General features: G+C 60.1%; 51 protein-coding genes and 1 pseudogene (2 of these 52 cut by a window edge). 35 read left to right on the top strand and 17 right to left on the bottom strand.

What is annotated here, in order from left to right; translation table 11 throughout:
* The 3 genes in view from BWR59_RS12945 to BWR59_RS12935 are tightly spaced (at most 39 nt apart) and all read left to right on the top strand, a layout consistent with a single transcriptional unit that may run on beyond the window.
* A protein-coding gene (locus BWR59_RS12945; RefSeq protein WP_081566014.1) for a TolC family outer membrane protein crosses the window boundary here: on the top strand, positions 1-1047 show its 3' portion. It extends 309 nt beyond the left edge of the window; the window shows 1047 of its 1356 coding nt (coding positions 310-1356); its start codon lies beyond the left edge, outside the window; the stop codon is at positions 1045-1047.
* A gap of 39 nt (positions 1048-1086) precedes the next feature.
* On the top strand, positions 1087-3249 hold the full coding sequence (locus BWR59_RS12940) for a type I secretion system permease/ATPase (RefSeq protein ID WP_081566042.1): 2163 nt from the start codon (positions 1087-1089) through the stop codon (positions 3247-3249).
* 12 nt (positions 3250-3261) lie between these two features.
* The gene (locus BWR59_RS12935) at positions 3262-4605 is read left to right on the top strand and encodes an HlyD family type I secretion periplasmic adaptor subunit (RefSeq protein WP_081566013.1); all 1344 of its coding nucleotides are present in this window, start codon (positions 3262-3264) and stop codon (positions 4603-4605) included.
* Between the two features lie 10 nt (positions 4606-4615).
* On the opposite strand, the gene BWR59_RS12930 is transcribed toward BWR59_RS12935, so the two are convergent.
* Both BWR59_RS12930 and pap read right to left on the bottom strand, forming a co-directional pair.
* Positions 4616-4804 (bottom strand): twitching motility protein PilT, encoded by a 189-nt coding sequence (locus BWR59_RS12930; RefSeq protein ID WP_081566012.1) that lies wholly within the window; start codon positions 4802-4804, stop codon positions 4616-4618.
* Positions 4785-6287, bottom strand: a complete 1503-nt coding sequence (gene pap, locus BWR59_RS12925) for a polyphosphate:AMP phosphotransferase (RefSeq protein WP_081566011.1) — start codon at positions 6285-6287, stop codon at positions 4785-4787. The genes BWR59_RS12930 and pap overlap by 20 nt, the downstream gene beginning before the upstream one ends.
* Before the next feature lie 154 nt (positions 6288-6441).
* On the opposite strand from pap, the gene mnmC reads away from it, so the two are divergent.
* Positions 6442-8418: a bifunctional tRNA (5-methylaminomethyl-2-thiouridine)(34)-methyltransferase MnmD/FAD-dependent 5-carboxymethylaminomethyl-2-thiouridine(34) oxidoreductase MnmC gene (mnmC, locus tag BWR59_RS12920; protein WP_081566010.1), complete on the top strand. Its 1977-nt coding sequence runs from the start codon at positions 6442-6444 to the stop codon at positions 8416-8418.
* Here the strand turns inward: mnmC and BWR59_RS31965 are convergent.
* Positions 8373-8609 (bottom strand): hypothetical protein, encoded by a 237-nt coding sequence (locus BWR59_RS31965; protein ID WP_143490819.1) that lies wholly within the window; start codon positions 8607-8609, stop codon positions 8373-8375. The two genes, mnmC and BWR59_RS31965, sit on opposite strands and share 46 nt — an antisense overlap.
* Positions 8610-9224: 615 nt before the next feature.
* On the opposite strand from BWR59_RS31965, the gene BWR59_RS12910 reads away from it, so the two are divergent.
* The 7 genes from BWR59_RS12910 (at position 9225) to BWR59_RS12880 (ending at position 18834) form a co-directional block, all read left to right on the top strand.
* Positions 9225-9893 (top strand): ABC transporter ATP-binding protein, encoded by a 669-nt coding sequence (locus BWR59_RS12910; protein ID WP_081566008.1) that lies wholly within the window; start codon positions 9225-9227, stop codon positions 9891-9893.
* On the top strand, positions 9893-12373 hold the full coding sequence (locus BWR59_RS12905) for an FtsX-like permease family protein (RefSeq protein WP_081566007.1): 2481 nt from the start codon (positions 9893-9895) through the stop codon (positions 12371-12373). Before BWR59_RS12910 ends, BWR59_RS12905 begins: the two co-directional genes overlap by 1 nt.
* A 7-nt stretch (positions 12374-12380) precedes the next feature.
* Complete coding sequence (locus BWR59_RS12900) at positions 12381-13469, top strand: lipocalin-like domain-containing protein (RefSeq protein WP_081566041.1); 1089 nt, start codon at positions 12381-12383, stop codon at positions 13467-13469.
* Between the two features lie 171 nt (positions 13470-13640).
* Entirely contained in the window at positions 13641-15413 is a 1773-nt protein-coding gene (locus BWR59_RS12895) for an N-acetylglutaminylglutamine amidotransferase (RefSeq protein WP_081566006.1), read from the top strand.
* Positions 15414-15416: 3 nt separating this feature from the next.
* On the top strand, positions 15417-17165 hold the full coding sequence (gene ngg, locus BWR59_RS12890) for an N-acetylglutaminylglutamine synthetase (protein WP_081566005.1): 1749 nt from the start codon (positions 15417-15419) through the stop codon (positions 17163-17165).
* 103 nt (positions 17166-17268) lie between these two features.
* Complete coding sequence (locus BWR59_RS12885) at positions 17269-18456, top strand: osmoprotectant NAGGN system M42 family peptidase (protein WP_081566004.1); 1188 nt, start codon at positions 17269-17271, stop codon at positions 18454-18456.
* Positions 18457-18603: 147 nt separating this feature from the next.
* The gene (locus BWR59_RS12880) at positions 18604-18834 is read left to right on the top strand and encodes a YheU family protein (protein ID WP_081566003.1); all 231 of its coding nucleotides are present in this window, start codon (positions 18604-18606) and stop codon (positions 18832-18834) included.
* Between the two features lie 45 nt (positions 18835-18879).
* On the opposite strand, the gene csrA is transcribed toward BWR59_RS12880, so the two are convergent.
* From csrA to BWR59_RS12860, 4 genes are all read right to left on the bottom strand, one after another.
* The gene (gene csrA, locus BWR59_RS12875) at positions 18880-19077 is read right to left on the bottom strand and encodes a carbon storage regulator CsrA (RefSeq protein WP_081566002.1); all 198 of its coding nucleotides are present in this window, start codon (positions 19075-19077) and stop codon (positions 18880-18882) included.
* A 196-nt stretch (positions 19078-19273) separates the two neighbouring features.
* The gene (locus BWR59_RS12870; RefSeq protein WP_081566001.1) at positions 19274-19606 is read right to left on the bottom strand and encodes a YnfA family protein; all 333 of its coding nucleotides are present in this window, start codon (positions 19604-19606) and stop codon (positions 19274-19276) included.
* A 213-nt stretch (positions 19607-19819) separates the two neighbouring features.
* A complete protein-coding gene (locus BWR59_RS12865) occupies positions 19820-20635 on the bottom strand; it encodes an SDR family oxidoreductase (protein WP_081566000.1) in 816 nt (271 codons plus the stop codon).
* A gap of 104 nt (positions 20636-20739) precedes the next feature.
* Entirely contained in the window at positions 20740-21117 is a 378-nt protein-coding gene (locus BWR59_RS12860; RefSeq protein WP_081565999.1) for a DUF2784 domain-containing protein, read from the bottom strand.
* Between the two features lie 305 nt (positions 21118-21422).
* Between BWR59_RS12860 and BWR59_RS12855 the strand changes: the two genes are divergently transcribed.
* Complete coding sequence (locus BWR59_RS12855; protein WP_092410703.1) at positions 21423-21581, top strand: DUF3309 family protein; 159 nt, start codon at positions 21423-21425, stop codon at positions 21579-21581.
* A gap of 128 nt (positions 21582-21709) precedes the next feature.
* On the opposite strand, the gene BWR59_RS12850 is transcribed toward BWR59_RS12855, so the two are convergent.
* The 3 genes from BWR59_RS12850 to BWR59_RS12840 form a co-directional block, all read right to left on the bottom strand.
* A complete protein-coding gene (locus BWR59_RS12850; protein ID WP_081565998.1) occupies positions 21710-23368 on the bottom strand; it encodes a cation acetate symporter in 1659 nt (552 codons plus the stop codon).
* Entirely contained in the window at positions 23365-23676 is a 312-nt protein-coding gene (locus tag BWR59_RS12845) for a DUF485 domain-containing protein (protein WP_081565997.1), read from the bottom strand. Before BWR59_RS12845 ends, BWR59_RS12850 begins: the two co-directional genes overlap by 4 nt.
* Positions 23677-24006: 330 nt before the next feature.
* On the bottom strand, positions 24007-24864 hold the full coding sequence (locus tag BWR59_RS12840) for a glycine betaine ABC transporter substrate-binding protein (RefSeq protein ID WP_081565996.1): 858 nt from the start codon (positions 24862-24864) through the stop codon (positions 24007-24009).
* A gap of 420 nt (positions 24865-25284) precedes the next feature.
* Here BWR59_RS12840 and BWR59_RS12835 point away from each other — a divergent pair, with 420 nt between their 5' ends.
* Positions 25285-26889, top strand: coding sequence for a glycosyl hydrolase family 17 protein (locus BWR59_RS12835; RefSeq protein ID WP_081565995.1), 1605 nt, complete (start codon positions 25285-25287; stop codon positions 26887-26889).
* A 680-nt stretch (positions 26890-27569) separates the two neighbouring features.
* On the opposite strand, the gene BWR59_RS12830 is transcribed toward BWR59_RS12835, so the two are convergent.
* A complete protein-coding gene (locus BWR59_RS12830) occupies positions 27570-27929 on the bottom strand; it encodes a hypothetical protein (protein ID WP_081565994.1) in 360 nt (119 codons plus the stop codon).
* A gap of 222 nt (positions 27930-28151) precedes the next feature.
* On the opposite strand from BWR59_RS12830, the gene BWR59_RS12825 reads away from it, so the two are divergent.
* From BWR59_RS12825 to BWR59_RS12815, 3 genes are all read left to right on the top strand, one after another.
* Positions 28152-29450: a serine/threonine protein kinase gene (locus tag BWR59_RS12825; protein WP_081565993.1), complete on the top strand. Its 1299-nt coding sequence runs from the start codon at positions 28152-28154 to the stop codon at positions 29448-29450.
* Entirely contained in the window at positions 29443-30246 is an 804-nt protein-coding gene (locus tag BWR59_RS12820) for a VacJ family lipoprotein (RefSeq protein ID WP_081565992.1), read from the top strand. The genes BWR59_RS12825 and BWR59_RS12820 overlap by 8 nt, the downstream gene beginning before the upstream one ends.
* A gap of 204 nt (positions 30247-30450) precedes the next feature.
* Positions 30451-31305, top strand: coding sequence for a pirin family protein (locus BWR59_RS12815; protein ID WP_081565991.1), 855 nt, complete (start codon positions 30451-30453; stop codon positions 31303-31305).
* Positions 31306-31669: 364 nt separating this feature from the next.
* On the opposite strand, the gene BWR59_RS12810 is transcribed toward BWR59_RS12815, so the two are convergent.
* Complete coding sequence (locus tag BWR59_RS12810; protein WP_081565990.1) at positions 31670-32920, bottom strand: patatin-like phospholipase family protein; 1251 nt, start codon at positions 32918-32920, stop codon at positions 31670-31672.
* 20 nt (positions 32921-32940) lie between these two features.
* Positions 32941-33873 (bottom strand): lipid A biosynthesis lauroyl acyltransferase, encoded by a 933-nt coding sequence (locus BWR59_RS12805; RefSeq protein ID WP_081565989.1) that lies wholly within the window; start codon positions 33871-33873, stop codon positions 32941-32943.
* A gap of 145 nt (positions 33874-34018) precedes the next feature.
* On the opposite strand from BWR59_RS12805, the gene minC reads away from it, so the two are divergent.
* From minC to BWR59_RS12770, 8 genes are all read left to right on the top strand, one after another.
* Complete coding sequence (minC, locus tag BWR59_RS12800) at positions 34019-34765, top strand: septum site-determining protein MinC (protein ID WP_081565988.1); 747 nt, start codon at positions 34019-34021, stop codon at positions 34763-34765.
* A gap of 199 nt (positions 34766-34964) precedes the next feature.
* Entirely contained in the window at positions 34965-35777 is an 813-nt protein-coding gene (gene minD / locus BWR59_RS12795) for a septum site-determining protein MinD (RefSeq protein WP_081565987.1), read from the top strand.
* Positions 35777-36031, top strand: coding sequence for a cell division topological specificity factor MinE (minE, locus tag BWR59_RS12790; protein WP_037013831.1), 255 nt, complete (start codon positions 35777-35779; stop codon positions 36029-36031). The genes minD and minE overlap by 1 nt, the downstream gene beginning before the upstream one ends.
* 114 nt (positions 36032-36145) lie before the next feature.
* A complete protein-coding gene (locus BWR59_RS12785) occupies positions 36146-36781 on the top strand; it encodes a pseudouridine synthase (RefSeq protein ID WP_081565986.1) in 636 nt (211 codons plus the stop codon).
* Between the two features lie 201 nt (positions 36782-36982).
* Positions 36983-37357, top strand: coding sequence for a hypothetical protein (locus BWR59_RS12780; protein ID WP_081565985.1), 375 nt, complete (start codon positions 36983-36985; stop codon positions 37355-37357).
* 276 nt (positions 37358-37633) lie between these two features.
* Positions 37634-38923, top strand: coding sequence for a M18 family aminopeptidase (locus BWR59_RS12775; protein ID WP_081565984.1), 1290 nt, complete (start codon positions 37634-37636; stop codon positions 38921-38923).
* Between the two features lie 138 nt (positions 38924-39061).
* Positions 39062-39226 (top strand): hypothetical protein, encoded by a 165-nt coding sequence (locus tag BWR59_RS32385; RefSeq protein WP_168184482.1) that lies wholly within the window; start codon positions 39062-39064, stop codon positions 39224-39226.
* A gap of 152 nt (positions 39227-39378) precedes the next feature.
* Positions 39379-41568 (top strand): mechanosensitive ion channel domain-containing protein, encoded by a 2190-nt coding sequence (locus BWR59_RS12770; protein WP_230981998.1) that lies wholly within the window; start codon positions 39379-39381, stop codon positions 41566-41568.
* 134 nt (positions 41569-41702) lie between these two features.
* On the opposite strand, the gene BWR59_RS12765 is transcribed toward BWR59_RS12770, so the two are convergent.
* Positions 41703-42611, bottom strand: a complete 909-nt coding sequence (locus tag BWR59_RS12765; RefSeq protein WP_081565983.1) for a glycine betaine ABC transporter substrate-binding protein — start codon at positions 42609-42611, stop codon at positions 41703-41705.
* A 216-nt stretch (positions 42612-42827) separates the two neighbouring features.
* Here BWR59_RS12765 and BWR59_RS12760 point away from each other — a divergent pair, with 216 nt between their 5' ends.
* On the top strand, positions 42828-44864 hold the full coding sequence (locus BWR59_RS12760) for an NADH:flavin oxidoreductase (protein WP_081565982.1): 2037 nt from the start codon (positions 42828-42830) through the stop codon (positions 44862-44864).
* Between the two features lie 62 nt (positions 44865-44926).
* Here the strand turns inward: BWR59_RS12760 and BWR59_RS12755 are convergent, their stop codons facing one another.
* Complete coding sequence (locus BWR59_RS12755; protein WP_081565981.1) at positions 44927-45706, bottom strand: pyrroline-5-carboxylate reductase dimerization domain-containing protein; 780 nt, start codon at positions 45704-45706, stop codon at positions 44927-44929.
* On the bottom strand, positions 45696-46400 hold the full coding sequence (locus BWR59_RS12750) for a TetR/AcrR family transcriptional regulator (RefSeq protein WP_081565980.1): 705 nt from the start codon (positions 46398-46400) through the stop codon (positions 45696-45698). The genes BWR59_RS12755 and BWR59_RS12750 overlap by 11 nt, the downstream gene beginning before the upstream one ends.
* A 115-nt stretch (positions 46401-46515) precedes the next feature.
* Here BWR59_RS12750 and BWR59_RS12745 point away from each other — a divergent pair, with 115 nt between their 5' ends.
* From BWR59_RS12745 to BWR59_RS12735, 3 genes are all read left to right on the top strand, one after another.
* Positions 46516-47448 carry a LysR substrate-binding domain-containing protein gene (locus BWR59_RS12745; protein WP_081565979.1) on the top strand — a complete coding sequence of 311 codons (933 nt, stop codon included), beginning with the start codon at positions 46516-46518 and terminating at the stop codon, positions 47446-47448.
* A gap of 164 nt (positions 47449-47612) precedes the next feature.
* A complete protein-coding gene (locus tag BWR59_RS12740) occupies positions 47613-48869 on the top strand; it encodes an aromatic ring-hydroxylating dioxygenase subunit alpha (RefSeq protein WP_081565978.1) in 1257 nt (418 codons plus the stop codon).
* Between the two features lie 9 nt (positions 48870-48878).
* Positions 48879-50021 (top strand): hybrid-cluster NAD(P)-dependent oxidoreductase, encoded by a 1143-nt coding sequence (locus BWR59_RS12735; protein ID WP_081566039.1) that lies wholly within the window; start codon positions 48879-48881, stop codon positions 50019-50021.
* A gap of 564 nt (positions 50022-50585) precedes the next feature.
* Here the strand turns inward: BWR59_RS12735 and phnR are convergent.
* Positions 50586-51305: a phosphonate utilization transcriptional regulator PhnR gene (phnR, locus tag BWR59_RS12730; protein WP_081565977.1), complete on the bottom strand. Its 720-nt coding sequence runs from the start codon at positions 51303-51305 to the stop codon at positions 50586-50588.
* 373 nt (positions 51306-51678) lie between these two features.
* Here phnR and BWR59_RS12725 point away from each other — a divergent pair, with 373 nt between their 5' ends.
* From BWR59_RS12725 to BWR59_RS12695, 7 genes and pseudogenes are all read left to right on the top strand, one after another.
* The gene (locus BWR59_RS12725; protein WP_081565976.1) at positions 51679-52740 is read left to right on the top strand and encodes an ABC transporter substrate-binding protein; all 1062 of its coding nucleotides are present in this window, start codon (positions 51679-51681) and stop codon (positions 52738-52740) included.
* A gap of 75 nt (positions 52741-52815) precedes the next feature.
* Positions 52816-53532: pseudogene (locus tag BWR59_RS12720) on the top strand (alkaline phosphatase family protein); the annotation flags it as partial.
* A complete protein-coding gene (locus BWR59_RS12715) occupies positions 53529-54371 on the top strand; it encodes an ABC transporter permease subunit (protein ID WP_081565974.1) in 843 nt (280 codons plus the stop codon). The pseudogene BWR59_RS12720 and the gene BWR59_RS12715, both read left to right, overlap by 4 nt.
* Positions 54358-55155, top strand: coding sequence for an ABC transporter permease (locus BWR59_RS12710; RefSeq protein ID WP_081565973.1), 798 nt, complete (start codon positions 54358-54360; stop codon positions 55153-55155). The genes BWR59_RS12715 and BWR59_RS12710 overlap by 14 nt, the downstream gene beginning before the upstream one ends.
* 1 nt (position 55156) lies before the next feature.
* Entirely contained in the window at positions 55157-56146 is a 990-nt protein-coding gene (locus tag BWR59_RS12705) for an ABC transporter ATP-binding protein (RefSeq protein ID WP_081565972.1), read from the top strand.
* Positions 56147-56316: 170 nt separating this feature from the next.
* Positions 56317-56970, top strand: coding sequence for an HAD family hydrolase (locus BWR59_RS12700; RefSeq protein WP_081565971.1), 654 nt, complete (start codon positions 56317-56319; stop codon positions 56968-56970).
* A 132-nt stretch (positions 56971-57102) separates the two neighbouring features.
* Positions 57103-57671, top strand: partial view of an Ig-like domain repeat protein gene (locus BWR59_RS12695; protein ID WP_081565970.1) — the 5' portion only. Its footprint extends 496 nt past the window's final position; the window shows 569 of its 1065 coding nt (coding positions 1-569); the start codon lies at positions 57103-57105; its stop codon lies beyond the right edge, outside the window.

Raw genomic sequence — 57671 nt, 5'->3', positions numbered from 1 at the left:
CTGTTCGACGGGTTCAATACCAAGAACGAAGTCGGGCGTACCCAGGCGGTGGTCGACTCCCGGGCGTACTACCTGCGCGGCACCTCCGAAAGCCTCGCACTGCGGGCAACCGAGGTATACCTGGAAGTGCTCAAGCGCCGTGAGTTGCTGGACCTGGCCAAGAACAACCTGCAGGCGCACCTGCGCATCAACGACCAGATCGGTTTGCGCAGCAGTCGCGGTATCGGCAGCAACGCCGACAGTGATCAGTCCAAGGCTCGCCGCGCGCTGGCCGAGAACAACTTCTACACCGCGCAAGTGGATCTGGCCGACGCCGAAGCCAACTTCTTCAGTGCCGTGGGCAAGATGCCCGACCAGCTCGAAGCCCCGACCACAATCAAGGGTGAGGTGCCAAAAAGCCTGAGCGAGGCGCGCCAGAGCATGCTGGTCAACAACCCCTATCTGAAATCGGCGCAGGCGGACGTCAATGCCGCCGAGAAGCAGTATGAAGTCGCGAAATCCCCGTTCTACCCGCGCTTCGATGGCGAACTGGCGGTCGGCGCGAACGACAATCTGCAGGGTGAGGAAGGACACGACAACGAATGGCGTGCCGCCGTGGTGATGAACTACAACCTGTTCAACGGCAACCGCGACAAGGCGCGTCTGAACTCGGACTCGTACAAGACCGGTCAGGCGATGGACATCCGCAACAACGCGTTGCGCATGCTCAACGAGAACCTGTCCCTGGCCTGGAACGCCATGAACAACGCCCGCGTGCAGACCCCGATCGCCCGCGAATATGCCGAAACCACGACCAAGGTTCGCGCCGCGTATCAGGATCAGTTCGGCCTAGGCCAACGCACCCTGCTCGACCTGCTGGACAGCGAAAACGAGCTCTACAACGCCGCCCGTCGCTACACCGAGCTGCGCTACACCGAAGAGTTCTCGATGTACCGGGTGCTGGCCACTGAAGGCGAGCTGTTGCGCAAAGAGCGCGTTGTATTGCCGGCCGCAGCGGTCGCTCTGACAGATGTCAAAAGCGAAGCCCGGTTGCCAGAGCTGAAGTAGCAAGCAGCGCACTTAGCGCGGGAGAAGTCTGTGACCAGCATGCCGCCGTCAATAGAATCAGCACAACCGTTTGACCCTCGTTCGAACTTCGACGATCCGCTGCTGGATGGCTTGCTCATCCTCTGCCGGCTCCACGATTGCAGCGCCAGCCGGACCAGCCTCAGCGCCGGTCTGCCGCTGGCGCAACAGTCCTTGAGCGTCGATCTTCTGCCACGCGCCGCCGCTCGCGCCGGTCTGCAGGCGCGCGTTCTGCGCCGCAGCCTGGACGCCATCGACGGTCTGAACCTGCCCGTATTACTGCTGCTCAAGGGCAATCGCTGCGCGGTCCTTCGACGATGGGAAGAAGACGGTCGGGCGCTGATCCTGCCAAGCGAAGCAGACGGCGGCGAACAACGCGTGACCCGTGAAGAGCTGGCAACGCTCTACACTGGCCAGGCGCTGTTCGCCCGCCCCCGCCATGAACTGGAAAACCTGCGAGCGCCGCTGGTGCCGCGGGTCAATGCCTGGTTCCGCGACACCCTCAAGCTGTCGCGTTGGCTGTACAGCGACGCGATTCTCGCCAGCCTGATGATCAACCTGTTGGGGTTGATGGTGCCGCTGTTCGTCATGCAGACCTACGACCGCGTCGTGCCCAACCAGGCGACGTCGACTTTGTGGGTATTGGCGATCGGTCTGTTGATCGGTACGGCGTTTGAGCTGACCCTGCGTCTGGTGCGCGCGCGCCTGCTGGATCAGGCCGGCAAGAAGACCGACGTCATCCTCTCGGCGACGCTGTTCGAGCGCATCACCGGCATGGCCATGAAGGCCCGCCCGGCAAGCATCGGCGGTTTCGCCCAGAGCATTCATGACTTTCAGGGGCTGCGGGAATTCCTCACCGCCGTCACCCTGACCAGCATCATTGACCTGCCCTTCGCCGTGCTGATGCTGGCGGTGATCGGCCTGCTCGGCGGCTGGCTGGTGGTGATTCCGCTGGTGGCATTCCCGACCACCATCCTGTTTGCGTGGATCATCCAGATGCGTCTGCGCGACACGGTCGAACGCAGCCTCGCGCTGGGTGCCGAGCGCCAAGCCCTGCTGGTGGAAACCCTCGGAGGCCTGGAAACCCTCAAAGCCTGCGGCGCCGAAAGCGAACGCCAGCACAAGTGGGAACACACTCACGGCGCTCTTACCCGCCTGGACAGCCACGCGCGTGATCTGTCGGCACTGGCCAGCAACGGCACACTGTTCATTCAGCAGTTTTCGGGAATGGCGACCATCATCGCGGGCGTCTACATCATCATTGCCGGCAACCTCAGCGTCGGTGCTCTGGTCGCCAGTTACATGCTCGGCAGCCGGGTACTCGCGCCGCTGGGACAGATCGCCGGGCTGATCACACGTTATCAACAGGCGCAGGTCACCATGCGCAGCACTGACGCGCTGATGGCCCTGCCGCAGGAACGCGAGCCCGGCAAACACCCGCTCCAGCACACCCAGCTCAAGGGCGCAGTGGAAGTGGTCAAGGCCAGTTTTGCGTATGGCGGGCCGGGCACTCCGGCAGCCTTGAACGACGTCAGCATCGTCGTTCGCCCCGGCGAGCGCATCGGCATCATCGGCCGCAGCGGTTCGGGCAAAAGCACGCTGGCGCGGATGATGATGGGTTTCTACGCACCGGACGAAGGCCAGTTGTTGCTGGACGGCCTGGACCTGCGCCAGGTGGATGTCGCCGATCTGCGCCAGCAAGTGGGTTATGTCGCCCATGACCTGCCGTTGTTGGCGGGCAGCCTGCGCGACAACCTCACCCTCGGCGCTCGCTACGTCACCGACGCGCGGATGCTGGAAGTCGCCGAATTGACCGGTGTAACAGACCTGGCGCGAAACCATCCGCTGGGCTTCGATCGCCCGGTCGGCGAACGCGGACAACTGCTTTCCGGTGGTCAACGTCAGGCGGTACTACTGGCCCGCGCGCTGTTGCTCGATCCGCCGATCATGCTGCTCGACGAACCCACCAGCCACATGGACAACGGCAGCGAAGACATCCTGCGCCAGAAGCTGTTCGATCTGATGCAGGGCAAGACCCTGCTGCTGGTCACTCACCGCATGTCGATGCTGAGTCTGGTGGACCGGCTGGTGGTGCTGGACAACGGCAAGGTGGTCGCCGACGGTCCCAAAGAGCTGGTCGTCGAAGCACTGCGCAAGGGCCGTGTCGGCCCGGCCACGGTTTAAGGAGCGTTCCCTATGTCATCCGCTCACAGCTATTTTCACCCTGGTCGCCAGGTCGATACCGAGTTCATGCCGGAAGTCGCCGGCGTGGTTGCGCAGGACTCATCACGAGGTTCGCGGATCACGGTCTGGATCGCTGCTGCGCTGATCATCAGCGCACTGGTCTGGGCCAAGTTCGCGGTGCTGCAGGAAGTCACCATGGGCGAAGGCAAGGCGATTCCGTCGAGCAAGGTCCAGGTGATCCAGAATCTGGAAGGCGGCATCGTCACCGAGATTTTCGTCCGTGAAGGGCAGATCGTGAACAAGGGCGACACCCTGCTGCGCCTGGACGACACGCGGTTCCTGTCGAACAAGGGCGAGAGCGAAGTCGACAAATACACGCTGATGGCGCAAGTGGATCGCCTGTCGGCCGAATCCGAAGGTCGTCCCTTCAAGCCGTCCGCAGAAGTGCTGAGCAAGGCGCCGCAGTCGGCGGCCGATGAACAGTCGCTCTACGACTCGCGGCAACGGCGTCTGGCCAGCGAACAGCGCACCCTGCAGGAACAGCTGCGGCAGAAAACCCAGGAAGTGGCCGAGTTTCGCTCCAAGCAGGATCAGTACCGCAACCAGCTCGGCTTCATTCAGCAGGAGCTGAGCATGTCGGCGCCACTGGTCAACAGCGGGGCCGTGTCGCCTGTGGAGATCATCCGGCTCAAAGGCAAGGCCTCCGAAGCGCGTGGCCAGATGGACGCCACATCACTGGCGATTCCTCGCGCGGAAGCGGCCATCAACGAGATCAAGAGCAAGATTCAGGAATCCCTCGACAGCTTCCGTTCCGATGCGGCGAAAGACCTGAACGACAAGCGCTCGGACCTGGCCAAGGCCAGTGCCACCAGCATCGCCATCGATGACCGCGTGACCCGCACCACGGTGACGTCGCCGGTAAAAGGCATCGTCAAGACGCTCAAGGTCAACACCATCGGCGGTGTGGTTCAGCCCGGCAGCGACATGGTGGAAATCGTGCCGCTGGAAGACAACCTGCTGATCGAAGCCAAAGTGCGGCCACAGGACGTCGCCTTCCTGCACCCCGGCCAGAAAGCCATGGTGAAATTCAGCGCCTATGACTACACCATCTACGGCGGCCTGCCGGCGAAACTGGAACTGATCGGCGCCGACACCACCACCGACGACAAGGGCAACACCTTCTACCTGATCCAGGTGCGCACCGACAAAAACCACTTGGGCAGCGACGCCAAACCGCTGCTGATCATTCCGGGGATGGTCGCGACGGTGGACATCATCACCGGCGAAAAGAGCGTGATGGATTACCTGTTGAAGCCGGTCCTCAAAGCCCGGACCGAGGCGCTGCGGGAGCGGTGATTTTCTCAGATCAAACCATCCGCACCGGGCCGCCGTACTGTGCCACCAATACATCGGCAGTGAGCAGGGTGAAGCCCTCAATCGTGGCCTGCGAGACCAGGATTCGATCAAACGGATCCTTGTGGATAAGCGCAAGGCTCTCAACCGCGACCGCATCCTGATAGTCGGCTGACGAGGACTTATCGTTTCTTCTTGTCATCTTTCTCGAACGCCGCCTGCAAGGCATCATTGATCGTGCGCAGCACCTTTACCCGCGCCCAGCGTTTGTCGTTGGCTTCGACCAGGGTCCACGGGGCGATTTCGGTGCTGGTGCGGTCGACCATGTCGCCCACGGCTTCGCGGTATTGCGGCCATTTCTTGCGATTGCGCCAGTCGTCGTCGGTGATCTTGTGGCGTTTGAAGGGGATCTTTTCCCGGGATTTGAAACGCTCCAGCTGGGTTTTGTCGTCAATCGCCAGCCAGAACTTCACCACCACGATGCCGGCGTCGGTGAGCTGCTCCTCGAAGTCGTTGATCTCGGTGTAAGCCCGCAGCCAGTCGGCCTCGGAACAGAAGCCTTCGACCCGCTCGACCAGCACCCGGCCATACCATGAACGGTCGAATACTGTGAATTTGCCCCGCGCCGGGATCTGCCGCCAGAAGCGCCACAGATAAGGCTGCGCACGTTCATCTTCGCTGGGCGCGGCAATTGGCACGATGTGGTATTGCCGAGGGTCGAGGGCGCCCGCGACCCGCTTGATCGCCCCGCCCTTGCCTGCCGCGTCGTTGCCTTCGAACACTGCCACCAGCGCGTGACGACGCATACGTTTGTCGCGCATCAGGCCGGACAGTCGCGCCTGTTCGGTAATCAGTTGTTCTTCGTAATCGTCCTTGTCCAGCGCCAGGGTCATGTCCAGATTGTCCAGCAGACTCAGCTCATCGGTGTTGCTCGGCAACGGCCCGAGGTTGACCAGATTGGTGCTGCCCTCGGGGGTCTTGAGGGCGTTTTGCAGACCTTCCAGCAGCAGACGGCCAACCGTCAGGCTGCGGTAGTTGGGGTCCAGACCCTCGATCACATGCCAAGGCGCGTAGTCGCGGCTGGTGCGACGCAGCACGCGCTCGCCGAAACGCACGAATTTGTCGTAGGTCTTCGATTGCTGCCAGTCCAGCGGGCTGATGCGCCAACTGTGCAGGGGGTCATCCTTGAGGGTCTTGAGGCGCAGCTTCATCTGCTTCTTGGACAGGTGAAACCAGAACTTGAAGATCACCGCGCCTTCGTCGACGAGCATTTTTTCCAGGCGTTCGGCAGCGTTGATGGCCTGATCCAGCACCGGGTCCTTGTACTGTTTGTGTACCCGCCCCTGAATCATCTGGCTGTACCAGTTGCCGAAAAACACGCCAATCCGGCCTTTGGGCGGCAACTGGCGCCAGTAACGCCAGACGGGTGGGTGGGCCAGCTCTTCGTCGGTCTGCTGATCGAAGGTGCGTACTTCGATGAAGCGCGGGTCCATCCATTCGTTCAGCAGCTTGACAGTCTCGCCCTTGCCGGCGCCTTCGATCCCGTTGATGAGGATGATGATCGGACGCTTGGCCTGTTCATGCAGCTCGAACTGAGCATCGAGCAAGGCTTCGCGCAGGGCGGGGACTTCAGCGTCGTAGGTTTCGTCGTCGATGGTGTGGCCGATTTCAGCGGATTCGAACATGTACGGCTCCTGTTCCTGATCGCTCAAGACTAGCGGATCTGATGAGTCAGTGAGGGCTATGACCGCGAATCCCGGCCATGGGTCAATTCGCCTGCTGCAACCTGGCCCTGGCGCTGGGTTAAGATGCGCGCCTTGCTCCCGCCAAAGTTCGACCATGACCACTATCCAGCACGCCCAGCTCGACTGGGACGAAAACGGTAACCCGATCTCCCGGGCGTTCGCCGACGTCTACTTTTCCAACGAATCGGGGCTGGCCGAAACCCGTCATGTGTTCCTGACCCAGAACGACCTACAGGCGCGCTTCACTGCGCTCCCCGTGGACGGGCGCCTGGTGATTGGCGAAACCGGCTTTGGCACCGGGCTGAATTTTCTCTGCGCCTGGCAACTGTTCGAAGCCTGCGCCACGCCCGGGGCACGCCTGCAATTTGTCAGCGTCGAGAAATACCCCCTCAACCGCGTCGACCTTGAGCGAGCCTTGGCCCTGTGGCCAGAGTTGAAGGTGTTCGCCGACCCGTTGCTCGACCAGTACGTCGCCATTCATGAGGGGTTCCAGCGGCTGGTGTTCGATGGTGGGAGGGTGACGCTGACGCTGCTGATCGGCGATGTGCTGGAGATGTTGCCGCAACTGGACGGGCAGATCGACGCATGGTTTCTTGACGGTTTCGCGCCCTCGAAAAACCCGGAAATGTGGACCCCTGAACTGTTCGCCGAGCTGGCGCGTCTGGCCGCGCCGGGCTCCACCATCGGCACCTTCACCAGCACCGGCTGGGTGCGTCGCGCGATGAACGCGGCGGGTTTCAAGATGAAGCGCGTGCCGGGCATCGGGCATAAATGGGAAGTGCTCAAGGGCGCGTTTATCGGCTGGCCGGAAGATGTGCCCACTCCTGCCCCTGCGAAACCCTGGTTTGCGCGTCCTGTACTGGAGCTCGAAGAGCGCAAGGCACTGGTGATCGGCGCCGGTCTTGCCGGTTGCGCGACTGCCGCCAGCCTTGCGGCGCGGGGTTGGCAGGTCAGTCTGCTGGAGCGTCATGCCGATCTGGCGCAGGAAGCGTCGGGCAATCCTCAAGGCGTGCTGTACCTGAAACTGTCAGCCCATGGCACAGCGCTTTCGCAATTGATCCTCAGCGGTTTCGGCCACACCCGTCGCCTGCTGGAACGCCTGCAGCGTGGCGTCGACTGGGGCGATTGCGGCGTGCTGCAACTGGCCTTCGACGAAAAGGAACGTGAACGTCAGGCGCAATTGACCGAAGCGTTTTCCTCTGATCTGCTGCATGTGCTGGAGCGTCCTGAAGCTGAAGCGCGGGCGGGTATCGCCTTGAGCAGCGGCGGTCTGTTTTACCCCGAAGGTGGCTGGGTGCATCCCCCTGCCCTGTGCCGTTATCAGGCTGGGCAGCCGAACATTCGCCTGTTGCCCCATAACGATGTGGTCGAGCTACGACGTGAAGGTGAACACTGGCAGGCGTGGGATGGCGAGCGACTGCTGGACTCGGCGCCGGTGGTGGTGCTGGCGGGTGCAGCGGAGGTCAAGCGCTTTGCGGCCAGTGCAGACTTGCCACTCAAGCGTATTCGCGGGCAGATCACTCGCCTGACAGAAACCCCCTCGAGTCGGTCGTTGAACACCGTTGTCTGCGCAGAAGGTTATGTGGCGCCGGGGCGTCTGGGCGAACACACGCTGGGTGCCAGCTTCGACTTCAAGAGCGACGACCTGACACCGACCACGGCCGAGCATCTGGGTAATCTCGAGTTGCTGCGGGAAATCTCCGAAGATTTGACCCAGCGCCTGGGGGTCAATGCGCTGCCTGCCGAGCAGCTTGAGGGCCGCGCGGCTTTTCGTTGCACCAGCCCGGATTACCTGCCCATCGTCGGGCCGCTGGCAAACAAGGAAGCGTTTCTTGAGGCCTATGCGGCACTGCGCAAAGATGCCCGACAAGTCCCGCAGACCGCCTGCCCCTGGCTCGACGGCTTGTACGTCAACAGCGGGCATGGTTCGCGCGGGTTGATCACGGCGCCCTTGTCCGGCGAGCTGATCGCCGCATGGCTGGATAACGAGCCGCTGCCTCTGCCCCGCAGCGTGGCCGAGGCCTGTCATCCGAACCGGTTTGTACTGCGCGGCTTGATTCGAGGCAAGTGACACCCATCAGCTACAGATTGATCATTGCCGCCACTTTTGCGCACGCCGCGAAACCTGTGGGAGATGCCGGCGGTCACGACGGCAGCGAACGCAGTGGGCAGGCCATACATCAACGCCTGCACCACCGCTTCGCCACTGTCGCACAGCTCCAGAAGCTCCCACAGGTTCGGCGTCGTTCGGATAATCTGCATACCCTCTCTCGTGGAAGACGCCGGGAGTTGCAGGAATACTGCAAAACCTGTGGGAGACGCCGGAGGTCACGACGGCAGCGAACGCAGTGGGCAGGCCATACATCAACGTCTGCACCACCGCTTCGCCACTGTCGCACAGCTCCAGAAGCTCCCACAGGTTCGGCGTCGTTCGGCTAATCCGCATACCTCTCTCGAACCTGTACGAATAGTGCCCGTACGCCGGGAGTTGCAGGAATACTGCTCGCACGCCGCGAAACCCGTGGGAGACGCCGGAGGTCACGATGGCAGCGATCTGCCGCGCAGCGGCAGTAAATCCAACGGATTCGTCGGTACCGCCACTTTTGTGTACGCCGCGAAACCCGTGGGAGACGCCGGAGGTCACGACGGCAGCGATCTGGCGCGCAGCGGCAGTAAATCCAGAGACTGCGGTACGTCTGACAGAGGCAGATCGCTTGCAAGCCCGCTCCCACGCCTTCGGCATAATCAAAAGCCTGGCTAGGCACCACAACCCCACTCTTGTATCCACTGCGCTACAAATCTGCACCATCGTGCTGTTTACATCTCCCCCGGCCAACCCGGTATTCTCCACCTCACTCCTCTTTCAGGTGCATGTCGATGCTGCAAGTCCAGGGCGTGTTCAAGAGCTATGCCACGGCCCAAGGCCCGCTGGCGGTGTTGCGAGGGGTGGATTTGCAACTGGATCGCGGCCAGAGCCTGGCACTGATGGGCGAGTCTGGCAGCGGCAAGAGCACCCTGCTGCACCTGGTGGCGGGGCTGGATCAGGTCGATCAGGGCAGCATCGAGATCGCCGGCCAGCGGCTGGAGCAGATGAACGAAGCGCAACTGGCCAACTGGCGGCGTACCGAAATCGGCCTGGTGTTCCAGCAGTTCAATCTGATCGGCAGTCTCAAGGTCGAAGATAACCTGGCGTTTCAGGCCCGACTGGCCGGGCGTTTCGAGCCGCAATGGCAGGCCGAACTGACTGAACGCCTTGGGCTTGGCGCATTGCTCAAGCGTTATCCCGAACAACTGTCCGGCGGCCAACAGCAACGCGTCGCCATCGGTCGTGCCCTCGCCTCGCGTCCCGGTTTGCTGCTGGCCGACGAGCCCACGGGCAACCTCGACGAAAACACCAGCGACGAAGTCCTGAAACTGCTACTCGACCTGCTTGCCGACAGCCCCACCTGCCTGTTGATGGTGACCCACAGCCCCAGAATCGCGGCGCGTCTGGATCGCCAGGTAGTTCTGCACCTGGGGCGTCTGGCCAGCGAAGGCCAAGACTGATGCCGGTATTTTTCTGGACGCTCAAGGCCCTGCTCAGCCATTGGCGACGGCATCCCGTTCAATTCTTCAGTGTGCTGACCGGGCTGTGGCTGGCGACCAGCCTGCTGACTGGCGTGCAAGCCCTGAACAGCCAGGCGCGGGAAAGCTACGCCAAGGCCAGCCAGTTGATCGGCGGCGAGCCGCAGAAAGTGCTGGTGTCACCCAACGGCGCGAATTTTTCGCAGGACGCTTTCGTCAGCCTGCGCCGCGCGGGCTGGCCGGTGTCCCCCGCGTTGCGCGGCCGCATCACCCTCAAGGATCTGCCCGATCAACGCCTGACCCTCCTGGGCATCGAACCGGTGTCGCTACCGGTCAACACCGCGCTTGCGGGGCAGTCGCTGGACACCGCGCAGATCGTCGACTTCTTCACTCCACCGGGCAGCACCTGGATTTCCCCGCAAACCCTGCAAGCGTTGGGTCTGCACGAAGGTCAGCAGCCAATGAGCGAGGGCGGCCAGGTCCTGCCGCCGCTGCACGCCGAGACGGACATGGCCCCCGGCCTGCTGCTGGTGGACATCGGCTTTGCGCAGCAATTGCTCAATCAACCGGGACAGATCTCGCGGCTGATCCTGCCAATGAACTTCGCGGAAAACGCCCCTGCTCTACCCGATGAACTGAAAGGCGAGCTGGTGATTCGCAAAAGCGGCGAGGACAACGATCTGGGGCGCCTCACCGAGAGCTTCCACCTGAATCTCGATGCGCTGGGTTTTCTGTCGTTCGTGGTCGGTTTGTTTATCGTGCATGCCGCGATTGGTCTGGCCCTGGAACAACGTCGAGGATTGCTGCGAAACCTGCGCGCGTGCGGCGTCAGCGCGCGAAAACTGATTACCAGTCTGGTCATCGAATTGGGCGTGCTGGCCTTGCTCGGCGGGATCGCCGGAGTCATCAGTGGCTACTGGTTGGCCAGTGTGTTGCTGCCCGATGTCGCGGCCAGCCTGCGCGGGCTATACGGCGCCGAAGTGGCCGGGCATCTGAACCTGAGTATCTGGTGGTGGCTGAGCGGGCTCGGCGTTGCGCTGTTCGGCGCCTTTCTCGCGGGGGCCAGCAGCCTGTTGCGCGCTGCACGCCTGCCGCTGCTGGCACTGGCCAACGCTCAGGCGTGGCACGAAACCCACGCCCGCTGGTTGAAGCGTCAAGGCTGGATTGCCGGGATCTCGGCGGTCATCGCGCTGCTCGCCGCGCTGTTCGGCAACAGCCTGACACTGGGTTTTGTGCTGATGGCGAGCCTGTTGCTCGCCGCCGCGCTGGGGTTGCCGGTGCTGCTCAATGTCCTGCTCAACGCGCTGCTGGGCAGAAGCCGCACGGTGCTGGGCCAATGGTTTCTCGCCGACTGCCGCCAGCAATTGCCCGCCTTGAGCCTGGCGCTGATGGCACTGCTGCTGGCGATGGCTGCGAATATTGGTGCGGGCAGCATGACCTCAGGCTTTCGCCAGACCTTCACCCACTGGCTGGAACAGCGCCTGAGCGCCGAGCTGTACATAAACCCACAAAATTCCGCGCAGGCCGCGCCGCTGCAGAAGTGGCTGAGCGAGCAACCGCTGACCTCGGCCGTGCTGCCCAACTATCAGATTTCGCTGCAACTCAAAGGTTGGCCCGCCGAGCTGTTCGGCGTTATCGATCATCCGCATTACCGGCAGCACTGGCCGCTGCTGGAGTCGGCCAGCGGCGACCCATGGGCCGCGCTCGCCAGGGAAGAAACGCTGATGCTCAGCGAACAACTGGCGCGCCGTCTGAAGGTCAGCATCGGAGACGAAGTAAAGCTGCCGGCCCCGGACGGCGAATGGCCGTTGCGGGTGGTGGGGATCTACGCTGATTACGGCAATCCCAAGGGGCACATACTGGTCAACGCCGATCACCTGCTCAAACACTGGCCGACGTTGACGCCTAACCGCTTCAATCTGCGGATAGACCCTCGCGCCATTCCGCAATTGCTGCGGGTGCTGCACAACAAGTTCACCATCGACGAAAACCGCATCGTCGACCAGATCCAGCTCAAGGCCTGGTCGCGGCAGGTGTTCGAACGCACCTTCGCCGCCACCGCCGCGCTGAACAGCCTGACGCTGATGGTCGCGGGCGTCGCGCTGTTCATCAGCCTGCTGACCCAGAGCCAGAGCCGCCTTGGGCAACTGGCGCCGCTGTGGGCATTGGGCGTGACGCGCAGGCAATTGATGCTGCTGAATCTGGCCCAGACCTGGCTGCTCGCGGTGTTGACGCTGGTGCTGGCGGTTCCGTTGGGGCTGTTGTTGGCCTGGTGTCTGGATGCGGTGATCAACGTTCAGGCCTTCGGCTGGCGCCTGCCGTTGCAGGTGTTTCCGATGCAGTTGCTGCGCCTGATGCTACTAGCGATGCTCGCCACTCTGCTCGCATCGGCGTGGCCGCTGTATCGGCTGTATCGCACCCGTCCAGCCGACTTGCTGAGGACATTCGCCAATGAAAGCTGACGGGCTGATGAAGGCCAGGGCTGCTGCGCTGTTGATCCTCAGCCTGCTCATGGTCGGTTGCGACGACAAACCCGAGGAAGGAAAAGGCTTCGCAGGCTTGGCGGACGATGCGGCGAGCTACGCACAGGTAACGCCGGACAAGCGCTTCTCGTTCCCCGAGGATCACGGCCCGCATAACGATTTCCGCATTGAGTGGTGGTACATCACGGCCAATCTGAAAGACGCTGCCGGTCAGTCGTTCGGTGTGCAATGGACGCTGTTTCGCAACGCCCTTCCCCGCTCGAAAAACGCGCCTGGCAACGATCAGGGCTGGAGCAACCGCAACCTGTGGATGGGCCACGCGGCGGTCACTTCCGAGAATGACCACTACGCGGCAGAACGCTACGCCCGAGGCGGCATCGGTCAGACGGGGGTGACGCTGGCGCCCTTTTCGGCATGGATCGACGACTGGGCCTTGAGCAGCAAGGCAAGCGGCGATGATCCGCTGGCGGACATGCACCTGCAGGCCAGCGGCCCGCACTTTCACTATCAATTGCGCCTGACGTCGAGCAAGCCGCTGGTGCTGCAAGGCAAACAGGGCTTCAGCCAGAAATCGGAGCAGGGCCAGGCGTCGTATTACTACAGCCAGCCATTCTTTCTGGCCGATGGAAGCGTGGAGATCGACGGCAAGACCTATCAAGTGAACGGCCCTGCGTGGCTGGATCGCGAATGGAGCAGCCAGCCGCTGACGGAAAACCAGACCGGCTGGGACTGGTTTTCGCTGCACCTGAAAGATGGCGCCGAAGTGATGCTGTACCGCATGCGGCAGAAGGACGGCGAACCGTATCTCACCGGAACCTGGATCAACGGCGATGGCAGCACCCAGTTGCTGGAAGGCAAGGACATCGCGCTTGAGCCGCAGGACACCACCGACGTCGAAGGGCGCGACATGCCTACCCGTTGGTCGGTAAAGATCCCGGGCAAGGATCTGAACATCACGGTGGAAGCGCTCAATCCGCAGGCTTGGATGAACCTGCAGATCCCCTATTGGGAGGGTCCGGTGCAGGTCAGTGGCAGTCAGGAGGGGGTTGGGTATCTGGAGATGACGGGGTATTGAAACTGCAAGCCCCCTGCCAACGACACGTCCCCCAAAATAGATACAGTTTTACCAGACATCTGCGCCCGCTTATAACCGATTGTTCTAAAACTCTGGCAAATCCTGCCGGTCAGTCTTTGGGTAGCCGGACTCCCCGTCTACGCTCCCCAACGGAAAACCGGTAAGGATTATATGTGCGGATTAGCTGGTGAACTACGCTTCGACAACCAACCTGCGGACCTCGCCGCAGTAGAACGCATCACCCATCATCTGGCCCCTCGCGGCCCGGATGCCTGGGGTTTTCATAGCCAGGGGCCGATTGCCCTGGGCCATCGTCGCCTGAAAATCATGGACCTGTCTGACGGCTCTGCGCAGCCGATGATCGACAGCCATCTGGGCCTGTCACTGGCCTTCAACGGCGCGATCTACAACTTCCCCGAACTGCGTGCCGAGCTCGAAAGCCTCGGTTATCAGTTCCATTCCGGTGGTGACACCGAAGTGCTGCTCAAGGGCTATCACGCCTGGGGCGCAGACATGCTGCCCAAGCTCAACGGCATGTTCGCATTCGCCATCTGGGAGCGCGATAACAGAAGCCTGTTCATCGCTCGCGACCGTCTGGGCGTAAAGCCGCTTTACCTGTCACGCACCGACAAGCGCCTGCGCTTCGCATCGGCATTGCCCGCCCTGCTCAAAGGCGGCGACATCAACCCGATGCTCGACCCGGTTGCGCTGAACCACTACTTGAACTTCCACGCGGTAGTTCCCGCTCCGCGCACCCTGCTGGCCGGCGTCGAGAAAATTCCGCCTGCCACCTGGATGCGTGTCAGCGCCGAGGGCAAGGTCGAGCAGAAAACCTGGTGGACACTGCCCTACGGCCCACGGGCCGATGAAGCCAACCTGACCCTTGAAGACTGGCGCGACCGCGTGCTCGACAGCACCCGCGAAGCCGTGGCCATTCGTCAACGTGCGGCGGTGGATGTCGGCGTGTTGCTCTCTGGCGGCGTCGACTCGAGCATGCTGGTCGGCCTGCTGCGAGAGGTCGGGGTGAAGGATCTGTCCACTTTCTCCATCGGTTTCCAGGATGCCGGCGGCGAGCGCGGCGACGAATTCCAGTATTCGGACTTGATCGCCAAGCATTACGGCACCAACCACCACCAGTTGCGCATCAAGGAAAGCGAAATCATCGAGCAGTTGCCTGCTGCGTTTCGCGCCATGAGCGAGCCGATGGTCAGCCATGACTGCATCGCGTTCTATCTGCTGTCCCGCGAAGTCGCCAAGCACTGCAAAGTGGTGCAAAGCGGCCAGGGCGCGGACGAGCTGTTCGCCGGTTACCACTGGTACCCGCAAGTCGACGGCGCCAGCGACCCGTATGCGGCCTACCGCGACGCGTTTTTCGACCGCAGCTACAAGGAATACGCCGACACGGTCGCCCCGCAATGGCTGACCGCCAATGACGCCGCCGGTGACTTCGTGCGCGAACATTTCGCCATGCCCGGTGCCGATGCAGCGGTGGATAAAGCCCTGCGTCTGGACAGTACCGTGATGCTGGTGGACGACCCGGTCAAACGCGTCGACAACATGACCATGGCCTGGGGCCTGGAAGCGCGCACGCCGTTTCTCGATTACCGTCTGGTCGAACTCTCGGCCCGCGTCCCTGCGCGCTTCAAGCTGCCTGATGGCGGTAAGCAAGTGCTCAAGGAAGCGGCGCGTCTGGTGATCCCGTCGGAAGTCATCGACCGTAAAAAAGGGTATTTCCCGGTGCCCGGCCTCAAGCACCTTGAGGGCGACACGTTGAACTGGGTGCGTGATCTGTTGCTCGACCCGAGCCAGGATCGCGGACTGTTCAACCCCACCATGCTCGACAAGCTGTTGACCGATCCCGATGGTCAATTGACCCCGCTGCGCGGCTCCAAGCTGTGGCAGCTCGCGGCCCTGAACCTGTGGCTGAGCGAACAAGGACTTTGACCGATGAAAGCCAATGCTTCGATCTATAACCAGCGCCTGCTGCGCGGTCAGGCGCCGTCCTATGAACGCCTGCAGGCTCGCTTCGCTGAAGACGGCAGTACACCGGATGCAGAGCCACTGGCGCTGCATTGCGGCTGGGGCCGACTGCTGATCGGCCATACCTACCCCGATCCAGAAGCTCTGGCAAACGAGCTGTTGAACGAGAAACCCGGCGAGCGCGACATCGCGCTCTACGTGGCCGCGCCGCAACAGGTGCTGGCGCAATCGCCGCAGCAGTTATTCCTCGACCCGTCGGACACGCTGCGCCTGTGGTTCAGCGATTACCGCCCTTCACAGCGGGTGTTTCGCGGCTTTCGGATTCGCCGTGCGCAGAGTCAGGATGACTGGACAGCGATCAACAGTCTGTACATCGCGCGTGGCATGTTGCCCATCGATCCCGCGCTGTTGACCCCGCGTCATCTGGGCGGGCCTGTGTACTGGATCGCCGAAGACGAAAGCAGCAATGCGGTGATCGGCAGCGTGATGGGGCTCAATCATCAGAAGGCTTTCAACGACCCGGAAAACGGCAGCAGCCTGTGGTGCCTGGCGGTCGATCCGCAATGCACCCGACCTGGCGTCGGGGAAGTGCTGGTGCGCCACCTGATCGAGCACTTTCAGAGCCGTGGCCTGGCCTATCTGGATCTCTCTGTGCTGCACGACAACCAGCAGGCGAAGAACCTCTACGGCAAACTGGGCTTTCGCAACCTGCCAACCTTCGCGATCAAGCGCAAGAACGGTATCAACGAGCGGCTGTTTCTAGGCCCGGGCCCTGAGGGGGACTTCAACCCCTACGCGCGGATCATCGTCGAAGAAGCCCATCGTCGTGGCATTGATGTCCAGGTGGACGATGCCGAGGCCGGGCTATTCACGCTGATTCATGGCGGGCGACGTATCCGTTGCCGAGAATCCCTCAGCGACCTGACCACTGCGGTGAGCATGACCCTGTGTCAGGACAAACGCCTGACCAATAAGGTGCTGAGAGCCGCCGGGCTTGAGTTGCCGGTACAGCAACTGGCGGGCAATGCCGATGACAATCTGGCGTTCCTCGACGAGCACGAACGGGTGGTGGTCAAACCGGTGGATGGCGAACAGGGCCAAGGCGTGGCGGTCGACCTTCGGACCATCGAAGATGTGCAGGCGGCGGTTGAGCGCGCCCGCCAGTTCGACAGCCGCGTGCTGCTGGAAAGCTTTCACGAAGGGCTCGATCTGCGCATCGTCGTCATCGGTTTCGACGTAGTGGCGGCAGCCATTCGGCGCCCTGCCGAAATCATGGGCGACGGCCGACACACCATCGAGCAGTTGATAGAAGCCCAGAGCCGCCGTCGCGCTGCGGCGACCGGTGGCGAGAGCAAGATCCCGGTCGACGAGGAAACCCGTCGCACCGTGGAAGACGCCGGTTTCACCTTCGACAGCGTGCTGCCTGCCGATCAGAAACTGGCGGTTCGGCGCACCGCCAATCTGCACACCGGCGGCTGCCTGGAGGACGTCACGGCAATCCTTCATCCGGTACTCAAAGACGCTGCCATCCGCGCTGCCCGCGCCCTCGACATTCCAGTTGTCGGGCTGGACCTGATGGTTCCGGCCGCCGATCAACCGGAGTACGTGTTCATCGAAGCCAACGAGCGCTGCGGCCTGGCCAATCACGAGCCACAGCCCACCGCCGAACGCTTCGTCGATCTTTTGTTTCCCCACAGCCTGCCCGTGCATGGCTGAATAACAGCAGCAGCACGCTTCAAGCCGCAAGCTGCAAGAGGGCATCGCGCTCACTTGCAGCTGACGGCTTGGAGCTTATCGCTGCTCCGACAGGAGCTAATCCATGACCACTGCAAAGAAAATCCTCGAACCGGATCTGAATTACCTGCAGAAAGTCCTGCTGGAAATGCTCGCGATTCCAAGCCCTACCGGCTTCACCGACACCATCGTGCGCTACGTCGCCGAGCGTCTTGAAGAGTTGGGCATTCCCTTTGAATTGACCCGTCGTGGCACCATCCGCGCAACCTTGAAAGGCAAGCAGAACAGCCCCGACCGCGCCGTCTCCGCGCACCTGGACACCATTGGCGCCAGCGTCCGTGAGGTCAAAGACAACGGTCGTCTCGGTCTGGCGGCGGTAGGCTGCTGGTCCAGCCGCTTTGCCGAAGGCAGCCGTGTCAGTGTGTTTACCGACACCGGCGTGATTCGCGGCAGCGTGCTGCCGTTGATGGCCTCGGGGCACGCGTTCAACACCGCGGTCGATACCATGCCGATCAGCTGGGACCACATCGAACTGCGCCTGGATGCCTACTGCGCGACCCGCGCCGACTGTGAGTCGCTGGGGATCAACATCGGTGATTTCGTCGCCTTCGATCCACTGCCGGAGTTCACCGAAAGCGGCCACATCAGCGCGCGACATCTGGACGACAAAGCTGGCGTTGCCGCCCTCCTCGCTGCACTCAAGGCCATCGTCGACAGCGGTGCCGAGCCGCTGATCGATTGCCACCCTCTTTTCACCATTACCGAGGAAACCGGCAGCGGTGCGGCGGGCAGCCTGCCATGGGACGTGAGCGAATTCGTCGGCATCGACATCGCCCCGGTCGCCCCGGGCCAGCACTCCAGCGAACACGCGGTAAGTGTGGCGATGCAGGATTCTGGCGGGCCGTATGACTATCACCTGTCCCGGCATTTGCTGCGCCTGGCGCAGGACAAGGAATTGCCGGTGCGCCGCGACCTGTTCCGCTATTACTACAGCGATGCACACTCGGCGATCACCGCAGGCTACGACACCCGCACCGCCCTCCTGGCGTTCGGCTGCGACGCAACGCATGGCTACGAGCGTACCCACATCGACAGCCTCAATACGTTGAGCAAACTGCTGGCGGCGTACATCCTCAGCCCGCCCGTGTTCGCCAGCGACGCGCATCCATCCAATGCCTCGCTTGAAAACTTCAGCCATCAACTGGAGCATGACGCACAGATGGAAACCGATACCCGGGTGCCGGCGGTGGATACGTTGGTGGGGCAGCGTTAAGCCTCGTCGGAAAACCCACGTCTGACCGCTCCCCACGCTCCGCGGGGGAACGATCAGCGTGTAAGATTCAGCACCCAAGCGTGTAGCCTCCGCCCCCAGTCCGCGCTAGCATCCCGCCATCTTTCCCTGGTAACGACCGAGAACTCCATGCTGATCCCCCACGACCAACTCGAAGCCGACACCCTGACGCGCCTGATCGAGGATTTCGTGACCCGGGATGGCACCGACAATGGCGACGATACGCCGCTGGAAACCCGCGTCCTGCGGGTCCGGCATGCGTTGAGTAAGGGTCAGGCGGTGATTTTTTTTGATCTGGACAGCCAGCAATGCCAGCTGATGCTCAAGCACGAAGTGCCCAAAGAGTATTTCGATGAATAAGCAAAGAATGCCGCAAGGCAAGTTGGAATGGCTGAGGCGTCGGGTCTAGCCGCCCGGTGTTTGCGCCGCCAGGTGCTTCAGTCGCGCGGCGATTCGCTTGTAGACCTCGGCGCGATGGATCTTCACCTGCTGCGGGGCATTGATCCCAAGGCGCACCTGATTGCCGGTGATGCCCAGAATCTGCACGGTAACGTCATCCCCGATGGAGAATGTCTCCCCTATTTCTCGTGTCAGTACCAGCATTTTCCTACTCCCTTGGAGGTAACCGAGGGAGCAGGTTGCCGCGCCTACAAGGGCGCTTCAATGTGCCGCGAGCAAATCAGTCATGCCCTTCAAGGATGAACGGCGGTTACTGACAGATGCTTCCTACAAATGCCTTGCAACACATAAACGCGACGGAAATCATGAAAGGCGTTGCAGTCATTTTCTTCTCGCTCTGTCAGCTGACGGACCAGCGCGGGCCGAACAGGATGATGGTCGCGCCTATCACGCAGAAAGCCACGCCGATCCAGTCCGAGGTCAACGGACGTACACGCTCGATGACGCCAAGCCAGGCGATGGAAGCAATGATGTAGATCCCGCCATAGGCCGCATAGGCTCGTCCGGCATAGGTGGCTTCGACCCGGGTCAGCAGCAGGGCGAACAAGGTCAGGCTGATCAGCGCAGGGATCACCCAGAGCGCACTTTTACCCTGACGTAACCACATCCAGAAGCCATAGCAACCGGCAATCTCGAACAAGGCGGCAAGGAAGAACCAGAGATAGTTGAGCACGGCGAAATCTCGTGAAGGGTGGCGATCGATGCGGGCAACCCTATCAGAAAATTTTCCCGTGGATGACGTCAGGCTGTTGCGCAAGGGAGCTTGCTCGCGAAAAGGCCAGTAGATCCGAAGCATCTCTGGGCCTGGCACTCAGTCTTCGCGAGCAAGCTCCCTGTCACAGGTCATTCGTTGTTTGCGCGACACCGTTCATTCAAACAGAGGCGCTCACTCTTTTCCGGACTTGGCCTTGGCGCGCATCTTGTCCGCCATGTTCGCCATCTCGTCGTACAGCATTTGCGGATTTTTTTGCTTGAGTTGCCAGGCCATGCGCCCTTGCTCATGGGGAAGGATCATGAACTCGCCCTTGGCGACCTGATCATGGATGTACTCGGCAATGTCGCTGGCGGAGATTGGCGAGCTTTCCAGCAGCTTGCCCACCTGTGCCTTCATCGCCGGGGTCGGGCCGCGGAACGAGTCCAGCAGGTTGGTCTGGAAGAACGACGGGCAAACAACATGCACGCCGATCTCCTGCTGGCGCAATTCGACCAACAGGCTTTCCGACAACGCCACCACACCGGCCTTGGCGACGTTGTAATTGCTCATGGCCGGGCCCTGCATCAGCGCCGCCATCGACGCAATGTTGATGATCCTGCCCTTGCTCTGTTCAAGCAGCGGCAGGAACGCTTTGCAGCCTTTCACCACGCCCATCAGGTTGATCGCGATCTGCCAGTCCCAATCTTCCAGCGACAGCTCATCGAAAAATCCTCCGGAAGCCACACCGGCGTTGTTGACGATGATGTCGATGCCGCCGAACTTTTGCTCACAGGCCTGAGCGAACGCGGTCAACTGGCTGTAGTCCCGAACATCGCAACGTTGAACGAAACCATCCCCACCCGCCTCTCGCACCAGCCTCAGCGTTTCCTGCAGCCCGGCGTCGTTGACGTCGGACATCGCCAACCGCCAGCCATCGCGGGCCCAGCGCAGTGCGATCTCGCGACCCAGACCGGACCCGGCGCCAGTGATCATGATGCGATTTTGCATAGGAATTGCCTTGTCAGTTGCGAAGATGTGAGCTGAGTGTAAACAGACAAATTGTCCGACAACCCCTTCATTAGCTCGCTGAATATGCAAGGCAAACCGCAGCCTCAGCCCGCTCTGTGTCTGCGCCGCCAGCGCGCGATCACGATCAGATAGGCGCCCAGGTTGACCACCAGAACCACGAAGCCGAGCGTTATCTGGATCTTCGGCGTCAAGCCTTGGGGATAAATCAGAGGAATCAGATAGTGCCCGACGAAATCGCCCTCGTACCCTGACGCACCAGCCTTCACGCGCAGGGCGTTTTCCCACGGTGTCAACGGGCAGTACAGGTGCAAAAACTCCACTGCCATGCCCCAGCCCACCGCAGGCAGGTGAAGCCAGACAAAGAAACGCCACCGCAGCACCAGAAGTGCGCCCAGCATCACGAAAAATATGAATGAAAGATGGAAGACCACCACCACATCTGCCATCACCGAATAAAACATTAGCTTGCTTCCTAGTTAGGCCCACGCAGCAACTTCGAGGACCGAAGCCGCACTTGTAAGTTCCATGTTGAATCGCTGTAATGGCGGCCCTGTTGAGAACTCAACCAAAGGCCAAGAACCACAAGACAAAATTACAACCTGTTGATTTATAACGATTTTATAAAATTGTAATTTTTTATTGTGCAAGGTTCGAACCTTTTCATTGTGCCCACAGTCGGATTTAACAAGCGGTACAACTTTTCGCCTTGTTGGCAGAAAGCTTGAACGGCATAGCCATTTACCAAGTACACAAGAAGGAACTCGTCATGGGCATCGGCACAATTCTAATCATCATCCTTATCCTCCTGTTGATCGGCGGCCTGCCGGTATTCCCACACTCCAGAAGTTGGGGTTACGGGCCATCGGGCATCATCGGTACGATCCTGGTGATTCTGTTGATTCTGGTGCTGCTCGGCAGGATATGACCCCCTGGCAGCCAAGGAAAACCCCGCTCTCGTAGCGGGGTTTTTTATTGCATCACTCAAAGCAGCCGAAAACAAAAACGCCCCGAACCAGTCGGGGCGTTCTGCATTGCATTACAGCCTTACATCACTCAGTGAGACACCGCGCCACTGGCGCCAAGGCCAGTCTGCGAGCGCACGAACTGCGGGAAGAACAGTGCACGTTCGCCTTCTGCCGCTTTCGATTTGTCGGTGATCGAGAAGAACCAGATGCCGACGAAAGCGATGATGATGGAGAAGAACGCCGGGTACTCGTACGGGAAGATCGCCTTCTCGTGATGCAGGATCTGCACCCAGATGGTCGGGCCGAGAATCATCAGGATCACTGCGCTGAGCAGGCCCATCCAGCCGCCAATCATGGCGCCACGGGTGGTCAGGTTTTTCCAGTACATCGAGAGCAACAGCACAGGGAAGTTGCAGCTCGCAGCGATGGAGAACGCCAGGCCGACCATGAATGCGATGTTCTGACTTTCGAAGGCGATACCCAGCACGATGGCGACGATGGCCAGCGCAATGGTGGTCATCTTCGACACGCGGATTTCATCTTTCTCGTTGGCTTTACCGGCCTTGATCACACTGGCGTACAGGTCGTGAGACACCGCCGATGCACCGGCCAGAGTCAGACCGGCAACCACCGCCAGGATGGTGGCGAAGGCTACCGCCGAGATGAAGCCCAGGAACAAGCTGCCACCGACCGCATTGGCCAGGTGCACCGCCGCCATGTTGTTACCGCCCAACAGAGCGCCCGCTGCATCCTTGAACGCCGGGTTGGTGCTGACCAGCAGGATCGCGCCGAAGCCGATGATAAAGGTCAGGATGTAGAAGTAACCGATGAAGCCAGTCGCGTACAGGACCGACTTACGGGCTTCCTTCGCGTCGCTCACAGTGAAGAAGCGCATCAGAATGTGTGGCAGACCGGCCGTACCGAACATCAGAGCCAGACCCAACGAGAACGCCGAAATCGGATCCTTCACCAGACCGCCCGGGCTCATGATGGCTTCACCTTTTGGGTGAACCTTGATGGCTTCGGAGAACAGGACATTGAAGTCGAAATTGACGTGCTTCATCACCATGAAGGCCATGAAGGTGGCACCCGACAGCAACAGAACAGCTTTGATGATCTGTACCCAGGTGGTCGCCAGCATGCCGCCGAACAGCACGTACAGGCACATCAGGATACCGACCAGCACCACCGCCACGCTGTAGTCCAGGCCGAACAGCAGCTGGATCAGTTTGCCGGCACCGACCATTTGCGCGATCAGGTAGAACGCTACCACCACCAGCGAACCGCAGGCGGACAGGGTGCGAATCTCCTTCTGCTTGAGGCGATAGGACGCCACGTCAGCGAAGGTGTATTTACCCAGGTTGCGCAGGCGTTCGGCGATCAGGAACAGAATGATCGGCCAGCCGACGAGAAAGCCGATCGAGTAGATCAGGCCGTCATAACCGGAGGCGTACACCAGCGCAGAAATACCCAGGAAGGAGGCTGCCGACATGTAGTCACCGGCAATGGCCAGACCGTTCTGGAAACCGGTGATCTTGCCGCCGGCGGCGTAGTAGTCCGCGGCCGATTTGTTTTTCTTGGCCGCCCAGTAGGTCACGCAGAGCGTGGCGCCGACGAAGATCACGAACATAATGATCGCGGCGACGTTGAGCGGTTGTTTCTGCACGGCGCCAGTCAGGGCATCCGCCGCCCAGAGAGTCGGTGCAAAGGCCGCAAGGCCCAAGGCTGCGAACAGGCGCCGGATCATTGTTGAGCCTCCTTCAGGATCGCGTTGTTCAGCTCATCGAACTCGCCGTTTGCACGACGAACATAGATGGCGGTCAACACGAACGCGGAGATGATCAAGCCCACGCCGATTGGCATTCCCCAAGTGATGGATGATGTGGCGCTGAGTTTGGCGCCGAGAATCTGAGGCCCATACGCAATCAAAAGGATGAAAGCGGAATAGAGCCCAAGCATGATCGCCGAGAGAATCCAGGCGAATCGTTCCCTTTTCGAGACCAGCTCCTTGAAGCGCGGGCTGTTCTGAATCGAGAGGTAAATGCTGTCGTTCATTGTTTTTGTCCTCGCAGCACAGATGGATGTCACGTATTCCACTTTAGTCCGCTCTGGGGCGCACTCCAGACGACCTTAGTATTAGAACGACATTAGTTGCTGTGCGCGGGGCAGCGTAGTTGCGGGGAATTGAAAAACCGGAGGCAGATTTGGCAGAAGTGACACTGAACGCCGCTAAAACCTGTAGCAGGCCGGCTCGCCGGCGTTGAGACCCTTGAATCACCACCGCCGGCAATCCGGACTACTGCAGACAACGCGAATCGAACAATGAAAAAACCGCCTGGCAATCACTCACCAGGCGGTCTTTTTAGATGAAGGCTTTATTGCAACTTACTTACCGGTCCACTCTTTAACGCGGTCCGGATGTTTGGCGACCCAATCCTTGGCAGCCGCTTCTGGCTTGGCGCCGTCCTGAATGGCGAGCATGACTTCGCCGATTTCATCCTTGCTGGTCCACTGGAATTTCTTCAGGAACTCAGCCACGTCCGGGGCCTTTTTGGCCAGGTCCAGGCTGCCGATGTTATCGACGGTTTCAGCTGCGCCATAGACGCCTTTTGGATCTTCCAGGAATTTCAGTTTCCATTTGGCGAACATCCAGTGCGGCACCCAGCCGGTCACGGCAATGGATTCTTTCTTGTTTTCAGCGCGGGTCAGCTCGGCAATCATGCCGGCGCCGGAACTCGCCTGAAGTTTGTAACCGTCCAGGCCGTAATCCTTGATCGCCTGATCGGTCTTGATCATCACGCCGGAACCTGCGTCGATACCCACGATCTTCTTCTTGAAGGACTCGTCGGTCTTGAGGTCCGCAACGGAGTTGGCTTTGACGTACTCAGGCACGATCAGGCCGATTTTCGCGTCTTTGAAGTTCGGACCGTAGTCGGTGACCTTGTCCTTGTTCTTGGTCCAGTACTCGCCGTGGGTCACAGGCAGCCAGGCAGACAGCATCATGTCCAGCTTGCCGGTAGCAACACCCTGCCACATGATCCCGGCAGCGACTGCCTGCAATTTGACCGGATAACCCAGTTTTTCCTTGATCACTTCGGCGGCGACGTTAGTGGTCGCAACGCTGTCGGACCAGCCGTCCACATAACCGATGCTCAGCTCCGGCTTGTCTGCGGCAACGGCCAGCGTGGAACTGATGGCAAGGGCCAGAACGGCACCCGCACCCAGGATATTTCGAATCTTCATCGTTACTTCCCCGGTAGTCCTGAACCCGACGGCGGTCGGGTATCGTTAACGTTCTTATAAGGTCACGACCCGCGCCCATGTTGGGCGCGTCGCGCACTTTTCACGCCTCAATCACTTGCCTGCGCAGCCGCACTCGCTGCGTTGACGAATCGATCATCAACCCCCACCGCCCTTGTGCCTTTCCTGTCAGCGACACTCAGACAGCGGGAAACGACATCACCGGGCCATCAACGACAGACAGGTCGTAAAACACATGGCAGTCCGTCCGAAAATTGCATGCCGAAAACACAGCTGACATTTTCAAGCTGCAAGCGGCCGGTAAAAGCGGGGTAAGCGAGGGCCCGACTTGCAGCGTTTGGCCTGCCGCCTGGAGCTGCTCCTGGGCTAGACTGCCGACCTCTGCCTCACTTCGGCCCGATCATGCCCGTCACCGCCCGCTCGCCTGTCGTCCTTTATCTTTTCTCCTGCCTGATTGCTCTGCTCGCCCTGTGCGGTTATTGGTACGGCCTCGGTAAACCGGTGGTTTTACCGGACGCTGCCACCCCGAGTCACAAGCTGCAATGTGCGTCCTACACGCCCTTCGACAAGGATCAGTCGCCGTTCGATCAGCCGTTCACCTTGCGCCCTGCGCGAATGGATGCCGACCTGGCGTTGCTGGCGACCCGCTTCCAATGCATCCGCACGTATTCGATGACGGGCCTTGAAGCGATCCCGGAACTGGCGCGCAAACACGGTCTGAAAGTGATGCTCGGCGCCTGGGTCAATGCCAACCCGCAGGACACCGCCAAGGAAATCAAAGCATTGATCGCGCAGGCCAATGCTTATCCGGATGTGGTCAGCGCAGTGATCGTTGGTAACGAAACCCTGTTACGCAAGGAAGTGACCGGGCCGCAACTGGCCAGACTCATTCGCCAGGTAAAGGCACAGGTCAAACAGCCGGTGACCTACGCCGACGTCTGGGAATACTGGCTGCAATACCCTGATGTCGCGCCGGCAGTGGATTTTCTGACGATTCATTTGCTGCCCTATTGGGAAGACGACCCCAAAGGCATCGACGAGGCGCTCGATCACGTCGCGCAGATCCGCCAGCTGTTCGGCAGCAAGTTCGCGCCCAAGGACATTCTGATCGGTGAAACCGGCTGGCCTAGCGAAGGACGCCAGCGGGAAACCGCGCTTCCCAGTCGCGTCAACGAGGCGAAATTCATTCGCAGTTTCGTCGCCATGGCCGAGCACAACGGCTGGCACTACAACCTGATCGAGGCGTTCGACCAGCCGTGGAAGCGTGAAGCCGAAGGTGCGGTCGGCGGTTACTGGGGACTGTTCGATGCAGACCGCCAGGAGAAAGGCGTGCTCGCCGGGCCTGTGTCGAACCTGCCTTATTGGCCATTCTGGCTGAGCGTGAGCGCAGCGATCAGCCTCCTGACACTTGCACTGGCAGGCCGGGTAACACAGGCGCGCGGTGCGATGCTCCTGCCGCTGCTGGCCGTGTTCGCCGGTTGCTGCATTGGCACCTGGGGTGAACTGGCGCGGGTGACCAGCCGTTTCGTTGGTGAATACCTGTGGGCGGTCGCGCTGGTGGCGTTGAACCTGATTGTATTGGCCCACGCCGCATTGGCACTCTCGGGAAAAACGGGCTGGCGCGGCCGCGCTTTCGTCTGGTTCGAGGCACGGGCAGGCTGGTGGTTGAGTGCTGCCGGGTTCGCCGCTGCGGTGATGATGCTGGCGATGGTGTTCGACCCGCGTTACCGCAGTTTTGCCACACCGACCCTGTGGCTACCCGCCCTCTTCTATCTGTTGCGACCGGTGCCAGCCCCACGCAGAGAGATTGCCCTGCTCACGTTCATCGTCGGTGCCGGGATCGTCCCGCAACTGTTCCGCGAAGGTCTGAGTAACCCACAGGCCTTGGCGTGGGCGGCGGTCAGCCTGCTGATGACTCTGGCGTTGTGGCGCAGCTTGAGGGTGAGCGGGCTGCCTGCTGTTCCAGGCACCTTGCCGCAGTCCGAGACAGAGCGCACGCCGGGGTGACGGCACCAGGAACACATTGTGTTACCGATGACGTCATTCCAAAACAGAATACGGGTAACACGGAAACAGAATGACCTGTGCTGACAGGTTGGAAAAATCTGCATTATTTTCAACCTATTGATTTTAAAAGGTTTTAAAAAGTTGGCACGGCACCTGCTATATCTCCTGCATAACAAGAATAAAATGTGAAAACCCAATAAAAATAAGATGAATCGGCTCTGACATAACAAGAACAACGGCACAGAGACGCAGCCAACAGATTTTTTTGGAGTAGATGTGCTTTACCGAGGTCTTGGCCTCGCAGCCCGACAGAGAACAATAAAACTACCTTCAGGTAGCGTCCGGAACGGGTTGGATCTTCGCCACAAGCGAAATGGATCGAAGCAGATAAGCGCTCAAAAAAATACGTTTGCTCTTGTATCCCGGATGGGGATCACTGAAGAACGCTGTGAAGGGTACGGTTGCCAAAAACAACAATAGACCGCCCTAAAACAATAAAAAAAGAGCACGTGCAACGATTTAAAGGGGAGCCTCGGCTCCCCTTTATGCTGTCTGCGATTCGGTTTTTTACCTATCGATCCGCTGCTGCCCTTGTAACAGTCCGGCTTGCAGGCGGTAGAGATATCGAAAATGTCATCGCCGGCAAGCCGTGCTGCTAAAGGGGTGACAATATTCAGTATTCAGGCAGCCCGTACCAGCCGCAACCCGGCAATCACCACCGCGAACACCGCCAGGCTCGCCGTATACAACACCAGCGCCAGCATCCCCAGCAGCAAGCCGATCACGGCCAGTACCCGACCAATCCTGGACGGCACGAAAAACGCGATGACCGACATGATCAGCGCTCCCCAGCCAAAGACGCCAAAGTGAATCAGCAATCCCAGGTTCGAGCGGACCGCGCATTGCCATCTGAAGGTTTCGTCGGAGCACGCCCCGACCCATTGCACGTCCTCCATCAGCCCGTAACGCAAGCCATAACTGGCGGCAAGCCAAAGGGTCAGACAAACGAGCAGAACAACCAGCGGCAGACGACGCGACACGGAAAACTCCAGCGTTGGAAAACGACGCTCAGCATATCCCTGGCGCGCGGCACACAACACGCAAATCATATTTAAAGCACAAGCAGACACGCCAAAAGTGCCGAAACGTGTATTGTCGCCTAGGGTCTTTACACGGGCAGCTTGCCGCTGCGGCACTTTGGCACTACACCCGTGTCATAGCCTGCGTATTTCAACAGCACTTCTTTCCCAAGGGATTTAGTCATGCTTCGTTTTTTACGCCTCGCCGCCCTTTCCGGCGGCTTGTTCTTGAGTGCGTCCGTGATGGCGGTCGACATCGATCCGTCCAGCTATGGCTACCCTCTGACCAATCCGTTCGAAGCGACTATCGCCACGACGCCTCCTGATCTGCGTGCCAAGGTGCCCGAAGACGCCGACATCGATCAGGACGACTACAGCCTGACCCTGCGGCCGGATCGCGAATTCACCCTGCCGGATAACTTCTGGGCCGTGAAGAAACTGCGTTACCGCCTGGCCAAGCAAGACAAACCGGCCCCCCTGATCTTCCTCATCGCGGGCACCGGCGCGCCTTACAACAGCACGCTCAACGAATACCTCAAGCGTCTGTATTACGGAGCTGGGTATAACGTCGTACAGCTTTCATCGCCAACCAGCTACGACTTCATGAGCGCAGCCTCACGTTTCGCCACACCGGGCGTGACCAGCGAGGACGCCGAAGACCTCTACCGCGTGATGCAGGCAGTGCGTGCCCAGCAGAGCAAATTGCAGGTCACCGAGTATTACCTGAGCGGCTACAGCCTTGGCGCTCTGGACGCGGCATTCGTCAGCAAGCTGGACGAAACCCGGCGCAGTTTCAACTTCAAGAAAGTGTTGTTGATCAACCCTCCGGTCAACCTCTACACCTCGATCAGCAACCTGGACAAGATGGTCCAGACCGAGGTCAAGGGCATCAACAACAGCACCACCTTCTATGAACTGGTGCTGCAGAAGCTGACCCGTTACTTCCGCGAGAAAGGCTACATCGACCTCAACGATGCGCTGCTCTACGACTTCCAGCAGTCCAAGCAGCACCTGTCCAACGAACAGATGGCAATGCTGATCGGCACCTCGTTCCGTTTCTCGGCCGCCGACATCGCCTTTACCTCGGACCTGATCAACCGTCGCGGTCTGATCACTCCACCGAAGACGCCGATCAGCGAAGGCACCAGCCTGACGCCGTTCCTCAAACGCGCGCTGCAATGCGACTTCGACTGCTACGTGACCGAGCAGGTGATCCCGATGTGGCGAGCCCGCACCGATGGCGGCAGTCTGCTGCAACTGGTGGACCAGGTGAGTCTGTATGCGCTCAAGGATTACCTGACCACCAGCAAGAAAATCGCCGTGATGCATAACGCCGACGACGTGATTCTGGGCCCGGGCGATCTCGGTTTCCTGCGCAAGACCTTTGGCGATCGCCTGACCGTTTACCCCTATGGCGGTCACTGCGGCAACATGAACTATCGCGTCAACAGCGACGCCATGCTGGAGTTTTTCCGTGGCTAAACGTCTATTGCTCATAGCCGCCCTGCTCTGCGCAGGCACTGTTCACGCGGCCGACGCGCCGATTGTTTCTCAAGCTGCGACGGTCAAACGGGTCGACAATCCGGACGGTTTCACCGAGCCGCTGAAGTCGCTGAAATTCAACCCTGGCCTCGACGCTCAGGAATTCGAACGTTCGTCGCTCAACGCGCTCAACGTTTACGACCCCTTGGAGTCGTGGAACCGTCGGGTTTACCACTTCAACTACCGCTTCGATGAGTGGGTATTTCTGCCGGTGGTCAACGGCTATAAATACGTCACCCCAAGCTTCCTGCGCACCGGCGTCAGCAACTTCTTCAGCAACCTGGGCGACGTCCCGAATCTGCTGAACAGCCTGCTGCAGTTCAAGGGCAAGCGTTCGATGGAAACCACCGGGCGCCTGATCATCAACACCACGTTGGGCATCGCCGGCCTGTGGGACCCGGCGACGATGATGGGCTTGCCGAAACAGAGCGAAGACTTCGGTCAGACGTTGGGCTTCTATGGCGTGCCCGCAGGGCCGTACTTCGTGCTGCCGATTCTCGGTCCGTCGAACTTCCGCGACACCGGCGGCCTGGTGTTCGACTTTACCGCCGAGTCGCAGATCAACTTCCTGAACGTGGCGCAGGTCAGCCAGGATCATCCGGAGCTGTACCTGCTGCGTGCCATCGACCGGCGCTACACCACCAGCTTCCGTTACGGCCAGATGGATTCGCCGTTCGAGTATGAGAAGGTGCGCTACGTGTACACCGAGGCGCGCAAGTTGCAGATTTCAGAATAGGGATTGTTCTCCTGTAGCAGTCCGGCTTGCCGGCGGTGGCGGATTCCAGGGCCTCACCGCTGGCAAGTCGGACGGCTACAGTGGATCCCATGCAGCTCCAGAATCATCTAACAATCCGATCAATACCTCGCAAAATCGTCACCCATCCATCGCCTCAACAGGCATAACATAGGCGCCATTCCCACATATCCCGGAGTGAGCCTCATGACTCAATTACGCAAAGTGCTGTCGATCCAGGCCGGTCAACCGACCTCGGACGGCGCGGGCGTCAAGCTGACACGCGTCTTCGGCGGTCCCGGCGTCGAGCTGTTCGACCCCTTCCTGATGCTCGACGAATTCGGCTCAGACAAGCCTGACGATTACATCGCCGGTTTCCCACCGCATCCGCACCGTGGTTTCGAAACCGTGACCTACATGCTCGAAGGCCGCATGCGCCATGAAGACCACATGGGCAATGTCGGCCTGCTCCAGGGCGGCGGCGTGCAGTGGATGACCGCTGCGCGCGGCGTGATCCACAGTGAAATGCCGGAACAGGAAGAGGGCGTGATGCGCGGCTTCCAGCTGTGGCTGAATCTGCCGGGCAAATCGAAGATGGGCGACGCCGGTTACGACGACATTCAGCCGGAACGCATCCCTCGCGTCACCACGCAGAACGGTGTCGAAGTGGTGGTGATCGCCGGGCAGTTCGACGATGGCCAGACGCAACAGGCCGGCGCCGTGCAGCGGCCCGATACTGAGCCTCAGTATTTCGACTTCCACATGCCTGCTGGCACGCAGATCAGCCCCCGCGTTCCGGACGGTCATCGCGTGCTTCTGTATGTGTACGAAGGCGAGGTGGAGATTGCCGGACAACCGCAGAGACTCGGCCAGAGCCGTCTGGCTCGGTTGTCGGAGAACGGCGAGCTGCAACTGAGCACTGCAACCGACGCTCGCGTGCTGCTGATTGCTGGCAAACCGTTGGGCGAGCCGATCGTCCAGTACGGCCCGTTCGTGATGAACAGCCGCGAAGAGATCGAACAGGCCCTGCGCGATTTTCGCGATGACAAGCTGACAGCTTGAGGAGCGAGCGTTCCGCCTTCAGCGGGCTATTTGAAATCAAAAGCGAACGCAGCTCTTCAATCCTGACACAGGACCTGTGGGAGACGCCGGAGGTCACGACGGCAGCGATGGCGGCTTGTCGGGTCGCGATTCGGACGATAGCAGTGTGTCAGTTAGCAGATGAGCCATCTGACCCACCGCATTCGCGGCTGTCGCACAGCTCCAGCACCTCCCACAGGTCCAGCGCCAGACGCGGTTCTTGTGGGAGACGCCGGAGGTCACGACGGTACGGGCCGCGATTCGGACGATGGCGGCTTGTCAGTTAGCAGATGAGCCATCTGACCGACCGCAATCGTCCGACCACGGCCCGGACTGCTACGGAAAATCAGTGTTCCCCCAATCGCAAAAACCTCATCAACTGTTCCTTCTGGGCCATCGCGTCGCGGCGGCCCAGTTCGATCAGTTCGCTGCAATACCCCGATTCGAACAGCAGATAACTCAGCACCCCTGCCCCGCTGGTCTTCGTCGCGCCCGGGCCGCGCAGAAACGTGCGCAATGCCGGGGGCAGTTCGCGACGATGGCGGGCGGCAATTTCGTCGATGGGCTGGCTGGGTGAGATGACCAGGACTTCCACCGGCGCCAGCGATTGCGCGGGCGTCGGTTGCTCTGAAACCTGCGGCGAAGGCTGATGTGGGTCTGGCAGCATGCGGCTGAGGAGGTTGAGCCGCTCCAGCAACTCGATATCGCTTTCAAGGCTGTCGATGAACGTGCTGTTGAGCATGTGCCCACCGATCTGCGCCAGACTCGGCTGCACGCCGCTCACCGCTCGCTGCACCGGGGTATTGGCGCCGAGCCCGCGCGGGTTGCCGCTGACGCCCACCACCAGCACGCGATTTGCGCCCAGGTGCAACGCCGGGCTGATCGGCGCCGACTGACGCACAGCCCCGTCGCCGAAATACTCATGCTCGAGTTTGACCGGTGCAAACAACAACGGAATGGCTGAACTCGCCAACAGGTGATCGACAGTCAGCTTGGTGGGCAAGCCGACCCGTCGATGCCGAAGCCAGGAATCGATCGTGCCTTTGCCCTGATAGAACGTGACCGCCTGCCCCGACTCGTAACCAAACGCTGTCACGGCAACCGCACGCAAATGCCTGGCTTCGATGGCCTCGTCGATACCGGCCAGATTCAGCCGTTCAGTCAGCAGGTCTCGCAAGGGTGAGCTGTTGAGCAACGCGACGGGAATCTGCTTGCGCCCGATGCCCAACAGGCTTCGGCCAAAGAATCGTGCGGCCTGCCGAATCACCCCGACCCAGTCGCTGCGCAACACCTGATGGCTGCGAAAGCCCTGCCAGAAGTCAGTCAGTTCGTGGATTGCGGTGCGAAATTGCGCGGCGCCACTGGCCAGCTTTACCGCATTGATGGCGCCCGCCGAGGTACCGACGATCACCGGAAAGGGATTTTTCGCACCGACCGGCAGCAGGTCGGCGATCCCCGCCAGCACGCCGACCTGATAGGCCGCCCGGGCCCCACCGCCGGAAAGAATCAGACCGGTGACCGGCTCGATGGTGTCCGGGGCATGCGAGGCCGTCGAAGCGCTGTTGACTGTTTTTTGTTCTGTTGCGCTTGTCGTCATGAAAGGCTCAGTTCTTGATGTCAGCCACGCTTTTTATACAGCTTCGGCTCGCCCGGCGGTCGACTTTTGAAGCGCCGATGGGCCCACAGATACTGCTCGGGGCAGGCCGTCACAGCGCGCTCGACCCACTGATTGATGCGTATGCAGTCGGCTTCGTCGCTTTCACCGGGGAAGTTTTCCAGCGGCGGATGAATGACCAGCTTGTAGCCGCTGCCGTCCGCCAGACGCTCCTGCGTGAACGGCACCACTTGCGCGCGACCCAGCGTCGCGAATTTGCTGGTGGCCGGCACGGTGGCAGCGGGAATGCCGAACAGCGGCACGAAGATGCTCTGCTTGGCGCCGTAATCCTGATCCGGCGCGTACCAGATGGCTCGGCCCTTGCGCAGCTGTTTGATCATGCCGCGCACGTCTTCGCGCTCGACAGCGATGGAATCCATGTTGTGGCGCTCGCGGCCACGACGCTGGATGTAATCGAACAGCGCGTTTTTGTGCTCGCGGTACATGCCGTCGATGGTGTGCTGCTGGCCAAGCAGGGCCGCGCCAATCTCGAGCGTGGTGAAGTGCAGCGCCATGAGAATCACGCCCTGCCCTTCAAGTTGCGGCTGCTTGAGGTGCTGCAACCCTTCGATATGCGCCAGTTTCGCCAGGCGTTGCGGGCTCCACCACCAGCTCATGGCCATCTCGAAGAAGGCGATGCCGGTGGACGCGAAGTTTTCCTTGAGCAGGCGTTTGCGCTTGGCCTTCGAATACAGGGGGAAGCACAACTCCAGATTGCGCGCGGCAATGATCCGGCGATCGGTGGCAAAGTAGTACATGATGCCGCCGAGCGCCCGGCCGATCGCGACCAGCACACGGAACGGCAACTGTACGATCAGCCAGAGCAAACCCAGCCCCAGCCACAGCGGCCAGAAGCGGGGGTGAAGAAATCGGGCTCGAAAACGCGGGCGATCCATTACAGCTTCCGTCAAGGCAAAGGCGGGCATTCTACATCGGTTCGGCAGGATTCGTGACGCTTCGTCGGTTGCGGCTCCCTTGCGACTCGCGGGCGTTCTCGTTATAAGTCTCGGCACTTTTAGCGACAAGCCGCTGTATGCCGACATGAGCCAAATCGAATTGCAAGACAAGGAACCCGTGTTCCAGCTGAAGGGCAGCATGCTGGCCATCACCGTGCTGGAACTGGCCCGCAACAACCTCGAAGCGCTGGATCGTCAGTTGGCGGCAAAAGTCGCCCAGGCCCCGAACTTCTTCAGCAATACCCCGCTGGTGCTGGCGCTGGACAAGCTGCCACCCAACGAAGGCGCGATCGATCTGCCGACCATGATGCGCATCTGCCGTCAGCATGGTCTGCGCACGCTGGCCATCCGCGCCAACCGGATCGAGGACATCGCCGCCGCCATCGCCATTGACCTGCCCGTTCTGCCACCATCGGGTGCGCGGGAAAGAGCACTCGATCCGACGGAAGGCGAAGTGAAGAAAAAGCCGGAAGTGATCGTCAAACCACCCGAGCCTCTGATCAAGCCGACCAAGATAATCACGGCTCCCGTGCGCGGCGGTCAGCAGATTTATGCCCAAGGTTCGGATCTGGTGGTGATTTCCTCGGTCAGCCCCGGCGCGGAACTTCTCGCCGATGGCAACATCCATGTGTATGGTCCCATGCGGGGCCGGGCCCTGGCAGGCATCAAAGGCGATACCAAAGCGCGGATTTTCTGCCAGCAAATGGTCGCCGAACTGGTCTCCATCGCCGGGCAATACAAGGTTTCCGAAGACTTGCGCAGAGATCCTCTGTGGGGGGCCGGGGTACAGGTCAGTCTGTCCGGCGACGTGTTGAACATCACCCGTCTTTAACGGATACTGCGCCATTTTCAAAGCCGCTCTGATTCGTCGCGAAAACGATGCAAAGGGAAAGGAAATCCGTTTAGTTGTCGGTTTTTCTCGAATCATGATCCCGATACGGGTTCTGGTTTCCACCGTTGCTCGGGTAACGCTGCGTCACGAGGGGCTCTTCAGGGACACAAAAGTCCTTTTCCTCTAGGGGTGATTCACCTTGGCCAAGATTCTCGTGGTTACATCCGGCAAGGGTGGTGTGGGCAAGACCACCACCAGCGCCGCTATCGGTACCGGCCTCGCTCTGCGCGGCCACAAAACAGTCATCGTCGACTTCGACGTCGGTCTGCGTAACCTCGACCTGATCATGGGTTGCGAGCGTCGCGTCGTTTATGACTTCGTCAACGTGGTCAACGGCGAAGCCAACCTGCAACAGGCCCTGATCAAGGACAAGAAGATCGAAGGCCTGTACGTGCTGGCCGCCAGCCAGACCCGTGACAAGGAAGCGCTGACCAAGGACGGCGTGGAAAAAGTCCTGATGGAACTCAAGGAGTCCTTCGAGTACATCGTCTGCGACTCCCCTGCCGGTATCGAAACGGGCGCTCACCTGGCGATGTACTTCGCTGACGAAGCGATCGTCGTGACCAACCCGGAAGTCTCCTCGGTACGTGACTCGGACCGCATGCTGGGCCTGCTGGCCAGCAAATCGCGCCGCGCCGAGCGTAACGAAGACCCGATCAAGGAACATCTGCTTCTGACCCGCTACAACCCTGAGCGCGTGAGCAAGGGCGAGATGCTGGGCGTTGAAGACGTGAAGGAAATCCTGGCCGTGACCCTGCTGGGCGTGATCCCGGAATCCCAGGCCGTGCTGAAGGCATCCAACCAGGGCGTCCCGGTCATCCTCGACGACCAGAGCGACGCTGGCCAGGCATACAGCGATGCAGTCGACCGCCTGTTGGGCAAAGACCGCGAGCACCGCTTCCTGGACGTACAGAAAAAAGGATTTTTCGAACGTCTGTTCGGGGGTAATTAATGAGTATTTTTGACTTCTTTCGTGCCAACAAAAAGCCCAGCACCGCGTCGGTAGCGAAAGAGCGTCTACAGATCATCGTGGCGCACGAACGCGGCCAACGCAGCACCCCGGACTACCTGCCAGCCTTGCAGAAGGAGCTGGTCGAGGTGATTCGCAAGTACGTCAATATCGGCAACGATGACGTGCATGTCGCCCTGGAAAACGACGGCAGCTGCTCGATTCTGGAACTCAATATCACCCTGCCTGATCGTTGATCGAAAAGGCAGTCGCCACGGCGGCTCGGTCGCCATGATCCTTTCGAGGGATTGTGGCGGGCGAGCCGCCGTCGGCGTTTGTTACGCCCCTGTTTTTAGCTACGAGGCTGATCGATGCCGCTGTCCAATGTTCACATTCTCCATCAGGACGATGCCGTTCTGGTGGTGAACAAGCCCACCCTGCTGCTCTCGGTGCCCGGTCGCGCCGACGACAACAAGGACTGCCTGATTACCCGTCTGCAGGAAAACGGCTATCCCGAGGCGCGGATCGTTCACCGGCTGGACTGGGAAACGTCCGGCATCATCCTGCTGGCTCGCGATGCGGATACCCACCGAGAGCTGTCTCGGCAGTTTCATGACCGCGAAACCGAAAAGGCCTATACCGCGCTGGCCTGGGGGCAACCCGAACTGGACAGTGGCAGCATCGATCTGCCGCTGCGTTACGACCCGCCAACCAAGCCGCGACATGTGGTCGATCATGAACTCGGCAAGCACGCGCTGACGTTCTGGAAGGTGCTGGAGCGGTATGACACCCACTGCCGGGTCGAACTGACGCCGATTACCGGGCGTTCGCATCAGTTGCGGGTGCACATGTTGTCGATCGGGCATCCGCTGTTGGGAGACGGGTTGTATGCGCACCCCGAGGCATTGGCGGCGTACCCGCGGTTGTGTCTGCATGCAAGCATGTTGACCTTTACCCATCCAGGGACGGGTAAGCGGTTGCGGTTTGAGTGTCCTGCGCCGTTTTGAATAGGTAGTAAGTTTTGGGGGCGCTTCGATACAAGGTCCCCAGCCACGTCATTCTTGAACATATTGAAGTAGCAATCGATATCACTAATCGCGATTAAGATAATCGCCACTTCATCTAATCCAAACTCCAGTACACAATGGCCCATATTCCTGCGCTGCCTTATACTTTCCCTGCAAACTCACTATCCAAGGAATGCAGCCATGACATTATCTTCCGACAGAGAATCCGAAAAATCTGAAACCATCCCGGCGGAATTATTAAAGTATCCACAGATGGTAGTGTCGTATCGGACGCTGGAAACCACTCCAATGAAGTTGAGGGTTCGCGTGAAGGGCCTCACTGACAAGGACGAAATACACTTCCATTATCTGATGCCTAGAGGAAAGCCCATTCCACCTCCAGTGAGCCCTGGAATCAAAGTAAAACCTGGCCATGACTATCAGGAAGTAGAGTTTCACCCGATGTCCGCCTCTAACTGGAAAAACGTGACCATCGGCCTCAAGTACAAGATCCGCAACCCAGAAGGTAAAGAAACCTTTGCTGAACAGTGGCTAGCTGTTCACTTCGTAGAGTAATGCCAAGTTCATGAGTTACGGACTGCAGGCCGTGACCCATGCCCCCCCTGAGACAACAACACAACGCCATAGAGCAAGCTGGCCCAATTAACTTAGCAAGCCCCAAACAAACGTTTCAATACAACAGAGGCGCACAACCTCTATCCCGTGCATTTTGCTTCTCTTTTCAACAAACATGCCCCCCCTTAGGCCACAAAAAGGAACATTGATCCAAGCCGCTAGCACACAACGCGCCCCAATACGGTAAACTCCCGCCATTGCTGTCTGGAGTAACTTATGCGCGAAGAGTTGAACCAAGGCCTGATCGATTTCCTCAAGGCCTCTCCCACCCCGTTTCATGCCACCGCAAGCTTGGTACAACGTCTGGAAGGCGCCGGTTATCAGCGTCTGGACGAGCGTGAGCCATGGCACACCGAAGCCGGTGGCCGCTACTACGTCACCCGTAACGACTCTTCCATCGTCGCTTTCAAGCTGGGCCGTCTCTCTCCCCTGATCGGCGGCATCCGACTGGTCGGCGCCCACACCGACAGCCCATGCCTGCGGGTCAAGCCCCAGCCTGAACTGCAACGTCAGGGCTTCTGGCAATTGGGTGTCGAAGTCTACGGCGGCGCCCTGCTCGCTCCGTGGTTCGACCGCGACCTGTCGCTGGCCGGCCGTGTCACCTTCCGCCGAGATGGCAAAGTCGAAAGCCAACTGATCGATTTCAAGTTGCCGATTGCGATCATCCCGAACCTGGCGATCCACCTCAATCGCACCGCCAACGAAGGCTGGCCGATCAATCCGCAGAACGAACTTCCGCCGATCCTCGCCCAGGTTGCGGGCGACGAGCGCGCCGACTTCCGCGCCCTGCTCACTGACCAACTGGCCCGCGAGCACGGTCTGAACGCCGATGTGGTGCTCGATTACGAGCTGAGTTTCTACGACACCCAAAGCGCTGCAGTCATCGGCCTAAACGGCGACTTCATCGCTGGCGCGCGTCTGGACAACCTGCTGTCGTGCTTTGCCGGTCTGCAAGCGCTGCTCAATGCCGATGGCGACGAGACCTGCCTGCTGATCTGCACCGACCACGAAGAAGTCGGTTCGACCTCGGCCTGTGGCGCCGACGGCCCGATGCTGGAGCAAGTGCTGCAACGTCTGCTGCCGGAAAGCGACGACTACGTGCGCACCATCCAGAAGTCGCTGTTGATCTCCGCCGACAACGCCCACGGCGTTCACCCGAACTACGCCGACAAGCACGACGGCAATCACGGTCCGAAACTCAACGCGGGCCCGGTGATCAAGGTCAACACCAACCAGCGCTACGCCACCAACAGCGAAACCGCCGGGTTCTTCCGTCATCTGTGCATGGCTGAAGAAGTACCGGTGCAGAGTTTCGTGGTACGCACCGACATGGCGTGCGGTTCGACCATCGGCCCGATCACCGCCGGACATCTGGGCGTGCGCACCGTGGACATCGGCCTGCCGACCTTCGCCATGCACTCGATCCGCGAGCTGGCGGGCAGCCAGGACCTGGCGCATCTGGTGAAGGTACTGTCAGCGTTTTATGCGAGCACCGAGCTGCCGTAAGCACCACATCCCCTGTAGCAATCCGGCTTGCCGGAGTGCACAGGGGGTGATCTTTGCGCATCCATGACCTCGGTCACACGTCCCTGCAAAATCCGACCTAGACTGTCTGTATCTGTCCCCAACAGAGAGTCAGTCATCATGGACGAGTATTTTTCCCTTCTGATTCCAGTCGTCGTTGGCATGCTGCTGTTGTGTATCGGCTTCAGCTATCGCGAGTACCGCAGCGGCGTGGCGTCGATCACACTGGGTATGTTGCTGATGCTTGGCACGGCCGCGGTGCAGATCATGGACAAGCTCACATGAAGCGATGACGCCCGCGGGCTTTACGAGCCACCGCGCAAAATGCTTCTCGCCAATGCCAGGCGCCACTCGTAAACTCACCAGTCCTGCCTGAACGCCCCGGCTGGCTTCGCGTGGCCGCGTCAGGTGCCTGTCGATTCGAGGTTCATTGCCTGGTGATTGTTTCTGCCCGCCTGTCCGTCCTGCCGCGTCTGTTGCTGATTTGTCTGCTGGCATTGTTTCCCGTCGCGCTCACCCAGGCCGCCGGGCTGCCCAGCCTGTTGAGTGGCCAGAAAGCCCAGCCACAAGCGCAGGAGCCGCTGGGCCAGTCGCTGGATGAGGTGATCACTTCGCTGGAAAACGACCAGCAGCGCAGCAAGCTGCTGGATGATTTGAAGAAGCTTCGCGACGCCACCAAAAAGGCCCAACCCACCGCAGAGCAAGGTGTCCTCGGGCTCATCGGCAGTACGCTGGGGGAATTCGAGAAGCAGTTCACCGGTGAAGACAGCCCGCTCAGCCGCTGGGGCGATGAAGTAGCGATGGCCGAGCAGGAGCTGATGGACCTGATGCTCCCCGCCAACCAATGGTGGCCGATCATCTTCAGCTTTGCCTTGGTCATCGCGTTGTGGAGCCTGTTGGCCGCCGCGCTGATCTGGCTCAGTCATCGGGTGCGCGTACGCTTCGGTCTGTCGGAGGAGCTGCCGCAACATCCCCGCCCCACGGACATGCTGCGCTTTGCCCTGCGCAAGCTGGGGCCCTGGCTGATCGCGCTGGTGATCACGGTTTACCTCAGTTACTCGCTGCCGCCGTCGCTGGGCCGTGACCTGGCCATGGTGCTGGCTTACGCCTTGGTGGTAGGCACCCTGTTTTCGGCGATCTGCGTGATCGCGTTCTCGCTGCTCGACGGCCCGCACCGGCATCAGGCGTTGCACATTCTGCGGCATCAGGCGTTCCGCCCACTGTGGTGGATCGGCAGTTTTGCCGCGTTCGGTGAAGCCCTGAGCGATCCGCGTCTGGTGGCAAGCCTTGGCGTGCATCTGGCGCACACCGCCGCAACTCTGGCCAACGTCATGGCAGCCGTGTCTACGGGGCTGTTCATCATCCGTTTCCGTCGGCCGATCGCGCATTTGATCCGCAATCAGCCGTTGTCCCGCCGCCTCAAACGCCGTGCCCTGAGCGACACCATCGAGGTGCTGGGCAGCTTCTGGTACCTGCCCGCGCTGGTACTGGTGGGTGTGTCGCTGTTCGCCACGTTCTTCTCGGCAGGCGATACCAGCACCGCGTTACGCCAGTCGCTGATCTGCACCGTGCTCTTGGTGCTGTGCATGGTCATCAACGGCCTGGTGCGCCGCCACTCGCAAAAGCCGGCACACGGTCACCGACGCCATGCGCTGTACTCGGATCGTCTCAAGAGCTTTTTCTACACCGTGGCGCATCTGCTGGTGTGGCTGCTGTTCATCGAACTGGGTCTGCGGGTCTGGGGCTTGTCCCTGGTGCGTTTTTCCGAGGGTGACGGCCACGACATCAGCGTGCGCATCATCGGGCTGGCGACGACGCTGATATTTGCCTGGCTGATCTGGATTCTGGCCGACACCGCGATTCACCATGCCCTCACCCGCTCGCGCAAAGGCTTGGCCAACGCTCGCGCGCAAACCATGATGCCGCTGATCCGCAATGTGCTGTTCGTGACCATTTTCATCATCGCGGTGATCGTCGCGCTGGCGAACATGGGCATGAACGTCACGCCACTGCTGGCTGGTGCCGGTGTGATCGGTCTGGCCATCGGCTTCGGTGCGCAATCGCTGGTAGCGGACCTGATCACCGGCCTGTTCATCATCATCGAAGACTCGCTGGCGATCGACGATTACGTGGACGTCGGCGGACACCTGGGCACGGTCGAAGGGCTGACCATCCGCACGGTGCGCCTGCGCGATATCGACGGCATCGTTCATACCATCCCGTTCAGCGAAATCAAGAGCATCCAGAACTACTCGCGGGAATTTGGCTACGCGATCTTCCGCATCGCCATTCCGTCGAACATGAACATCGACGACGCGCTGAAAATGATCCGCGACGTCGGCCAGAAGATGCGCACCGATCCGCTGCAACGACGCAATATCTGGTCGCCACTGGAGATTCAGGGGGTGGAGAGTTTCGAGTCGGGTAACGCGATCCTGCGTGCGCGCTTCAAGACTGCGCCGATCAAGCAATGGGAAGTGTCCCGGGCGTTCAACCTGTCGCTCAAACGCTATCTGGATGAAGCCGGCATGGACCTGGCGACGCCGCGTTTGAATGTGCAGGTCAGCACCAGTGGCGGGAGTGTGAGCGGGGTGGGTGGGAAGAAGGAAGACGTTGCAGGGAGCTGACTCAACACAAGTCCCGTGGGAGTGAGTTTGCTCGCGAAAGTGGTAGATCAGTCACTGCTGCATTGACTGAACTGACATATTCGCGAGCAAGCTCCCTCCCACAGGACCGCGTCAGGAGCAGGGAACAGATCAAGTTACGGCGCAGTCGACGCCGTCTTGGCACCCTCTGCCATCGCCGCAAACCGCGCCTTGTTATCGGCGTAATACGCAGCCACCACTTTCTCTGGCGAGTTACCTGGCTCCCGCGCGGCGGACATCATCTTTTGCAGGTCAGCCTGCGGGATGGAGTAGTGCGAGAAGAACTGCGCGACTTTCGGGTATTGCTCGCTGAACCCTTTACGGGCCACGACATGAATCTGCTCCACACCGCCGAACAGGTGCTCCGGGTCATCCAGATAGCGCAGCGGGTATTTGGCAAACATCCAGTGCGGGCTCCAGGCATTCACCAGTGACCACTTGCCCCGCTTGAGGTTGCGGTCCAGTTCGCTGAGCATGCCGCTTTCCGAAGACGCGACCATCTTGTAGCCGACGATCTTCTTATCGTTGAGCACTTTTTCGGTCAGCTTGTACTGACCGTTGCCCACTTCGGAGGTAAGGATCTTGCCGTCGAATTTCTCGGCAATCCCCGGCTTGTTCAAGTCAGCCAGACTCGATACCTCGCTGGCCGGAACGATGTCCGGAACCGCCATGCCGATGCGTCCTTCGTACAACACGCCCAGATCTTCGAGCTTGTCCTTGTACTTGTCATAGAACGCCTTGTGCGTGCCCGGCAGCCAGACCATCGGGATCAGGTCGATGTTGCCGTTGGCCATGGCCTGAAACTGGATGCCGATATCGGCCATCACCAGCTTCACCGGCTGTTTCAACTGATCTTCGAGAATAATGTTGGCCAGCTTGACGGCGATTTCCGTGTCCGACCAGTTGACCCATCCGATACGAACGGGCGGCTGGTCTGCGGCTTGAGTGAACAGACTCACCGAGGTCAAGGCGAGCCCTGCCAACCAACCAATACGTTTTTTCTTATACGGCGAATAAGCAACCATCGTGCATCTCCCCTGTCGTGTATGGGTGTTACCGGGTGTGGCAGTGAAAGTGGTGAATCGCCAGTCTCGGCCAGCTGTTCGGCCGATAGTAGCCACACACTGAGTGTGGGCGCAAGCGAAATGTACACCAGCGTCACCTGCGCTTGACACACATGTACATTCCTCCTAGTTTTGCGTCAAACCAAGCCTGATGTTCCCTTCCAGGAGCGCACCACGATGTCCAGCGACCCGCTGCTGCAGCCCTACAAGATCAAGAACCTGACGCTCAGAAACCGCATCATGACCACCTCCCACGAACCGGCGTATCCGGTCGACGGCATGCCCAAGGACCTGTATCGGGCCTACCACGTCGAACGCGCGAAGGCCGGTGTTGCGCTGACCATGACCGCAGGTTCGGCAGCCGTGTCTCGTGACAGCCCACCCGTGTTCAATAACGTGCTGGCGTACAAGGATGAGGTAGTGGGCTGGCTCAAGGACCTGACCGACGAATGCCACGAACACGGCGCGGCGGTGATGATTCAGCTGACGCACCTGGGGCGCCGCACGCGCTGGGACAAGGCCGACTGGTTGCCCGTGGTCTCGCCCTCGCATCGGCGTGAGGCCTCACACCGCTCGTTTCCCAAGAAGCTCGAAGAATGGGATATCCAGCGGATCATCAAAGACTACGTCGATGCTGCCGAACGCATGAAAGCCGCCGGCATGGACGGTCTTGAGCTTCAGGCCTACGGCCACTTGATGGACCAGTTCTGGTCGCCACTGACCAATGACCTGCAAGGCGAATACGGCGGCTCGCTGGACAACCGGCTGCGTTTCACCTTCGACATCCTGCGCGGCATTCGCAAACAGTGTGGTGAAGACTTCCTGCTGGGCGTGCGCTACACCGGCGACGAGGACCTGCCAGGCGGATTCGGTGCCGAAGAAGGCCTCGCCATTTCGCACAAGCTCAAGGACAGCGGTTTGGTGGACTTCCTCAACGTCGTCAAAGGCCACATCGACACCGATGCAGGCCTCACCGATGTGATCCCGATTCAGGGCATGCGCAACTCGCCTCACCTGGACTTCGCCGGTGAAATCCGTGCGGCCACTGGGTTCCCGACCTTTCACGCGGCAAAAATCCCCGACGTTGCCACTGCCCGTCACGCCATTGCGTCCGGCAAGGTCGACATGGTCGGCATGACCCGCGCGCACATGACCGACCCGCACATCGTGCGCAAGATCATCGAAAAGCGCGAAGAAGAAATCCGCCCTTGCGTCGGCGCCAACTACTGCCTGGACCGCATTTATCAAGGCGGTGCGGCGTACTGCATCCATAACGCCGCGACCGGTCGCGAGACCACCATGCCCCACGAGATCCCAAAGGCTGCGACCAAACGCAAGGTCGTCGTGATCGGTGCAGGCCCTGGTGGACTGGAGGCCGCGCGCGTCGCTGCCGAGCGTGGGCATGACGTCACGGTACTGGAGGCGGCTGACCAACCCGGCGGTCAGATTCGTCTGACTTCGTTGAGCGAACGCCGTCGCGAGATGATCAGCATCATCGACTGGCGCATGGCGCAGTGCGAACGCATGGGCGTGAAGTTCCAGTTCAACACCTGGGCAGAAGCGCAAACCGTGCTGGATCAGGAACCGGACGTGGTGATCGTCGCCACCGGCGGCCTGCCGGACACCGAAGTATTGAAGGAAGGCAACGAGTTGGTGGTGTCGGTCTGGGACATTATTTCCGGGGACGCCAAACCGGGGAAGAACGTGCTGATCTTCGATGACGCCGGCGATCACGCCGCGTTGCAGGCGGCGGAAGTCATCGCCCAGAGCGGCGCACATCTGGAAATCGTCACCCCGGACCGGTCCTTCTCGCCTGAAGTCATGGCCATGAATCTGGTGCCCTACATGCGCAGTCTTCAGGACCTGGACGTGGTGTTTACCGTGACCTATCGCGTGGAGTCGGTGCAGCGGCGCGACGGCAAGCTGGCGGCGATCTTCGGCAGCGATTACGGCAAGGTCAACAAAGAGCGCATCGTCGATCAGGTGGTGATCAACCACGGCACACTGCCGCTGGACGACCTGTATTTCGAACTGCGGCCGCACTCCAGCAACGGTGGCGCGGTGGAGCAGCACGACCTGATTGCGGGCAATGTGCAGAACCTGGTGACCAACCCGGACGGGCGATTCCAACTGTTCCGGATCGGGGACGCAGTGGCGGCGCGCAACACCCATGCGGCGATTTACGATGCGTTGCGGTTAGTGAAGGACCTTTGAGCCGACCCCTATAGCAGCCCGGCCGGGCTGCTATAGGGATTTAGCCGAACAGTGATACAGAGTCACATCCCTTTGCGCGCGACATCAGCCCCGGCCTGAACCGCTCGCCCGATCTGCTCTTCAAACCCCGCATCCATCAGGCTTTGCAACGCGGCTGCCGTCACGCCTTTGTAAGCGACCAACGAATCGATCAAATCCTGGGGTTCAGCGTTGGCAAGCAGCTGACTGGCATTGAGCACCACGCCTCGCGCCGCACTTCGGGCGACGTCTTCAGGTATCCCTGCAGCCACTGCCTGATTGGCGAGTGCTGTCATCAACAACGCCGGAAACGCAGGCCCCGTGCCTGACAGCGCGCTCAAATAGTCGATGGCATCTTCGGTTGGCACTCGGCTCGCGGTGCCCACGCACGCCAGTAAACCTTGTATGAACTCCACCTCTGCACTCGCAAGCTCATTGGCGCAGTGCCAGGGTGTGAAGGACTGGCGGATTTCAATGGCTGCATTGGCCATGGCCCTGAAGATCAACGAGGCGCCGGTGAGCTGACTGATCACCCGAGAAGGAACGCCCGCCATGAGCGAGATCACGCGCTTGCCCGAGGCATTGATGCTCAGCGCCTTGAACTGCTCGGGGCGGACCGAAATGATCACCGTGTCGCACGCATCCACAAGCGCTTGATTGTCTGTCATCAAACGGGCGCCGGTTTCAGCCAACGGGTGGCTGCCGGACCGATTGGATAGAAACAGTCGATTCGCGCTGATAAAACCACTGTCGATCAACGCTTGCGCCAGCGCCCCGCCCAACCAGCCGGTCCCGCCGATGATGCCGATGGTTTCAGCTCGCACCGGCGTTCTCCTCGAAGGTTTCGGCCAGCGGCACGAACTCGCCAGGCTCTTTTTCGGCGTAACCGAACGCGCCGTAGAAGCGGTCCAGCTCACGCCGCTTCGGTGCCTTGCCGGTAAAGATCGCGACGTAGTGCGGGATGCGCCGGAAGCGCTCGGTGATGTCTTCGCTGGTTTTCATCGAGATGTAACCGATCTGCGTCAGATAAATCGTTCGGGCGCGAGTGTCAGCGGCCTCCGGCTCGTAGCCGAAGCGTCGGAACATCGCAGTGAGCGCGCTGATACGAGCGTCATCGGCGGCGACGATTTCCTGGGTCACTTCTTCGGACTGCAAGGCCCAGCTGCGCACGGCGAATTCGAACTGCGAGTCGAAGACTTCGGGATTCAACCAGCACTCGAAGACGTTGAGAATCGCCTCGGTGATGTTTTCCGCGTAGCTTTCCGACTGCTTGACCATCCCGCCGGTGTTCTTGTCTTTCCAGCGCGCCAGCAGTGCTGCCAACAATTGTTCCCGGTCCTGAAAGAACCAGTAAAAGCTGGTGCGCGACAGGTTTAGACGCTTGGCCAGAGGCATCACGCGAACGGCATCGACACCGGACTCCTTCAAGGCGTCATAGGCAGCTTCCAGCCAGCCATCCGCCGAGCCTCGCCAACCGGAATCCTGAGGCTTGCCTCGTTCCTTGCCTGATACCGACATTGCGTGTCGCCTTTGCGTTGAGATTGAGTTCAGCGACTGTACGCTGCCGGTCTTTTGATGTACACCCATGTACATTCGGACGACATCCTGTCACGCCGTTGCGGAAGTACGCGCAATGAAAACCGAGGCCCAAGAGCTGCCGAAGAAGGTCAAGGGCTATCGTCGCCTGATCCCTTCAATGACAGCACTGATGGTGTTCGAGGCCGTCGCCAGGCTCAACAGTTTCACCCTGGCGGCGCAGGAACTGGGGGTGACACAGGCGGCGGTGAGCAAGCAGATCCGCTATCTGGAAGAGACCTTGAACACCCGCCTGTTTCACCGTCTGCACCGGTCGATCAAGCTCACCAGCGAAGGCTTCATCCTGTTTTCCGTGACCTCGGATTCCCTGCAACGCATGGCAAGCGTCTTCGACAAGGTCCACGAAGGGATCACCGAACAGGAAGTCGTGCTCGCCAGCACCTCTGCCTTTTCCCAGTTACGCATCCTGCCGCGCCTGGGGACGCTACGTGTCACGCAACCCAGCCTGCAACTTCGTTTGGTCACGCACATGCTCACGCCGGATCTGCGCAGTGATGACATCGATCTGGCGGTGCGCTTTGGCGACGGCAAGTGGGATGACGGCACCTCGATTCTGCTGTTCGACGAAGAGGTGTTTCCGGTCTGCTCACCCGGCTGGCTCACGACCCACACCGCCCCGACCTGCGCAGAAGATTTCCTGCATGTCGAGTTGATCGATTCGGACGCGACGCTCGAAGGCTGGATGACCTGGCATGGCTGGTTCAAGGAGTTGGGGGACGAGCGCCCAAGGCTCAAATATGCCCTGCGTTGCAGCTCTTATACCGATGCGATTCAGGCGGCGTTGAAGGGGCACGGCATCGTGCTGGGCTGGAACCGGCTGGTCGAGCCGATGCTGGCAAGCGGCGAGCTGGTGCGGGTGACGTCCTGCGTCGTAAAACCCAAGGAAGCCTATTACGTCGTCGTGCCCAACGGCCGGCAGATCACGCCGCTGGTGCATGCCCTGGTCGACTGGCTGCGGGACGTTGCATGACGAGTGACGGGGCCAAAACCGGCCTCTGAATATCCAAATCCGTCACGCATAACCTGGGGATATGCGAAGTTGAAAATATAGCGCATTGACGCTATCTGGCCCCCTCTCGATACTCATTTCAAACCGCAGTACACATTATTAGATCCCGCCTGTGAGGTGCATACATGAGTAGTGCCGCCGTCGAATCTCATCGCCTGTTAGTTGAAAACCGTACACCCGGACATGGCATGAACGGCGCCTTGTTTGGACGCGAAGATATATTCGAAACCGACATGAATATATTCTTCAACCAGCACTGGATACTGGTGGGTGTGACAGCGGATATCCCCGAAGCCGGCGATGTATCGACCATTGATATCGGTAAATCCTCGATCATCCTGGTGCGCGACGATGACGAGCAGATTCAGGCGTTTCGCAACGTCTGCCGGCATCGGGGTGCGCGGCTGAAACCGGCGGGCAAGTCCACGGTCGGCATGCTGGTCTGCCCTTACCACCAGTGGACTTATGATCTGGACGGCAGCCTCAAACATGCGGCGCACATGGGCAAGGATTTCAACGCCGCGTGCAGAAGTCTGATTCCCGTACATAGCAAAGTTGTCGGCACGCATGTATTCGTTTGTCTGGGCGAACAGCCGCCGCAAGATATCGATCATCTTGAACAGACGCTCACACCTCGGTTGGCCCCGTATGACTTGACGCATACGAAGATTGCCCATGAGTCCGAAATCATCGAAAACGGCAACTGGAAGCTGGTCATCGAAAATAACCGGGAGTGTTATCACTGCTCGGCGACACATCCTGAACTCACCGCCTCGTTTCTTCCAGAAGACTTCGGCTTCTGCGCCGACGGGCTCAGCGAGGAATCGCTGCTAGCGCTGGATGAGTACGAACAGCGCAATGCGGCAGCGAAGAAAAGCTGGGAAGACGACGGGTTCGTCTGCGATGCCGTCGAGCATCTGGATGTGGATGCCGTGACGCAATTTCGTACGCAGCGTTTGGTGATTGCGGGTAACGGCGAATCGCAAACCCTCGATACGCGAGTGGCGTGCACGAAACTGTTTGGCGACCTGACCCGCCGCGACCTCGGCGATGTGCATCTGTGGACCCACAACTCCTGGACCCATGTGATGAGCGATCACGCGGTGATTTCCTACATCATCCCGCTGGCCCCGAACAAAACCCTGGTGCGCACCAAATGGCTGGTAAATGCCGACGCCCGTGAAGGCGTGGACTATGAAGTCGACAAGCTGATCGAAGTGTGGAAAGCCACCAACCTGCAAGACGCCGATCTTGTGGCGATTACCCACAGCGGCACGCAGGACCCCGGTTATTCACCGGGTCCGTTCTCGGCGTTCACCGAATCCTACGTCGACCAATTCTCTCGCTGGTACGCGGCCCGGCTTGCCGCCCACGGCGTGTGAGGAATGATCATGACCCATTACGAGAATCTGCCTGCAACGAACGGTATCGACAACTCCGAGAAACTGTTCACTGATTCTGAAACCTGGAGTGCTTACGGCGCGCAGTGGAACAGCGGCGAGCAGAAAACTCTGCTGTGCTGTGACGTGCGCGAGGAGACCCATGACGTAAAGACGTTCAGCTTCCGCTGCGCAGAGTTCAGCGCGCTGAGCTTCGAGCCCGGCCAGTTCATCACGGTGTCGCCAGTCATTGGCGGGCAAACCATCGCGCGCTGCTACACCCTGTCGTCATCACCGACCAGGCCGTTTTCGTTCACGATCACGGTCAAGCGAGTGCCGAACGGTGTCGTTTCGAACTGGCTGCATGACAATTTGCGGGCAGGCGACAGCCTGATCGCTTCGGGACCTGCCGGGAGCTTTACCCCGGTGGGTCATCCCGCACGCAAACTGCTCTATCTCTCGGCAGGCTCCGGGGTGACGCCGTTGATGTCCATGACGCGGGCCAGCTTTGATATGGCTGCCAGGCTGGACATCATTTTCGTGCACAGCGCGCGCACGCCATCCGACATCATTTTTCACCATGAGCTGACGCGAATGCAGACCACGCAGCCAGGCCTGCGAGTGCTGAATGTCTGTGAAGGCAAAGGCACGGACGCAGACTGGAACGGGCCTCTGGGGCGGCTGGATTTGCAATTGCTCAGCGAACAGGTGCCGGACTTCAGGGAGCGCGAGGTTTTCACCTGCGGACCGAAGGGCTACATGGATGCGGTGAAGGATGTACTCGCCAAAGGCGGCTTCGACTTCCAGCACTATCACCAGGAAAGCTTCGACATTGCGGCGCTGGTCGAAGCGCCGCTGATCGAACTGGCGCCTGTGGTGGAGCAGACGGCCGGCCTGTTCACGATCACCCTGTCGCGCTCGGGCAAGACTTTCGACATGCCCGCCAACCAGACCGTGCTGGCAGCAGCGAAGAAAGCAGGCGCGATTGTGCCGTCGTCATGCAGCCAGGGCGTGTGCGGGACCTGCAAGACCGCCGTATTGCAAGGCACAGTAGAGATGAACCACAACGGCGGCATTCGCCAGCGCGAGATCGACAAGGGGTTGAGGTTGCTGTGCTGCAGCAGGCCAACGTCGGATCTGGTGCTTGATTTGTAGCTGAGGTCTTACGCTAGGCCCTGTGGGAGACGCCGGAGGTCACGACGGCAGCGATTGGGATTCATCTGATACGAATCTGTTGCTGACCCACCGCTATCGCTGCCGTCGTGGCATCCGGCGTCTCCCACAGTGATCGGGGTGAGCCGGAGATCGACTGGGATCATCTGATACGAATCTGTTGCTGACCCTCCGCTATCGCTGCCGTCGTGGCCTCCGGCGTCTCCCACAGTGATCGGGGTGAGCCGCGCATCGACAGGGATTGAGGTTGCTGTGATGCAGCAGGCCGACGTCGGATCTGGTGCTTGATTTGTAGCTGAGGTCTTACTCCAGGCCCTGTGGGAGACGCCGGAGGTCACGACGGCAGCGATTGGGATTCATCTGATACGAATCTGTCGCTGACCCAACGCTATCGCTGCCGTCGTGGCCTCCGGCGTCTCCCACTGTGATCGAGGTGAGCCGGGGACCTATGCTCGAGGATGGATTTCAAACATACCCACCGCACTCACATGGATGGTCTCGCAAAGTGATCGAGGTGGGCCGGGGACCTATGCTTGAGGATGGACTTTAAACATCCCCCACCACCGCACTCACATGAATCGCATCGTGCCGCCAATACTCCAGATCGCAGTCGATCAGGCGGCCGGTTTGATCATGGTTGACCCTGGCAATGCGCAAGCCGGGGCTGCCGATCGACACCTTCAATGCCGCCGCTGCCTCCACCGGTAGCGCTGTAGGCACCATCTCGAACCTCACCTGCCCATATCGAATGTCGTAGTGACTGGCGTACAACTCGGTCAGCGACTGATTCAGATCGAAATCCAGAATCTGCGGAAAATATTCGGGGTTGAGGTAGTGCTCGACGTACAGCACCAGTCGCTCGTCGATACGGCGTGCGCGGCAGATCTGGATCACGCTGGACAGCGCAGGCAGTTGCAACAATCCGCAGATCGCCGCCGAGGCAGGCTGCATCTTCGCGGAAATGACCTGCGTCGCCGGCACTCGCCCCTGGGCCTGAACCATCGCGTGAAAATGGCTGCGACGCATCAGGTCGTAGGCCAGCCGTGGCGGCGAGATGAACCAGCCACGGCGCTCCTCGCGATAGATCAGGCCCTGCGCTTCCAGCTGCACCAACGCCTCTCGCAACGTAATGCGCGTGGTGTCGAATACTTCGCTGAGCTTACGCTCCGCAGGCAGTTTGCTACCCGGGGGTAACAGACCGTGCTCGATCTGCTCCTGCAACGCATTGCAGATGGTCGTCACCGCTCGAGGCACTTCTTGGCGCATTACGTTACCTATCTGGACTAGACCAGCGCTATTCGGGGGCAAGGTCTACAGCTGAACGGCCCTTTTCAGTGCTTCCGAGCCTAGGCAGCGTAGATGACGCTTGCATGACAAGCCAGCGCGATGCACTTGAAAAGCCTGACAATAAAAAGAAATAAGCCTTTTCAGATCAGTCAGTTGCCCATGGTCTACGCTTACCCCACAGCCATACCGCCCGCCTTCCAGACTCCCAGCAAAAGTCGGTCCAGACACGAAAGTGTCATGAGACTGGCCTAACTTGGCTCAGGTATTGCTGACCTAGACCAACCCAACCGCAACGAGCATTTCACCGACCCTTTCCTACATAACGTCGAGAAGTGCATTAAAGGAGCTTCGAATGAAACACCTTTTGCTGGCATCACTCCTGGGTTCGGCCATCGCGCTGAGCACCTCGGCCATGGCCGCCGACATCAAAGATCTGGAAGCAGCCGCGAAGACCGAAGGCGCGGTCAACAGCGTGGGCATGCCCGACGACTGGGCGAACTGGAAAGGCACCTGGACCGACCTCACCGCCAAATACGGTCTGGTGCACATGGACACCGACATGAGTTCGGCGCAGGAAGTGGCCAAGTTCGACGCGGAAAAAGACAACGCCAGCGCCGACATCGGCGACGTCGGCGCGGCCTTCGGCCCTATCGCGGTCACCAAGGGCGTGACCCAGCCCTACAAACCGACCACCTGGGATCAGGTTCCGGACTGGGCCAAGGACAAGGACGGTCACTGGGCACTGGCCTACACCGGCACCATCGCTTTCATCGTCAACAAGAAGCTGTTGCACGGTTCTGAAGTGCCGAAATCCTGGGCTGACCTCAAGACCGGCAAATACAAGGTCACCATCGGTGACGTGAGCACCGCCGCTCAGGCTGCCAACGGTGTACTCGCTGCTGCGATTGCCATGAAAGGCGACGAAACAAACATTGCTCCGGGCCTTGCGCTGTTCACAGAGCTGGCCAAGCAGAAACGTCTGGGCATCAACAACCCGACCATCCAGACCATGGAGAAAGGTGAAGTCGAAGTCGGCGTGGTCTGGGACTTCAACGGCCTTAGCTACAAGGCCAAGATGGCCAACCCGGATGACTACGTCGTGCTGATCCCGTCCGACGGCTCGGTGATCTCCGGCTACACCACGATCATCAACAAGTACGCCAAGCACCCGAACGCCGCCAAGCTGGCACGGGAATACATCTTCAGCGACGCCGGTCAGATCAACCTGGCCAACGGCAACGCCCGTCCGATCCGCGCCGACCACCTGAAACTGCCACCGGAAGTACAGGCCAAGCTGCTGCCTAATGAGCAGTACAAGAACGTAACACCGATCAAAGACCCTGCCGCATGGGAAAAAACCTCGAAAGCCCTGCCACAGCAGTGGAACGAGCAGGTCATCGTCGAAATGCAGTAACACCGTGACTCTGTAGCAGCATGGCTTGCCGGCGGTGGCGATTTCGATGACGCCATCGCCGGCAAGCCTCGCAACGCGGGCCGGGCCGCCCTGTACAAACTGGAGTGCGAGTTGCCGGCGCTTTCCCGTCCGCTGTACGAATGCATCCTGACCGGCGTTGCGCCCATCGACAGCGGCATCGTGCACAACCATGTTTCGCGCCTGTCCAATCAACGCAGCGTGTTTCATTACGCCGCCGCAGCCGGACTGAACACCGCCGCCGCGGCCTATCACTGGGTCAGCGAGCTGTACAACCGCAGCCCGTTCATCGCCAGCCGTGACCGCCACACCGACGACGCCGACCTGCCGATCCAGCACGGTCATTTCTACTACGTCGATCACTACCCCGACTCCCATCTGTTCGACGATGCCGAGCATCTGCGGACAGCGCACCAGCCGAATTTCCTGTTCATCCACCCGATGAACATCGATGACGCAGGCCACAAGCACGGCCTCGACACCCCGCAGTACCGCAACAGCGCGCGCTCGGCCGACATTATCCTCGCCGAGTATCTGCAGCGCTGGCTGGATGCCGGGTATCAGGTGCTGGTGACTGCCGACCACGGCATGAACAACGACCGCTCGCACAACGGCATCCTCCCCGAAGAGCGCGAAGTGCCGCTGTTCGTCATCGGCGACGCCTTCAGCCTCGACCCGCACGCTCAACCGAAACAGACCGAAATCTGCGGCACTGTCTGCGAGCTGCTCGGCGTGCCCCACGACAAACCCGTCTGCAGAGAGGTGCTCAAGTGAATTCACAGAGTCGCGGCAAATGGCTGGGGCTTTTGTGCCTGGTGCCGTTTGCGATTTTCTTCATCGCGTTCCAGATCGCGCCGCTGGCCTGGGTCGCGATCAACAGCCTGTATTCGGACGCGGGCTGGGGCGTGGATAACTTCATCAAGGCGTTCAATTCACGCTTCTACCGACAGGCCATGCAGTACAGCCTGGAGATCAGTTTCTGGTCGAGCCTGATCGGTATTGTCATTGCGATCCTCGGCAGCTATTCGCTGCGCAAAGTGCCGTCGCGCCTGCGGGATTTCGTCAGCGCCTTCGCCAACATGACCAGCAACTTTTCCGGCGTGCCGCTGGCCTTTGCTTTCATCATTCTGCTGGGCTTCAACGGCGCGCTGACGCTGATCCTGAAACAGGCTGGCATCATCGATGACTTCAACCTGTACTCGAAAACCGGTTTGATCATCCTCTACACCTACTTCCAGATTCCCCTCGGTGTGTTGCTGTTGTATCCGGCGTTCGATGCGTTGCGTGAGGACTGGCGCGAGTCGGCGTCGTTGCTCGGCGCCAGCACCTGGGATTTCTGGCGCCACATCGGCATCCCGGTACTGACCCCTGCCTTGCTCGGCACCTTCGTGATCCTGTTGGCGAATGCGCTGGGCGCCTACGCGACGGTCTATGCGCTGACCACCGGTAACTTCAACGTGCTGCCGATCCGCATCGCGGCAATGGTCGCCGGCGACATCACTCTGGACCCCAATATGGCGAGCGCGTTGGCGATGATTCTGGTGGGCATGATGACCCTCGTGACCATCGTCCATCAGTGGTTGTTGAAGAGGAGCTACCATGTCTCGCGCTGAACGCGGCCCGGCCGGGCTCTACCACCGTGTGGTGGTGTACATCTTGTTTCTGATTCTGCTGGCGCCGTTGCTCGGAACCTTCGTCTACTCGATCGCCACCAGTTGGTCGGCGACGATTCTGCCCGCTGGCCTGACCTACAAATGGTACGTAGCGCTATGGAGCGACCCGCGCTTTCTGATGGCGTTCGCTCAGTCGCTGCTGGTCTGCGTCGGCGCGCTGATCCTCTCCGTGGTGCTGATTCTGCCGCTGCTGTTCGTGGTGCATTACCACTTCCCCAAGCTCGACGCGCTGATGAACATCCTCATCCTGCTGCCCTTCGCGGTGCCACCGGTGGTGTCGTCGGTGGGACTGTTGCAGCTCTACGGTTCAGGGCCATTGGCGATGGTGGGTACGCCGTGGATTCTGATCGGTTGCTACTTCACCATCGCCTTGCCGTTCATGTACCGCGCGATCACCAATAACTTGCAGGCGATCAATCTGGTCGACCTGATGGACGCCGCGCAACTGCTCGGCGCCAGCACATTTCAGGCAGCGTTTCTGGTGGTGCTGCCGAACCTGCGCAAAGGCCTGATGATCGCCCTGCTGCTGTCGTTCTCCTTCCTGTTCGGCGAGTTCGTGTTTGCCAACCTGCTGGTCGGCACCCGCTACGAAACCCTGCAGGTGTACCTGAACAACATGCGCAACAGCAGCGGCCACTTCAACAGCGCGCTGGTGATCTCTTATTTCTTCTTCGTATTGCTGCTGACCTGGGCGGCCAACCGACTGAACAAGGACAAAGACTGATATGAGCTTCGTCAGTGTCGAAAACCTGCAAAAGAACTACGCCAGCACAGCGGTCTTCAGCGACATCAACTGCGTGATCAACAAGGGCGAATTCGTGACCCTGCTCGGTCCGTCCGGCTGTGGCAAATCGACCCTGTTGCGTTGCATCGCCGGGCTTACGTCTGTCACCAGCGGCAAGATCTTTCTCGACGGCAAGAACCTGGTGCCGGTGTCGCCACAGAAACGCGGCATCGGCATGGTGTTCCAGAGCTACGCGCTGTTCCCCAACATGAACGTCGAGCAAAACGTGGCCTTCGGTTTGCGCATGCAGAAGGTCAGCGCCGATGAAACGAAACAGCGCGTGGCCGAAGTGTTGAAGCTGGTGGAGTTGACCGAACTCGCCAAGCGTTATCCGCACCAGATGTCCGGTGGTCAGTGCCAGCGTGTGGCACTGGCGCGTTCGCTGGTCACCCGCCCTCGCCTGCTGTTGCTCGATGAGCCGCTGTCCGCGCTGGATGCCAGGATTCGCAAACACCTGCGCGAGCAGATCCGAGCGATTCAGCAGGAACTGGGCCTGACGACGATCTTCGTGACCCACGATCAGGAAGAAGCGCTGACCATGTCCGACCGCATCTTCCTGATGAACCAGGGCCGGATCGTCCAGAGCGGCGACGCTGAAACCTTGTACACCGCGCCGGTGGATGCATTCGCCGCAGGCTTCATCGGCAACTACAACCTGCTGGAGCCCGACGCCGCCAGCCGCCTGATGCAGCGCCCGATCAACAGCCGCGTGGCGATTCGCCCGGAAGCCATTCAACTGAGCCTGACCGGTTCGCTGGAAGGCGAAGTGCGCAGCCACAGCCTGCTGGGCAACGTGATCCGCTATCGGGTCGAAGCGCGGGGTGTGGAACTGGTGGTCGACGTGCTCAACCGCTCGGCCAACGACTTGCACCCTAACGGCCAGCGCGTCACCCTGAACATCGAAGCGTCGGCGTTGTGCGAGGTGGCTTGATCGTCCGAGCATTGGAAATCGGAACTGTGAGAGGGAGCTTGCTCGCGAGCGTCGATTCAGTCACCCCACCGGGGCCTGAAACACCGGTTTCGCGAGCAAGCTCCCTCCCACAATGTCTTGCGTTTCTTCAGCACCGGCACAGACAGAACAAATTTTAGAGGACAGCCGTAATGGCATTAGCAATTTTCGATCTGGACGAAACCCTGATTCACGGCGACTGCGCCAGTCTGTGGAGCGAGCAGATGGGCCGTCTGGGCTGGGTCGATCCGGAGTCGTTCATCAAGAAAGACCATGAACTCATGGAGGCCTACAGCAAGGGCAACCTGGCGATGGAAGACTATATGGCCTTCAGCCTCGAACCCATGATCGGCCGCACACCTGAAGAAGTGGACTTCCTGGTCGGGCCTTGGGTTGAGGACTTCATCGAGCCGATCATTTTCAGTGACGCCACCAAAGCCATCGCCGAACACCGCGCCGCTGGCGACCGCATCCTGATCATCTCCGCGTCCGGCGTGCATCTGGTCAAAGCCATCGCCGAGCGCATCGGCGTCGACGAAGTGCTGGCCATCGATCTGGACATCGCCCATGGCGTTTACAGCGGCCAAACCAAAGGCGTGCTGACCTACCGCGAAGGCAAGATCACCCGCCTTCTGGAATGGCTGGACCAAGAGGGCGAAAACCTCGAAGGCGCAAGTTTCTACTCCGACTCGCGCAATGATCTGCCGTTGTTGCAGAGGGTTGATTTCCCGCATGCGGTGAATCCGGATCCGGTGTTGCGCGAGGCAGCGGAAAAGGCCGGGTGGCCGATTCATAACTGGAAATAGGTACGCAGGGCTGCATTCACCCACGGCTGTGCAGCCCGACCAACGGCAGCAAAACCTGTCATTTCTGACAGTAGCCAAACCCTTCGAAAGGGCGCTCAATCGACTTACATCCAGTTGACAGGAGTCAACCTCATGGTCAGTAAGTCCTCAGCACCCGCACGCGCTTCCACTACGTCTACCGCATCGATTGAAGTGGAAATTTTCGACGGCGGCGACTCACTGGGCACGACGACGACAGATGCGAATGGCCAGTGGAATTTCTCAATTAATAATCTGGGCCTCGGCAATCATACGCTGACGGCCAAAGCCCTATCTGGAAACAACCCTATATCGCCAGCGTGGACGATTGACGTTGCTGCGAAAGCCGTGCCGACGATCACGCGCATCCAGGATACAAAGGGTGAGGTCCCGCCCGGTGGAACTACGACAGAGACTCGCGTGACACTCAGTGGAACCGCCGAAGCCGATGAGCAAGTCAAGATTCTGGACAACAATGTGGACAAAGGCGACGCGGCTGTCAGCAGCAGCGGTTTGTGGTCTAAAGAAGTTACCGTTGCGTTGGGCGCACACAGCATGAAGGTGCGAGGGCTTTATGATGGAAATCCAGAATCGGGCGCTCGGGCGTTCAGCGTGGAGCCGCCGACACCACCCCTTGTCATTGATACCGCAACGCTATTGTTGAATGGATACATTGTTCGTTG

It is taken from the genome of Pseudomonas sp. Bc-h (assembly GCF_002080045.1).
GTDB lineage: Bacteria > Pseudomonadota > Gammaproteobacteria > Pseudomonadales > Pseudomonadaceae > Aquipseudomonas.
The sequence above is the reverse complement of the archived record's forward strand: the minus strand, read 5'-3'. Positions and strand labels throughout refer to the sequence as shown.

What these genes read in the sequence shown, in the direction of transcription:
- BWR59_RS12710 (WP_081565973.1), top strand. Translation starts at nt 54,358, where the DNA reads ATGTCTCGCGCTGAACGCGGCCCGGCCGGGCTCTACCACCGTGTGGTG.
- BWR59_RS12740 (WP_081565978.1), top strand. Translation starts at nt 47,613, where the DNA reads ATGAGTAGTGCCGCCGTCGAATCTCATCGCCTGTTAGTTGAAAACCGT.
- BWR59_RS12900 (WP_081566041.1), top strand. Translation starts at nt 12,381, where the DNA reads ATGAAGGCCAGGGCTGCTGCGCTGTTGATCCTCAGCCTGCTCATGGTC.
- phnR (WP_081565977.1), bottom strand. Translation starts at nt 51,305, where the DNA reads ATGCGCCAAGAAGTGCCTCGAGCGGTGACGACCATCTGCAATGCGTTG.
- BWR59_RS12855 (WP_092410703.1), top strand. Translation starts at nt 21,423, where the DNA reads ATGGGCATCGGCACAATTCTAATCATCATCCTTATCCTCCTGTTGATC.
- csrA (WP_081566002.1), bottom strand. Translation starts at nt 19,077, where the DNA reads ATGCTGGTACTGACACGAGAAATAGGGGAGACATTCTCCATCGGGGAT.
- BWR59_RS12845 (WP_081565997.1), bottom strand. Translation starts at nt 23,676, where the DNA reads ATGAACGACAGCATTTACCTCTCGATTCAGAACAGCCCGCGCTTCAAG.
- BWR59_RS12745 (WP_081565979.1), top strand. Translation starts at nt 46,516, where the DNA reads ATGAAAACCGAGGCCCAAGAGCTGCCGAAGAAGGTCAAGGGCTATCGT.
- mnmC (WP_081566010.1), top strand. Translation starts at nt 6,442, where the DNA reads ATGACCACTATCCAGCACGCCCAGCTCGACTGGGACGAAAACGGTAAC.
- BWR59_RS12700 (WP_081565971.1), top strand. Translation starts at nt 56,317, where the DNA reads ATGGCATTAGCAATTTTCGATCTGGACGAAACCCTGATTCACGGCGAC.
- BWR59_RS12785 (WP_081565986.1), top strand. Translation starts at nt 36,146, where the DNA reads ATGCCGCTGTCCAATGTTCACATTCTCCATCAGGACGATGCCGTTCTG.
- BWR59_RS12705 (WP_081565972.1), top strand. Translation starts at nt 55,157, where the DNA reads ATGAGCTTCGTCAGTGTCGAAAACCTGCAAAAGAACTACGCCAGCACA.
- BWR59_RS12905 (WP_081566007.1), top strand. Translation starts at nt 9,893, where the DNA reads ATGCCGGTATTTTTCTGGACGCTCAAGGCCCTGCTCAGCCATTGGCGA.
- BWR59_RS12930 (WP_081566012.1), bottom strand. Translation starts at nt 4,804, where the DNA reads ATGACAAGAAGAAACGATAAGTCCTCGTCAGCCGACTATCAGGATGCG.
- BWR59_RS12760 (WP_081565982.1), top strand. Translation starts at nt 42,828, where the DNA reads ATGTCCAGCGACCCGCTGCTGCAGCCCTACAAGATCAAGAACCTGACG.
- BWR59_RS12935 (WP_081566013.1), top strand. Translation starts at nt 3,262, where the DNA reads ATGTCATCCGCTCACAGCTATTTTCACCCTGGTCGCCAGGTCGATACC.
- BWR59_RS12850 (WP_081565998.1), bottom strand. Translation starts at nt 23,368, where the DNA reads ATGATCCGGCGCCTGTTCGCAGCCTTGGGCCTTGCGGCCTTTGCACCG.
- BWR59_RS12910 (WP_081566008.1), top strand. Translation starts at nt 9,225, where the DNA reads ATGCTGCAAGTCCAGGGCGTGTTCAAGAGCTATGCCACGGCCCAAGGC.
- BWR59_RS31965 (WP_143490819.1), bottom strand. Translation starts at nt 8,609, where the DNA reads ATGCAGATTATCCGAACGACGCCGAACCTGTGGGAGCTTCTGGAGCTG.
- BWR59_RS12880 (WP_081566003.1), top strand. Translation starts at nt 18,604, where the DNA reads ATGCTGATCCCCCACGACCAACTCGAAGCCGACACCCTGACGCGCCTG.
- BWR59_RS12895 (WP_081566006.1), top strand. Translation starts at nt 13,641, where the DNA reads ATGTGCGGATTAGCTGGTGAACTACGCTTCGACAACCAACCTGCGGAC.
- BWR59_RS12765 (WP_081565983.1), bottom strand. Translation starts at nt 42,611, where the DNA reads ATGGTTGCTTATTCGCCGTATAAGAAAAAACGTATTGGTTGGTTGGCA.
- BWR59_RS12835 (WP_081565995.1), top strand. Translation starts at nt 25,285, where the DNA reads ATGCCCGTCACCGCCCGCTCGCCTGTCGTCCTTTATCTTTTCTCCTGC.
- BWR59_RS32385 (WP_168184482.1), top strand. Translation starts at nt 39,062, where the DNA reads ATGGACGAGTATTTTTCCCTTCTGATTCCAGTCGTCGTTGGCATGCTG.
- BWR59_RS12805 (WP_081565989.1), bottom strand. Translation starts at nt 33,873, where the DNA reads ATGGATCGCCCGCGTTTTCGAGCCCGATTTCTTCACCCCCGCTTCTGG.
- BWR59_RS12775 (WP_081565984.1), top strand. Translation starts at nt 37,634, where the DNA reads ATGCGCGAAGAGTTGAACCAAGGCCTGATCGATTTCCTCAAGGCCTCT.
- BWR59_RS12735 (WP_081566039.1), top strand. Translation starts at nt 48,879, where the DNA reads ATGACCCATTACGAGAATCTGCCTGCAACGAACGGTATCGACAACTCC.
- ngg (WP_081566005.1), top strand. Translation starts at nt 15,417, where the DNA reads ATGAAAGCCAATGCTTCGATCTATAACCAGCGCCTGCTGCGCGGTCAG.
- minE (WP_037013831.1), top strand. Translation starts at nt 35,777, where the DNA reads ATGAGTATTTTTGACTTCTTTCGTGCCAACAAAAAGCCCAGCACCGCG.
- BWR59_RS12825 (WP_081565993.1), top strand. Translation starts at nt 28,152, where the DNA reads ATGCTTCGTTTTTTACGCCTCGCCGCCCTTTCCGGCGGCTTGTTCTTG.
- BWR59_RS12860 (WP_081565999.1), bottom strand. Translation starts at nt 21,117, where the DNA reads ATGTTTTATTCGGTGATGGCAGATGTGGTGGTGGTCTTCCATCTTTCA.
- BWR59_RS12810 (WP_081565990.1), bottom strand. Translation starts at nt 32,920, where the DNA reads ATGACGACAAGCGCAACAGAACAAAAAACAGTCAACAGCGCTTCGACG.
- BWR59_RS12885 (WP_081566004.1), top strand. Translation starts at nt 17,269, where the DNA reads ATGACCACTGCAAAGAAAATCCTCGAACCGGATCTGAATTACCTGCAG.
- BWR59_RS12865 (WP_081566000.1), bottom strand. Translation starts at nt 20,635, where the DNA reads ATGCAAAATCGCATCATGATCACTGGCGCCGGGTCCGGTCTGGGTCGC.
- BWR59_RS12725 (WP_081565976.1), top strand. Translation starts at nt 51,679, where the DNA reads ATGAAACACCTTTTGCTGGCATCACTCCTGGGTTCGGCCATCGCGCTG.
- BWR59_RS12940 (WP_081566042.1), top strand. Translation starts at nt 1,087, where the DNA reads ATGCCGCCGTCAATAGAATCAGCACAACCGTTTGACCCTCGTTCGAAC.
- BWR59_RS12750 (WP_081565980.1), bottom strand. Translation starts at nt 46,400, where the DNA reads ATGTCGGTATCAGGCAAGGAACGAGGCAAGCCTCAGGATTCCGGTTGG.
- BWR59_RS12780 (WP_081565985.1), top strand. Translation starts at nt 36,983, where the DNA reads ATGACATTATCTTCCGACAGAGAATCCGAAAAATCTGAAACCATCCCG.
- minC (WP_081565988.1), top strand. Translation starts at nt 34,019, where the DNA reads ATGAGCCAAATCGAATTGCAAGACAAGGAACCCGTGTTCCAGCTGAAG.
- pap (WP_081566011.1), bottom strand. Translation starts at nt 6,287, where the DNA reads ATGTTCGAATCCGCTGAAATCGGCCACACCATCGACGACGAAACCTAC.
- BWR59_RS12840 (WP_081565996.1), bottom strand. Translation starts at nt 24,864, where the DNA reads ATGAAGATTCGAAATATCCTGGGTGCGGGTGCCGTTCTGGCCCTTGCC.
- BWR59_RS12815 (WP_081565991.1), top strand. Translation starts at nt 30,451, where the DNA reads ATGACTCAATTACGCAAAGTGCTGTCGATCCAGGCCGGTCAACCGACC.